Origin of the sequence: Bartonella sp. AP4SXKL (assembly GCF_042195845.1) — a bacterium.
GTDB lineage: Bacteria > Pseudomonadota > Alphaproteobacteria > Rhizobiales > Rhizobiaceae > Bartonella.
Map to the genome: position 1 here is coordinate 115,343 of NZ_JBHIPA010000003.1, position 57,671 is coordinate 173,013.

The window sequence follows — 57,671 nt, forward strand, 5'->3', positions numbered from 1 at the left end:
ATCTGAACAAGCAAACCATAAAATGATCATAATACTGCAATTTAAAGACTCTTAAAAAGGGACGTCATCATCTAATTTGTGTGAAAAACTTTCTCCCAATTGATTATTATTTTGACCAAAAGCATTTCTCTGATTTGAGTGACTATCGGCAAAGCCACCACTATAACTCCCCCCTTGACTTGCTCCTTGCTCCCCGCTCGCAGCTCCCCGCCCATCAAGCATTTGTAATTCGCCACGGTACTTTTGCAAAACAATCTCTGTTGTATAACGGTCATTTCCATTTTGATCTTGCCATTTTCGTGTCTGTAACTGCCCCTCAATATAAATTTTGCTGCCTTTTTTTAAATATTGCTCTGCAACTTTGACAAGGTTTTCATTAAAAATAACAATACTATGCCACTCAGTGCGTTCTTTTCGCTCATTTGTATTCCGATCGCGCCAACTTTCTGAAGTAGCAATACGCAGATTTGCCACTTGATCACCAGAATTCAAACGGCGGATTTCAGGATCCGCACCAAGATTACCAATCAAAATAACTTTATTAAGGCTACCAGCCATCGCATAAACTCCAAAATTTTAATTTGTAAAATACTCTGTTCTATAACAGTTATAACCCTCTTGACCTTCAATTTACATGTCGCAATTGACCATCAATATGGGTATTGCTATCCTTTACCAATATTGTATTCAGTGTAATTATAACAAAAGATGATAAAAACGCATAGTTTATTCCACCACGAGAGAATAAAAAGCTGCTCATTTGTATTTTTTTCACAAAACTTATACCTTCCTTTTGCATTAAAGCAGTTAAACACATTATAATTCTAAAAAAACAGTTTTATTCCATTTTAGGTGCTCAATTTTTGCCACATATGCCAAGGATAAAGTATGACTCATCAAAAATATATCTCCATTCGCGGTGCACGTGAGCATAATCTTAAAAATATTGATCTCGATCTGCCTCGTGATAAACTCATTGTTATAACAGGACTTTCTGGATCAGGGAAATCATCCTTAGCGTTTGATACAATTTACGCTGAAGGACAACGCCGCTATGTCGAAAGCCTTTCAGCCTATGCACGCCAATTTTTGGAAGTCATGCAAAAACCCGATGTCGACCGCATAGACGGTCTCTCTCCAGCTATCTCCATTGAACAAAAAACAACCAGTCGCAATCCTCGTTCAACAGTAGGTACCGTTACTGAAATCCACGATTACATGCGTCTTCTCTTTGCACGTATTGGTATTCCTCATTCTCCTGTGACAGGACTTCCTATTGAAAGCCAGACAGTAAGCCAAATGGTGGATCAAATTATGGCCTTACCAGAAGGAACGCGAATTTTTATTATGGCCCCTTTGGTGCGAGGACGAAAGGGAGAATATAAAAAAGAGCTAACAGAACTTTTAAAAAGAGGATTTCAACGCGCTAAAGTTGATGGCAAGTTTTATGAAATCCCTGATATTCCACCTCTGGATAAAAAATATAAACACGACATCGATGTCGTGGTAGACCGCATTGTTGTACAGAAGGATATCACCTCTCGCTTGGCTGATAGTATAGAAACCTGTTTACAGCTAGCAAATGGGCTTGCCATTGCTGAAATGGCAGACCACCCCTTAGCACAAAAAGAAACGACAAAGGAATCTGCTCATAAATCAAAAAATGATACACACAAACGGCTCATTTTTTCAGAAAAGTTTTCCTGCCCTGTATCGGGTTTTTCTATTCCTGAAATTGAACCACGCCTTTTTTCGTTCAATAATCCTTTTGGCGCCTGTCCTCTCTGCGATGGACTGGGCATAAAAAAAGCAATGGATCCACTGAAAATTGTGCCCAATAAAAATCTTACCCTCAAGAATGGCGCCATTGCCCCTTGGGCTAAGTCAGATTCACTTTACTATAAACAAACCTTAGAAGCATTAGGAAAAGCTTACGGTTTCAAACTCACAGATCAATGGTGTGAACTCTCTAATGAAGCACAACAGGCTATTCTCTACGGTACAAAAAGAGATGAAATTTCTTTTATCTATAAAAATAATTCTGGTTCGCATAAAACGACCCAACCCTTTGAAGGAATCATCCCTAATATGGAGAGACGCTGGAAAGAAACCGATTCTGCTTGGTCTCGAGAAGAAATCGAACGTTATATGTCTTCTTCGCCCTGCCCAGCTTGTCACGGTTATCGTTTAAAACCAGAGGCACTTGCTGTAAAAATAAACGGAATGCATATTGGGCAAATATCAGATCTTTCTATTCTAAAGGCAGATGATTGGTTTGCCAATGTTCATCAATATCTCACAAAAAAACAACGTAATATCGCCGTACGTATTTTAAAAGAAATTCGTGAACGCTTGGCTTTTTTAAATCATGTAGGATTGGAATATCTTACCTTGTCTCGAAATTCAGGAACGCTTTCAGGGGGAGAAAGCCAACGCATTCGGTTGGCATCCCAAATTGGTTCTGGTCTTACAGGCGTTCTTTATATTTTAGATGAACCATCTATCGGTTTACACCAACGCGATAATGAACGCCTGTTGGAAATGCTGCGCCATTTGCGTAATCTTGGCAATACAGTTATTGTTGTTGAACATGATGAAGATGCTATTCTCACAGCAGACTATGTTGTCGATATGGGGCCTGCCGCAGGCGTTCATGGTGGAGAAATCATAGCGCAAGGAACACCGCAGGAAATTATAGAAAATTCAGCCTCTCTCACAGGCCAATACCTTTCAGGAAAAATGGCTGTTAAAATGCCGACAGAGCGACGCAAAATATCAAAAACGAAAACACTTAAAATCATCGGCGCCAAAGGCAATAACCTCAAAAATATCAATGCGAATATTCCTCTTGGAACCTTCACATGCATAACTGGTGTTTCTGGAGGAGGAAAATCAACATTTCTTATTGAAACGCTTTTCAAAGCAGCATCACATCATATCATGGGCTCTCATCACAGCCCTGCCAGCTATGACAAAATTGAAGGATTAGAATTTCTTGATAAAGTCATCGATATCAACCAGTCTCCTATTGGACGCACCCCACGCTCTAATCCCGCAACCTATACAGGTGCTTTTACACCGATTCGTGAGTGGTTTGCCGATCTTCCAGAATCAAAAGCCCGCGGTTACAAAGCTGGGCGTTTTTCATTTAATGTTAAAGGAGGACGGTGCGAAGCATGTCAAGGTGATGGAGTCATCAAAATTGAAATGCACTTTTTACCTGATGTCTATGTTACTTGCGATGTCTGTAAAGGAAAACGCTATAACCGAGAAACACTAGAAATAAAATTCAAAGGACAGTCTATAGCCGATATTTTGGATATGACAATTGAAAAGGCAGAGGAATTTTTCCAAGCTATTCCCGCTATTCATAATAAAATGGAAACTCTCATTAAAGTAGGATTGGGTTACATAAAAGTAGGACAGCAAGCAACCACACTTTCTGGTGGGGAAGCACAACGTGTAAAACTTGCGAAAGAACTTTCTCGTAAAACAACGGGACGTACACTCTATATTTTGGATGAACCGACAACAGGTTTACATTTTCATGATATTTCCAAACTTCTTGAAGTGCTTCACGAACTAGTCGAGCAAGGCAACACAGTTATAGTCATTGAACATAACCTTGATGTTATAAAGACAGCCGACTGGATTATTGATTTAGGACCAGAAGGTGGAGATCGCGGTGGTGAAATTGTTGCAATTGGACGCCCTGAAGACATCATTAAGGTTCCCGCTTCCTATACGGGAAAATTTCTAAAACATGTTTTACTGCGCCCATCTCTCTATAATTCCAATTCTTAGAAACGCTTTCTATTGTAAAATACAGCATACTAACAAAGCCTGTACTTTTATTATTACCTGTAAACCAACACCTAATTCCAGTGGTGCAACACGTTTGAAGCAAAGACTAAAAACAATTTAGCGCTTTATAAGCTGTTTCAGTTGTCGTATTGCCAAATAGGAACGCGCACATAATTGCGTATTTATTCTCTGTTTTGTTTATACCTGAAACGACCAGACAACCTAAACTGGGAAGAATATGAAGTTTTAAGGGTATAAATAAATTTCTATATTTCCATTTCCTTTTAATTTATCTTTATGATTTTCCAAGGCATCCACAGCAATATCTTATAATGAAGATTGCCATTGCTTCACACTTTTATTTATCGCGTTCCTTAATGAAGATCACATTCCTCACGAAGGAACAAAACGCCCCAAACGGAATATATTTGCGTTGCCAATTCCCACATCTGTTTTAAAGAAACATTTCTCAATGCTCTCAAGCCCATTTCACAACGGCTCCTATGAATGCTATAATGATAAACTCATTATTATACACCACCATCTTTACATTTATGAATCGGCATCATCACACTCTTTTCCAATATTTGTCTTCCCTACTCCCTAATATTGTAAAGCCTTTAATTATCGAAAGCTTTCATAAAAAGCATTTTATTTCTTTTTTCAAATGTTGTTATCCACACACTCATAACTATTTATGATATATAAAAGTATCGTTTTGATTGATTGACGATAAAAAGATCTAAAATGAGAAAATCTTACGCTATTAGAGTTTCTCATTCAATGTGGAGAGCGTCTAATTATCCTTATAAGTCAAGATATTATCTAATAAAAAAGAAACAAAACTCTTTTATTATATTATTTGAATTCTGTATAAGAATTGTAAGTTTTTTTCCCAAAAAACAGTATTTGGCTGTATTCTACAAAAGAAACTCTCCTAACAGAGCATAGAGTGTCATTATTTTCGACTTTTTGTGCACAAAGTATCTGTTGGACATCTTACAGTTGTCAATATAATGTGATGCAGTCTAAAAAGACAAAATAACGTTGGAGATAATTTCAGCATGAAAAAAATTGAAGCCATTATAAAACCTTTCAAACTTGATGAAGTGAAAGAAGCGCTTCAAAAAATTGGGTTACATGGTATTACAGTAACAGAAGCGAAAGGTTTTGGTCGTCAAAGGGAACATACAGAACTTTATCGTGGTACGAAATATGTTGTTGACTTTCTACCTAAAGTAAAGATTGAAATTGTTGTGTCCGATGAAAAACTGGAACAAACTGTTGATGCAATACGTAAAGCAGCTCAAACCAAACATATAGGGGATGGAAAGATATTTGTCTTTTCCATTGATGATGCAATTCGTATAGGCACAGACGAAACCGGTATCGATGCCCTTTAATAAATAACAGGAAAATTCACTTTTTTATCCACCTCAACGCCATATTAAGGAAATTGAATATGACAACCGCATCAGATATTATCAAACAGATTACAGACAACGAAATCCGTTTTGTTGATTTACGTTTTACTGATCCACGAGGAAAATTGCATCACATTACAATGGATATCGCAGAGATCAGCGAGGATACTTTTAGTGATGGTGTCATGTTTGATGGTTCTTCAATTGCTGGTTGGAAAACAATTAATGAATCTGACATGGTTTTAATGCCAGATCCAGCAACAGCACATATTGATCCTTTTTTTGCTCAATCTACTTTGGTCATATTTTGTGATGTACTTGATCCTGTCTCTGGTGAGTTTTATCGTAGAGATCCTCGTTCTATCGCCAAAAGGGCTGAGGTGTATATGAAATCTTTAAACATTGGAGATACAATCAATGTGGGTCCAGAAGCAGAGTTTTTTATCTTTGATGATGTGCGCTATAAAACGGACCCTTACAACACAGGGTTTAAACTCGATTCAAGTGAACTTCCCTCTAATGATGATACGGAATATGAAACAGGAAATCTAGGGCATCGCCCACGAATAAAGGGAGGCTACCTTCCTGTTCCGCCGATTGATTCCTGCCAAGATATGCGTTCTGAAATGCTCACAGCACTCAAGGATATGGGCGTACAGGTCGAAAAACACCATCACGAAGTAGCAGCAGGCCAACATGAATTGGGTATTCGTTTTGATACACTTGTTCGCGAGGCTGACAAGATGCAAATTTTTAAATATGTTGTACATCAAATAGCAAACAGTTATGGGAAAACAGCAACCTTCATGCCAAAACCAGTTTTTGGTGATAACGGCTCTGGAATGCATGTCCACATTTCCATTTGGAAAGATGGCAAACCCATTTTTGCAGGAAATGAATATGCTGGACTATCAGAAACCTGTCTGTTTTTTATCGGTGGTGTTATTAAGCACGCAAAAGCAATAAATGCTTTTACCAACCCATCCACAAACTCCTATAAACGTTTGGTTCCTGGTTATGAAGCTCCTGTTCTTCTTGCCTATTCAGCACGTAATCGTTCTGCATCTTGCCGTATTCCTATGAGCTCCTCACCAAATTCAAAACGCGTAGAAGTTCGTTTTCCAGACCCAACAGCAAATCCCTATTTGGCATTTGCAGCCCTTTTAATGGCTGGTCTTGACGGTATCAAAAACAAAATTCATCCCGGACATGCTATGGATAAAGATCTTTATGATCTTCCCTTAAAGGAACTTAAAGAAATCCCTACTGTTTCAGGAAGCCTGCGTGAAGCGCTTGAAGCACTTGACAAAGATCGTGGATTTCTTAAAGCTGGCGACGTTTTTGATGATGATCAGATTAATTCCTTCATTCAAGTAAAGATGCAAGAAGTCTTGCGCTACGAAACAACACCTCATCCTGTTGAATTTGATATGTACTATTCTGTTTAAACAATCAATACGCATTCTTTTGATTTTGAAAATGGAGGCAAAAGCTTCCATTTTTGTGGATATTCTTCTCATGCAAAAGCGCAAGAGGCTTTTTGCTCATCCGCTTTTCCTTTATAATGTGTTGAATCTCTTCAAATGAATTAACAAAGGTTTCTAATGCCGCGAATTTGTTTTCTCGTTTCCGTTCTTTTATGCATTGTCTTTATCACATCAACAACTAAAGCACATACAATAACCAACCAAAAACTTACAACTCTTGAAAAAGCAACATCTGCTTATAGTAAAGCACTTAAAAATGCCGATGCAAATGCCATCTTAAATGCTATTCCTCCCCAAGTCATCAACCGCTTAACCGCCCAAAAAAATCTTAATCAATCACAATTTCTACAAATCATGAAAAGCCAAATAGAACGGTTGGCAGAAAGTTACAAGATTGAAACGATCAACATTGATCAAAAACAAAAACGTGAAGGTACCCTTGATAATGGTACCCCTTATTTTGTTATACCCGTGGAGCTTGTAACCACAACAAATGCTGGAAAAAAATGCTCTATTCAAACTGAAATTATTGCCCTACTTCACGATAACCAATGGTATTTTATCCGTGGTAATGACGAAGCGCTCTTAACCATAACCAATGAACTATTTCCTGGACTTGATAAAGTAAAAACCAATCCTCAAAAAGTCACAAAAATACTCTGAGCGAAAAGAATGCACGTAAATAAAAGATTTTCCCCTATAAACAAGTTGTAACAATTGTAGCAGCAGCCTTAAATTCAACTTTTTTATGAGAACGGCGTGCTATTGTTTCTTTATCCGTTCCCCATTGCTCCATCATCCAATCTTCATCTAAATAGGCAATAGACCAAGCATGATCAGCATCAATGTTTCCCGCTGCAACAGCAAGAGCAATGAGAGCAGATCCCGTTAATGTTGTCATCATATGAAGTGCAGCAAGCATATAAGCAGACTCAACTCTACGTAAATAATTACTGACTGCTTGAAGTGCTTCTGGTGATTGTTCCACATGCATCAGCCCTTCTGTCAAATAAAACCTTGCACCCAGTTTTTTTTCTGCCCAATCTAATAAAGGATCCCATTGCTCAGATTGTTTTTGCACCAACTCTTTAGGTGTTTGTGCACGATAAAAGATCATATCACATGCAACGAAACGCAATAAATCTTCGAAAACCGCCTGCATATCATCAGCGATACCATCAATAACAGTATTAACCAAACGCGTCATCGGCATTTTTGCAGGATCAACAACGTGCTTTTGGTTCTCAAATTCCTGAGCAACATATTCAGCAAACACTTCTGTTGGCACATGAAAATGACGCCTTGCGGGCGTTTTTACAGGACGTTCATCCAACAAAATCGTAAAGCCGCCCTCCTCACAAGCGATCTTCACTTGCTTATAAAACCGTTTTGGGTGTGATTGGAATGAAAGATTTTGAACCTTTTGAACAGAACTCTTCTTATTCAATGGCATATCAACATGATCCAAAATCTCACGCATATTTGTTTACCTCTGATCTTTTCAAAAAAAACGACTGTTTCTTTAGGTTCTGTAGCTTGAATAAGGTTTAATCTGACCTTCTTAACGATTCCAAAGAAGAAAAAAATCTTACCAATCTCAATCTGATTTAAGAGTTATATTTCATGTTTCTTTTACAAACAAGACAATGATGATTGCCTTTTATATATTTAATACAATCATAATAGTAAAACAATTTCTAAAAGTATTATCTTAATTAAGAAGTTAAACATATTGAGTTTTATGGCAAAGATGTTCATGCCTTACCAATTTGCTTATTATTCACCTACAATAGTATTATCAATATGAACAGATTCAAAAACGCTGCTCATCCAAAAAATGATAGAGCAGTACGGTTTACGTGTCATTCACCTTCGCTTAACCATTTCAATAATTCTCTAACATATCCAATAAATACCCTGCATAGAATTTTTCTGCTCAATTACTCCCCTAAAAGACGCTGTTTTACGGCATGATAGAATAATGAACAGACAAAATTATAATTGTAAATTTTCTTTCATATATACATTATTTTATAAAGCACTAAATTACTTAACGCATTGTTCTTGATATACTCTATCATATCACACTAATTTAAATTTAGTCGCATAATTAAAAGAATAGAGATTATGTAATCTGAAAATAATGCTTTTATCTATACACTTGGCCCTGCAGATACTAACTGTGCAGCAGCAACACAGTGGTGGCTTGACAATCACAATAAAAATATTTTGTCCACTGACTCGAGATCCCGTATTATATAATACGCAACTCTTGAAGAAGCATTTAATGAACTTGCTCAAAAAAAAGATGCTTATCTCTTAAGTTGTGCTGCTTACCCTGATTTGCATACACTCATATTTACCCGTTTAGGTGATATGCAATTATTTGACAGCTTTATCATGCCTACTCACTCTATGGTTTTAGCTAAACGCAATAACGCTGATGAAATTAAAACCATAGCGTCTCATCCTGCCCCGCAATCTCTGGTAGCTCATCAATATGACAAAGTATTTGCCAACAGCAATGCTGATGCAGCCGTTCTTTGTAAGGCTGAAAAAGCAGATGCTTGTATCACAACATCGGTTGCGGCAAATCGCTATAGGCTGAGTATTGTCGAAAATTTTGGACAAGTGCCAATGGCCTTTTTGCTCCACTCACTAAAGTCAACTCATCATGAAAAAATCTGAAGCGCTTCTTTCCATTGTTAACTTGGTTGACAAATTCCGTATGCGCCAAGAACGAGATGGGAGCATTAAAGAACCAACTTCAGCAGATAATAATATGATCAATGAATTGATCACTCTGCTGAACCACCATGCCAATATTCTTGACGGATTATCTCCAAAACTTTTAGCGACCACTTCTGATGATCTTCATCAGTGGATGATCAGCGGTTTAACGACCCCTCCTAAATTTGATAACACTTTGGCTGCTTTCAAAGCCCCATTACCAGATGCGCCCTTGTTTTTCTTGGCTCCAATGCGTGCAACAAATGGACCTGATCCAGAAGGATTCCGGCTGGAATTAGTTACAGGATATCGTCATGAAACGGCCTATCTTGCTGACGCCTCAAAATATACAAATAATTATGTATCACCATTTCAATGTATAAAAATGGGAATAGCATCAAGAGGTTTTTTAGAAGGCAATTGCATTGTTCTATTCCCAGAATCTGTAGCAGCTGCTCAAAAAATTGATAAGCAAGCATTTGCTTTGTTTTTTTTCAGTAAATTCTTTGATATTTACAACAAGCAAACAATTGTGGAAGCTGAACGTTTACTCGGTCGAGATAGTAAATTCCTGTTCGGTCAATTGCATAGTCGTAACTTATCTAAAGAAGACATTTACGATGCTCGCTGTTTGTGGGGCTATTATCATGACTATGCACATCATACCGGACCGCGGCCATTGGATAAAAATCTGTATATAAAATTAAATTGGTTTACAGGTCTTCTAGAAGAAACTAAAGTTGATTTAATTACAGTGCGTATTATGCTACAAAATCATCCAAAATTTTGGAAAGAAATAACTGAATTTATCCTATTAGAACGCATATTTCGTTATCCAAAAGATTCTGATCAGCATATGACATTCGATGCTGGTACAGGGATCTTGCTTTTTGAAATATTGATGCGGAACAAAGCATTGATTGAAACAAATCAAGGTTATCTTCAATTTGATTTGGAGCGTCTTGAAAAAGTAATAATATTGATGATAGCAGATATAGAAGCACTTGAAGCATTAGATGATGACGCTTATTTGGCAGGAGCTAAAGATTATATCCAAAATAATCTTGGTAAGCCGCAAACTTCACAGTCACGATTTAATTTTTCAACATCATCTTATGCACAGCGAGTGATTAGAGGATTAAATCATTGAGTTTTATAAAAGGACGATTATTATTATTTACTTTTGCCATTCTAGCATTGTTTTCCATAAGTTGGTTATTATCTAAGAATTTGGTTAGCAATATACCCGTCATGCATGCGGTTGGACTTAGGTTGTTTGCCACCGCTGCCACCTTATGGCTGATTGCAATATTTCGTGAGAAAGCTGTTTTCAGATCCCTACCATTGCTTTCCATGATACCTTCTTTTTTAATTCTCTCAGTGTTAGGATTTTCGCTGTATTTTGTATGCAGCTTTGGTGCATTAAAATCGCTCAAAGCCAGTGATTTAACCATGGTTCTCGCTACTATTCCAGGAATTACTTATATATTAGGTGCATTGACAAATGTCCTTAAATTCTCATGGCTGAAGCTTAGTGGAGTGATAATTGTCAGTGTAGCAGCTGTAGTATTCAATATAAATAGTGGAGAAGGTGGATATTATAACCTGATAGGAGTAGTGCTTGCCTTAACAGCAGCACTTTCTTATTCTGCTTATGGCTTATTGTCTAAACGTTATCTTAAAAATCTACCTTTGCTCACCTCACTGGCTTGGATCACGACAATTTCTGCAGCATCATTTATGCCATTATTTATTTTTGATCCTGCCCCACTCTTCTATCTTAAGTTAGAAGATATATTTAAAATATTGATTTTAGGAACTGTTTGCTCGGCACCAGTTTACGTATTATATCAAAAAGTTTTAGCCGAAGGAGGCGTATTATACGCCAACACTATCGGCGTATTATCCCCTTTTGCAGTGATTGCATGTGAATGGATAATCGGCTCGAGCCCTTCTCTCAATATGATCAAAATAATTGCTATGATTGTAGTTGTTATAGGGATGACACTCTTATTTATAGATGCATAAAAGGTATCTACATGGCAACATAAACGCCATTCTCAAAACTCCAAATTTAATGAGGAAACAAAATGAAAAAACTCGCGTTAGTTTGCCAGCGCAATGCAAAATTACCATTTATATTTGAAGCAGCACAAGCAGCTAATATCGAATTAGTAATGATCTATGATACCGCTGAAAGCGTTCCCTCTCAACACCCCGCAGCAGTAACTTCAACTTGGCAACTTCCTGTTTTTGATAACCCAGAGGCAGCTCTAGACACTTTTGCAACGGAAGCAAAAGAACGCAATATTTCTGGGGTTATGACCCTTCGCGAAGAAGCCATCCTATGGACAGCTTTGGCTGCAAAAAAAATCAATACTCCAAGTATTGAACCAGAAGTAGCAGCATTAACCAGAAATAAATATCTCATGCGTCAAGCTTTCGCTAAAGCAGGCTTAAGAACACCAGGATTCTTTTATATAGATCATCCAGAAGACCTATCACAAACACAAGCCTTGGATTATCCACTCGTTATTAAACCCGTCTCTGGATGGGCAAGTACAGGCGTAATGTTAGCTAAAAATTCCGCCGAACTTCCTGATCTCATTAAAGCCGTATGGAATGTTCAGCATAAAGACATGGCACGTTTTAATGATAAAAATAAACCTGTAGGTTTAGTAGTAGAACAGTATTTGCCAGGAAAAGAGTTTGTCGTAGAATGCTTTGTTGATACAGCAGGTGTACACGTTCTGGCCATTGGAGACAAGGGACAGCCTGAGGGACCATGGTTTGAAGAAACAATTTATCGTCAACGCTGTGATATAGATGATCCTTTAATTATTGCTTTATGTGAGGCTGCATGCTCTGGAGTTAAAGCTCTTGGTATAAATATAGGTGCTGCCCATGTAGAGCTACGCCTAGATGCTCATAATTTACCTTATATCATTGAGATTGGCGCTCGTATAGGTGGATCGGGTGTCTCCCATTTTATTGTTGAGCAAGGTACAGGGATTTCATTTGCAAAACTATGTATGAATGCCGCTTTAGCTGAAAAAAACTTAGACCTTCCCGATATACTCCCAGCTGAAAAAGTGGCGGCAAATTATATTATTCCTCTTCGTGGTCATGGACGGTTTTCTGGATTTTTAGGTCTCGATAAGGTTGCACAGCATCCTCAAACCGCCAGAACTATCATTTTCTTTGAAACCAATCATCTTTCACCACCTCCACCAGCATTTGGTGGATATCCTGGTTTTATTTTCTCTGTTCATAACTCAAACGAAGAAGCACGCAATTACCACAAATGGCTCGATGATACCTTAAGCATCATATGGCAAAACATTGATTTATAATGATAATTTATCTTTATTCATATTGAATAAAAACCCCGATATTGTAGGATTTTCTCATTTTAATCTGTTTATCAGATGGACAAATTTTTTAAAACATTTGAGAAATGCTATAGTAGATAAAAATAAATCAACATGATATTTTCATATTTATTAAAGCACATGGTACCATTATTAAAAAATTCTGCACAAACAATGGTTTTAATTCCGATAGTAGAACAAGACTTCGAAAATCACATTTATTATTTTTAAAAAGATTGCTTAAAAATGATAGCGCAATCCACCAGAAAAACGAACTCCAGAAAAACCAGCCTTGGTTAACCTATGCTGATAGCTAAGATCACTGTGAAGTGTAACTTTAGAAGAAAACTGTGAATTGACACCCAAGCCAACTTCTAAGGAAGAACCAAAAGAACTCAACTGAAAAACATCTTTAAAATGAACAAATTGTTCTTTACCAAAACAATGAGCAAGATGAATATTTCCATAAAAAGAAATGATACGATCCTTTTCAGAGGCTGTAAATGTTTTACTTAAACGCCCACCAACACGCATAAACCATTGATCTATTTTTTTCATCTCAACATCAAATCCATCAATATCACGAAACTTATCAAATTGAAGATGTTGATAAATAAGCTGAAGTTGCGGATCAAAAATAAGATCTTTATATCCTGTCATAGACACTTTACCAGCAGAAAACGACACGTTCAAAGGATTTGCTTTTAATGTCGCCGTCTTACCCCAAACACGGCTACGCACATCCCCTTTAAACAAACCATAAGATAAAAGACCGTCTACGTAAAAATCAGTGTAATGTTTCACACTAGCATATGCCGTAAATGACCATTTATTAAATGTACTCTTTTGACTTTGTTCCACGTTATGAGGTTGTAAGGAAAGCTTTCCATAGGTTCCCATAATCCCAAAAGATGTCGTACTATATGCACGCTCTATTGTTTTGAGCAAAATATCTGTTTTTATAGCGTTATAATCAACATGACCATCGTACCCATATTTAAGTGTAGAAAGATCTGAGACATAACGATAACTCCCACCATAACCGTGGACAGATAAAGCAAAGTTCCCTTCAACTTTTAATAATTTACGAGGAATAGACCGCCTAACTTGCAACTGCTTTTGTTGATGACTCATATCCATGAGCCCAACATGAAACAAAGCATTTGGTAACAAAAGATAGGTCGGAACTTGTGGAACAACCTCTCTGACCTTTAACTCAGAAGGGGGAATAGCAGACACCTCTAAAACAGGCTGAATATATTTACTTTCAAGGCGAAAATCCCAAAAATCTCCATCTCCTTCAACCAATCTTTGAGAAGTTTGTGCATTTCCAAGAGCAGAAGCTGGACCATAAGCATGAAGATAATATTGGTAAGGCAAACCCTCTAATGCGATATAAGCACGATTTAACTGAAAAGAATCCTCTGCCGCTTTTCCAGAAACCTGAATAAGTGAAATACTATGAGCATTTTCACCGGTTGCTATCTCACCCTGATTTCCTGCAACAAATTGCACATAAACTGTTGTTTTTCCAGAAACATCACCATGTATTAAAAGCCGATCAGTTTTTGTATTATCGAGCAAACCATCACTACTGAGATGCGTATTGAGATAAATATCTGCCCTATCTTGCGCACTATAAACTTCTTTTTCTCCCTTCCCAATATGAAGTGTCTGATACTCCTGAAACATTGGAGTCTCAAAAGCAATAAAACTATCAGAAACTTTCACAAATGAAATAGACGAACTTGTACGGTTTGCAACTTGCAAATCGATCTCTCTTCTTTTTGTCAAAAACCATTTTGATCCCCCTGTTAAATAAAGCTCAGCAATAGAATCATCGGCAACACGAGTCCCTCCTATCAATGAAGAAGAATTAGCCAAAATCGCTACACTTCCCCCTTTTTCAGCTGTTAATAATAAGTCACCAAAAATTTTTGTACCTTCTGTTACTCCAATATAAATACGACTGTTATGACTATGAACAGCTGTCCCATCTGGAACCTCAAAAATCGTCCTTTTCAAAAAGACAAGCCCCTGTTCATACGCATCATTTTCCTCATCCCTCTCAAAATACATACCATGTTTGTTACCTATTGCTTTAATTGTTGAATCTTCAATATTAACCCGCGAAATTAAAATATTTCCTTCCCTGCCGTTATTGGATGGCGTGTTAGAATCTTGTCCAACTGTTAAAACATGAACATCCGTAGAAATAATATTCGTATTTTTTACATAAACAGAACCCTGATGTTTTACATTGAAAACTGTATGTGTAATTTTTTCATTTGTATTTTCTTTGTCTTCTGTTTTTTGATATTTTGAAGCAATGGTAACACCATCTAAAGTCGCACTCCCCCCTCTCCCCACATAAAGCGCAGCAGCATCATTCACATCAATAAATCCACTTTTCATCTGAATACCCGCATCAGCACTAACGAAAAGAGCACTCTCTTGACCGATACCCAAACCTTCCACTTTAATTTTTGTATTCGTTAACGTAACAGATGCTCCTCGCTTCTCTGCATAAGCAGCAATCTGAAAAGCCTCAATTGTTCCACGATCAACCTCAATCATTCCATTATCAGCTTTAAGACCTATTGATACATTTTTAAAAGCTGAATCGCTCAAAACAATTTTTCCCCCTCGTGATACAAAAACACCATAAATATCTTCTATACCCGCAGTCCCTTCAACCTCTACACGCGTTGCCTGAATAACTGTATTTGGCTCCTGCACTACTATAGCAGCAGGTAACATGAGAGAACGACCCTCCCCATTCGTTTCTTTAACAGGCGCCGTGAATTTATATACTTTATCACTAATTGTATGCTTTGAACCATCACTGCATTCATAAGGTAATTTGTTTTTGTCACATGACAGTGATGTATATGAATGAGAATGTGCCTCAATATTTATATTTAACAAAAAAGAAAAAATAGCTGCTGTAAAAACGCACGAATACAAGTGATTGTTAGATACCTTGATTATCATTGTTTTTCAAAACTTTCTTTTTTCAACAAAAACAAAAAATGCTGGCAAAAAAATAAACCACAAATTAAACACAACAAGAATAAAACAAACAAAATTATTTTATTTTTTATGATAAAATCATAGTATTCAAATAATATGTTTTGTGTTTTATGTAAAGAAAGAACAAAAAGTTTAAAAATACCATTCAGGATGAAAATCCCTTTAAAGAATGCATCTCAAAAACCGCTGGAAACTGTAATTACAAAAGGCCAAAAAACCAATCTTAAAAAAACGTAAAAAAATGCGAATTTTGAAGAGATATAATATTCAATTTATCTCACCACCAAAAAATAAAAATACAACAAAATGAGAATAACTTTTAAGATTAAACGATTAAAACGTTTTAATAAAACACAGAACAAAAAGATACAGTATACGAAATCTATAACCGCATCATCTCTTCAACTACAACAAAAAAACAAGAAATTGCACACTAATGTATAAGCTAATGTACACAATTTCTATATTAAAAATGCTAGATATCTAACAAAGAAATTTGAATAAATAAAAAACTTCTCCTAATACCCTATCATCAATGATTTGAATTAATAAATGTAATATTTTAGATCTTTTGATAAAATCTAAAATACAGTAAAACACTCACCATTCTGAACTTAAAAAACACCAAAATAAAATTTCATCAAAATTAGCTCTATGAAAGCTATCTGTTTATTATCGTTAAAGAAGATATTTTAGCAAAGCTATTATTTGCCATTCTTTATATTGAATAAATTTCTCTAAACAACAACTCACTATCCTCCGCTAGCATCATCTGACAACAACACTATTGCCAATCTCGTAGCTGATGAATATAACTACATTAGAGACAAAAGAGCTATATTTCTCTCTTCTCCCGTTTAATATTTTTATTTAATTATTGCTTTAAAAATTAACGTTCTACTGTTGATGATCACTTGTGCAAAGCTTTTTTTATTTTCTGGCGCTTTTTATCATTTTCAAAACGTAACATCAAATTTCGCTCTTGTTGTGTCGAATTGGTTACACCAAAAGTATCATTGTCCATAACCTGCTGATACCCTGCTACCATTAAATTGACTAAAAATGAATCACTTCGCGGCGTTGATGAAAAATAGATTCCCTTTGAATCTTGTAATTTGTACCGATAACCTGCTTTAGTCATGCACTCATAAACTGCTGCAAAATCACTTGCACGAGAATCCATATTTTCAGAAGAAGCGTAGATTGGTTTCCAACCACATTTTGACAGTGCTTGTTGGACCATAGACTTACTGACACCAAACTTTTCCCATAATTCTAACGTCGATGGGGGAGGTTTGCTAATACACCCAGCAGAGCTTAATAAAATTATAGCACTCAATAATTTCAATGTTTTTTTCATTTCCCCCTCCGTCAATATTTACGATAGAAAGACTGATAAGTCTTCTAATATTTACTCACACGCAAGATGACTTTTGTTAGCATATAGATATTGAAGAAACAATCCCACCCCCCATGCAAAAACAAGAATGGAAGGATTTTTGATTACAGCAGCCTCAATACTTAAGGTTGACATTCAGGTTGTTCTTTATGCTCTTCACAATGAGGACTATTCAAACGCCTCTCGACACTTCGCTGAGGAATAACTGCATCAGGCTGACAAATTGGAAGATTTTTATATTTCTCACACCACTTCATTCTTCCCAATTTATCTTGGAAACCTGCTTGGATCATACATGCATTCACAGACTCCTCAGCATTGAATTTCTCATCAGTACTTGTTTCTGTATCAAGACGACCATCAAGATGCTGTATTCCACATTCTAACAGAGCTTTTTTGATCTCAAGCTGATCAGCACCTGATTTTTCCCATGCATCTACAGCTGTTCGAGAAGGCTGCTCAGGGTAGCATCCAGCCATAACAAATAAGGTTATCCCGCTTAATAATTTTAAAATCTGCTTCATTTTCCTATCCTTGAGTAATTTTGAGATTACGAAACAATCTATAAATTATTTTACATGCTGTTTTTTATTTCCAAAACAATGATGAACATTATCAACCTATATTATTTTTATCTTTCCGAAGATTATGCCATAATTATTATATCAAAAATACGGTAAAATTATTACTAAAATCATCTATCTATCAACGATATGCTTATAATTATTATCAATATTTTGATTATAACCAAAATAGATATTTCATATTATTGCGCCAACAGTTGTGGTACCCATAAATAAATAGCATTGACATGCTGAATTAAGCCCCCCGCGTACGGGTATGAGAAACATGAAGGTAGGGATTGTGATCGTCACAAACAGCAAGACTTAAGGTTTGCATTCAGGTGCATTTTTATATTTTTTACAAAAAGGGCTGTTCAAGCGCTTCTTGACACTGCGCCTCGGGATGACAGCGCCTGAACGACAAATCGGCAAGTTTTCGGCTCTAAAAGTATAACATGGTCCACCCGCTCTTGCTACCTCTTCATCTTTATAGCGGAAACCTGATTGAAGCATGCAAGCATAAGTTGTTGCTTTTGCATTGATGCTCTGCTTTCTGTTTTCTGGATCGACATCATAAGGAGTTGGCATACCACATTCTAACAAGCCTTTTCCTATCTCTGTAAAATCTGCTCCTGGTTTTTCCCAAGCAGTCAAATATCCTGAAGGAGGCTTATTAAACTGACATCCAGCTATACTTAACAAAGTTACAGCACTTAATAATTTTACGATGTGTTTCATTTTTTACTCCATGATCTAATTCAAGGCTTTTGTTCTAAATGAGATGTGCCATAAAATTTTTGGCATTTTGGACCCGCATCTCCAAGACAGGTATGGGGATTTATGGGATTTGTAGCCACTCTCTACCATTCTATCCAAACGTTACTGCCAGCAGGTATCGTTTCGTAGGTATAGCCATTACCGCCAATAATTCTGCTTACAAAGTCAAATTTATTCCCATCAAAACCTGTTTCATGCGTCTGTGAATGGCTGCTATGATGGTCTGTCATGCCAACAATCGTCATACTTTCCCCCATTACATTGATATCTTGACCAGAAATCAGATGAGAAGCAATAATCGTAGCATCTCATTGTACATCCATATCAACATTGCCTGTTGCCTCAAGGATAGAGAGAATTGTTGTTGTGTGTGTTCAGAGCTATTGGAAGATTTCTCGTGTAAAAAGCCACTTTCCGATGATTTTTTTGCTGGTTGTAGTGTTCTTGAGCGCCTTTTATGGTAATACCGAATAATTTTGCACCGAAATACAGTTGCGGAGTGCATTTTGTCCGCCTCCACTTGTGATAAAAATTACTCTTGTATCAATATTAAAAAAATAAGTTTGATCCTTCCTCTTGTGAGAGCAATAAGAATCGTAAAACTGTCACACGTTCATTGTTCTCTTTAATTTACTCTTCTATGAGATTTTATTGTAATACCTTGCTGCTGTTTATTAAAGTTTTTGTAAAAACAATGATACAATGCCTCATGTAACTTTGTTATCCACTATTTTCTACCAACGCCAATCCTCTTTGAGAAAAAATACATAAAGAACTTTATCTTCGCTTCTAAAAGCAATAGTAATTTTCTAAACAACAAAATTTAAACAACCAATTTTTTAAAGAGCTAAAAAACAATTCTTACAATAACTTCTTTCGTGAAACAGAACTTCATTAATACGTTTAGAAAAAGATATCTGCCTATAATCATGTATCTGGTAAAATCTATTTGCACTGTTAGGCATTTTAACCTGAAAGACTTATATTGATGGCACAGCTCACCATCAAAAAAACGCCTAATATTTATATGATTTTGTCGTTACCGTAAACAATGGTTCACAAAAACTTCCAAAGCAAAATAATAACGAGCAGATTTTTTCAATCTAGATTGTTCTAACCTTTAGAGAAAACAATCAAACACCTGTTCTCCTGATGACATCAGCTATTTGTTTTGAGTTTTTTCTCTATTCACATTTTATTCAGCTTCTTTTGCTTAAAATTATAAAGTTTAAGTGCATAGAAACAAATAACAAGCCAAGCAATCCAAATAACACCTATAATTAAAACTGGTCGTGTCTCATCAAAATACCATAGGAGAATAAAAATAAAAACCATAAATAAAATAGAAAAAATCGATCCTATTGGCCAAAATGGAATGGGAAATTTTAAACCATTCTGAGCTTCTTTAGGCATCTTAATTCGCATAAAAAATTGTGAAAGTAGAATCATCATCCAAACAAAAACTGTCGCAAATGTTGCCATTACAGCAATAAGAAAAAAAAGCTTTTCATGATAAAAATAATTAAGGACAGCACCAAGAAGAAAAATACCGAAGATCATCAAAATAACAAAAACTGGTATACCGTTTTTTGATAAATATTGAAACTTTTTTAAAGCATAACCTTCCTGCGATAAACCATGGATCATACGACAAGCACCATACATTCCACTATTCATTGCTGAAATAGCCGCTGTAACAACAACAATATTTAAAATATTTGCTGCATATGAAATCCCAAGATTTTCAAAAATGGATACAAAAGGGCTATCCATGAGACCAATCTCATTCCAAGGATAAAGAGACATTAAAATAGCTAACGTCATGACGTAAAAAAGCAAAATACGAACTGGAGTAGAATTAATTGCCTTTGAAATCGTTTGATGAGGGTTTTGAACTTCCATAACTGCCATGCCAATGATTTCTATGCCACCAAAAGCAAAAACAACAACACTAAAGCAAGCTAAAAAACCAAACCAACCATTGGGAAAAAGTCCACCATTTTTCCATAAATTATGAACAGTAACGGTAGAAAAATCTGCACCTTCACCCCACCCCCAAAAAATAATTGCTATTCCTAAAATAATCATCGCAATGATAGCGATAACTTTAATAGAAGATAGCCAAAACTCTAGTTCACCATAGACTTCTACAGCCGCTAAATTAATACCTGTGATGATTAATGTAATACTCAGTGCCCATACCCAAGGAGCAACATCAGGATACCAAAACCCCATATAAGTCGCAAAAGCTGTAATATCAGCCAAACCAACAAGAATCATCTCAAATACATATGTCCATCCCGTTAAAAAACCTGCTAATGGTGATATATAATTTGCCGCATAACGAGCAAAAGAACCAGGCAATGGATTATGAAGTATCATCTCTCCTAGAGCCCGCATAACCATAAAAATAGCTAAACCAGCAATACAATAGGCAATCAAAACACTGGGACCCGCAAGCTTAATTGCCTGTGCAGACCCATAAAAAAGACCTGTTCCAATAGCAGAACCAAGAGCTAAAAAAATAACTTGGCGCTTACTCATCCCTCTTTTCAGTTCATTTATTGCCATTTCTTTCCTTACTTTTTGAAATGCTGACAATCCACACCACGATAACAGCTCTATGAGAAATAAAGCCTCATGTTTCTTTCACAAATATATTTCAAAAAACATCGAAGACCAGCCAGTCCAACACTTTGCTCTAAACAATGAAAAAATACTTTTATTGCGAATTATTCAGCTTTTATAGCCTACAATTTCGTATTATTTTATTCAAATAAAGTGATAATGAATTTTTTCATAATTGTCATTTAATTCATTTCGTATTCTCTAGTTTTTTACAGAGAAAATTAACCTTAATGTAATCTAAACTTTTAGGCTTCTATTTCAGTGCACTGAAATAGAAGCCTAAAAATTCATAACAAACACATTAACTATGCATACAATTAATTTTTTGTTACTTTAAGCCAACTCTCTTTGAGCTTATAAAAAAACTTTTTACGCCAATTGAATAGCTCAATTAATGATAATACGAATCTCGCAAGTTTTCAAAAGTATGAGAAAGTGTATCTACAACCCATCTTTTAAGGACTCCAGCTGCCTTAACGACAAGCTTTCCAATGAAAAAAAAATATACGGTAAAAAGAGCATCTTTGATTGTTGGTCCGATGATAGCGTTCTCCTTACCTCTGGGAATTTGCCCTGATATAGCAATAAAATCTTTGTTTTTCGCTGAAATAAGAGGCTCTTTCTCTTGGGCCACTATCATAATGAAAACTTCCTCTGGAAAGCTACCTCTCCTAAAATTTGCATGAATCTCAAGAATTTGAGAGAAAAAAAGAACTGTTATTGAAACACATAATTTAGCACTTTTAAACATTCCTTTCTCCTTTTTTATTTTAAATATCAAAAATAAACTATAAAATTCATAAAGTATTAACAAATAAGAATAATATAAAATAAAACTTTTATTTTTACTCGATACAATACATATATTATAATTTATATTTATAGAAATATAATATCACGAATATATAATTCGTGGATATTATTTAACTTATATTAAAATTTCTGATATAAATCAGAAAATATAGGTGCTTTAAGTTTATAGTTTCTATAAAATAACATAATATCTAGTTAACTACAAAAATCAGATATATACAGTAATAAATATATGATTTATTAAATAATTCAAATATTGTATCGCTCCTCTATATTTTCATATGAGAAAGTTTTAAAATTCAATATCCGCCCTTCAGCATTGACCTTCAAACAAATACTATTGAAAACTTAATGAAGGAAAAATTGTTTCTGGTAAAACAGATAATAAGTGCCCTTCACGCACAAGTATATGTGCTTGATGAAGATCTGGAGCCAGATAGCGATCTTCCTTAAGAGAAGCAACATTTTTTCGTAGACATTCCATAACGGATTGCAAAAAAGTACTTGTTTTTAAAGGTGCACGATATTCAATTCCTTGTGCTGCAACAAGCGTTTCAATGCCAATAAGTGTAAAAAGATTTTCGCTCATTACCAATAACCGACGCGCTCCATGGCAAGCCATTGAAACATGATCTTCTTGATTGGCAGAAGTTGGGGTTGAATCAACGGAAGCAGGATGGGCCATTTGCTTATTTTCAGACATTAAAGCTGCCGCTGTTACTTCAGCAATCATAAAACCTGAATTAAGACCCGCATTATGCGCTAAAAAAGCTGGAAGTCCATAAGAAACTGCTGGATCAACCATAAGAGCAATACGCCGTTGAGAAATAGATCCTATTTCACATAAAGCAAGAGCAATCTGATCAGCAGCAAACGCTACAGGTTCAGCATGAAAATTCCCACCTGATACAACTTCACCATTCCTTAAAATCAATGGATTATCTGTAACAGCATTTGCTTCAATAATCAGTGTTTTTGCTGCTGCCAGCAAAATATCAAAACATGCCCCCATGACCTGTGGCTGGCAACGTATACAATAAGGATCTTGTACACGCTCATCCCCCCGTAAATGTGCTGCACGAATTTCTGAATCCTCTACAAGCTTTTCTAATGTTTTCGATACAGCAATCTGCCCATAATGTCCTCGTAAAATATGGATATCAGGATGAAATGGCGCCGTTGATCCCATGATAGCATCTGTCGTCAAAGCCCCTGCCAACAATCCACCACACAATGCCCGATAACCTCGAAAAAGACCAGCAAGTGCAAGGGCTGTTGATGTTTGAGTTCCATTAATAAGAGCTAGACCTTCCTTTGCCTCTAAAATAATAGGGGACAATCCCGCTTTCTCTAATGCAACCGCCCCACTCATACGAATATTTTGAAAAAATGCTTCTCCTTCTCCCATCATAACAGCCGCCATGTGAGCAAGTGGAGCTAGATCACCTGAAGCACCAACAGACCCTTTTTCAGGGATGACAGGAATGACGCCCTTTGCAAGCATATTTTCCAGCAAATTTACCAATTCTAGACGAACTCCTGAAGCCCCTCTTCCTAAAGAGATAAGCTTTAAGCTCATTATCAAACGCACAATATTTTCAGCTAAAGGCTCTCCTACCCCACAACAATGGGACAAAATAAGGTTTCTCTGTAAAACAGCGACATCGTCCGCATCAATTTTAATGGAAGCCAACTTCCCAAAACCAGTATTAATACCGTACACAGGCTCACTTCCAGCAGCAATTTCAGCAATGCGCTGAGCCCCTTTCTCGATAGCTAAATGCGTGTCATTATGAAGTTTACTCACTTCACCATTAAAATAAATAGCTGCAAGCTCACTAAGCGTCACCTCGCTCGGTTTCAGTATAATAGTCATAATCTACTTTCTTTTTTTTATCAAAGTATAACGTTTAGCATTATTGATCCTTCTATAAAACAAAAAAAACTATAACGACTCTTTAAAGCGAGAATGCTTTCTTAAAGGTATTCCTTACAATGGAGTTATTATCCAAAAGTAGAATAGTTTACGATAAATGAAAATGAAATATTGACAAACACAACCAAGTCATGGATTTCAAAAATAGATAAAGCTTTAATTTATAATCATAATCTAGCATGCTTCATATTAAATGAGAGAGCTGAATATCTTAAAACTCTCTCATTCCAAATCTGTGTATGTTGAATAAATCAAAACCATTCGCTTGCACGTAATAAGCGAGATTGGCGTATGGATAAAACTGTAAAAAAGGACTAAAAACTCCTCTTATGAACCGTGTCAAGGGCTGTCGCAACATTGGGAGATGAAAGTGTGGATGGTGCAGGCTTATTCTTTTATGAAGCGTAAAGATGAAAAAATCAATGGATTTATTATCAAGCTATTCTTACTAAACTTATAAAAACCTTAAATAGATAGCTGTCACAATCTATCATGATTGCAAAAATCAAACTCTATAGAAAATTAAAAAACTTATTCAACACATCACAACAGAGAAGAAATTGAGCTTATTTGCGACTTCTAAAATTGTATTTAAAGCGCCAGATTAAACCTTGAAAAACACATCTTCAATAAAACCACATAAGAATCGGCCTAACCCGTTATTTAAAATAGAAAATAAAAGAAGTTTTCTTATATCAAAAAAAATAATTAATATATTGTTTTATATTATATCTTTTAAACAGAGAAATGCTTCATATAGCATATTTATATTTTACTTTTTTGTTATATTGAATCTGAATTTAGAGATAATTTCAAAATGAGTTGTTTTTTAAAGGTGCTTCCAAGCCATTACCTTTTTTACTACAAATTTCTGATTATGATAATTTTTTGTACTTTTTCAGTTGTTTTTGTCAAAATTTATTAAAAACACTCTCATTTAATAACAAAAAACAATCATAAAAACAAAGAATTATCAAATATTTCTATTCAATCTACCTCTTCTTATTTTATAAAATAATCTGTTGTTAAACTGCAGTAAAAAAAGCGCTTCGATACTATAATGCACTACATAAATTTTCTATTTAAACTCTCTCATATCAAGTGAACAATGAAAATCAGCGGTAATAAGATGTCAATGTGAATGCTGAAGAAAAAAACTTTCGCCCTCAAAGTCTGCCTTAATAAGGCGTTAATTTCCTGAATACCGCCCACTCTGATGTGCTAAAAGAGCAAAAGCAATCATCGATATCGGATTATCCTGCATACATATAGAGCTCACTTCGATACAAAAGCTCCAAATTGCCTTGCACTTCATATTTCTTTATCAATGCGACCAATTGCCGCAAATATTCTTCCCCATAGCAAGCAATAGCGCGTTGCGCTTGCGTTGAAGAGCGGCTCATTCCAATAAAAGCTTCAGATGGGATCATCATCGTCCAATTGTGCGTATGAAAAAAAATCTTTTCTGGATCTACCCCAAAGCCATCAGTCATTTCCTGTAAAAAATCAAAATTACGATAATAACGGGAATAATTCGGACTCATTTTCTCTAACAATGTCTCATAAGCCTCTAGAAATTCGCTATGCTTGAAATCACGATTATTTTGAATAACCGCCATGACACCATTGACTCGAAGTTGATCTGAAACAGAACAAAGCAACTTGGGACGATCCATCCACTGAAACGCTTGCGCTGCAATGACAAGATCAACCTCGCCAATTTGAGGCAATAGGTCTTCGGCACGGCCCTGATACCACTGCACCGTAGGAAATTTTTTTCGCCCCGGCTTAATCATATCTGCCGATACATCGATAGCATGATATTGGTGCTCATTTCCTAAAAATTTAACAATTCCCTCTAATGCGATGCCTGTCCCAGCACCCACATCCACAATGGACAAATGCTTTTTGTTCTTAAAAGGATGGAGCATGGTTTTAAATAAAGTAAGGGGATAGCGAGGACGATAACGATCATAATCATTAGCCAATCCATCAAACTTTTCACTTTGCCGCTGAACACTTTCTATCATAGGACTTTCACCCTCCTTCTCAATTACTACCATACATAATAAAAAAGCCTTTTTATCCAATGTATTAAACATAACTTCTAAAGGAGGAAAATAAGAACTGCCCTGACCTTCTATCTTTCCATAAGATTGATACTTACATTTTTCTCTTTTCCAATTGTTATCTGCACGTTGCGAAACCCAAAACTCCTACGAAAATAATATATTTTTCTGTAATAATAATTGATATAAATATTATTGATCTTTTATAAGATGACATCTATATTACTATTATTATTTTAACATCAACAAGTCACTTAAGCGTACCTAAAACGCAGAGAGATATCAATTTATTGATAAATACGCCTGTTTATAAAGTTCAAAATACTTTCCACCAAGAAAATAAACCCTATATAATACATAAAATATCTGTGGAGACATCTTTATGTTAAATGTACAAACTTCTTCAATGTTTAAAATATTAAAAAAATTTCCAATCGTGATTCTTTTGGCATGGTTAGTGCCATTTTTAAGTGGGTGCGGATTTAATACGATACCAACAAATGAAGAAAAAGCACATGCAGCATGGAGTGAAGTGCTCAATCAATATCAACGTCGTATAGATCTCATCCCCAATCTTGTAGAAACAGTTAAAGCTTACGCAGCTCATGAACAAAGTGTTTTCACAAATGTAATTGAAGCACGTGCTAAAGCAACACAAGTCAACATTAATGCAGATATGTTGAATAATCCAGAAGTTATGCAGCAATATCTCAAAAATCAAGCAAATTTATCAAGTGCACTTTCGCGACTTATGGCTGTTGTTGAAAACTATCCGGATCTTAAAGCAAACCAAAACTTTCTTGCTCTTCAATCACAATTAGAAGGAACAGAAAACCGTATTTCCGTTGCGCGCCGCGATTATATTGAAACAGTACGTGCCTACAATACTGCACTCAAAACAATGCCGACGATGATTTGGGCAAAATTATGGTTTCGTGATGCTAAACCTATGCCAACTTTTACCATCGATACTGATAGCCAACAAACACCAAAGGTTAATTTTAATTAATGAAATCATTTCGATACTCTTTGCAACGTATTGTATTTCCAAAATTATGGGCTTTTATCTGCTCTCTGTATTTAGTTGCTGCATTGGGAAGTATCGCTTGTTCGCAAATAAAATTTCCTCATTTAACAGGTTATGTTAATGATGTGGCTCATTTGCTCGATAATGCAACCAAGGAAGACTTGACAAAAAAACTGGCAGCACTCGAAGAGAAAACGGGAGATCAAATTGTTCTTGTAACACTCCCTACTCTTTCGGGCAACGATATAGAAACGTACAGCAATTCTCTTTTTCGTACATGGGGATTAGGCCAAAAGAAGATCAATAATGGTGTATTACTGGTCATTGCACCGAATGAACGCACAGCACGTATCGAAGTTGGATATGGTTTGGAAGGAGAGCTAACAGATGCTCTTTCCTCCGTCATTATTAATAGCTTCATGATTCCTAATTTTCGCGAAGGAAATTATCAAAAAGGAATTGCTGAAGCAGTTGATACAATTATCAAAGTTATTACAGAAAGTGATTCTGATTTTACTTTTCGCATCAAAGAAAAAGCTAAAATCGTTGAAGAACAACGTAAACAAGCTGAAAAAGAAGAAATGGTAATCAATGCAATTATGTTTCTCATTCTCTTTATAGTCGTTGGTTTGCCCATTCTTGCAATGATTTTTGGTAAAAAAGTGGGTCCACAAAAGTATCTCTGGCTGGGGATCATCTTCACACCTTGGTTTCTTAACTTAAGTGCCGGTGGCAGATATCCTGGTGGAAGGTTCGGTGGTCCTCGAGGTGGAGGGGGATTTAGGGGTGGTGGTGGATCATCAGGTGGTGGTGGTGCAACAGGAAGATGGTAAAAGGAACGTGGATTTTTAAGCGTAGCAAATCTTCTTAAGATAAAATTTTATGAACGTATTCTCTTTTATTCAACAATTCTATACCTTACTCTGTAATCACTTTTATTGATTACAATACAAACTCAAACATCAAGATAAATATTACCCATGACATGTGAATTGAAACATACAGATCGTAATCACTTATCACATCATTTTAATGCAATTCTAGAAAATCCACCCGTCGAATGGAAAATAAGCGATCATCTGATTGAGTATCCTGAAGCTCTGCGTTATATGCAAGAACGTGTAGAAAAAATTCTTGCAAAAACTGCGCATGAACAAGTTTGGCTTCTCGAACACCCTTCCCTTTATACAGCGGGAACGAGTGCAAATAAAAAAGATCTTTTGGCGCCTAATTTATTCCCTGTTTATGAAGCAGGACGTGGAGGTGAATTTACATATCACGGTCCAGGACAGCGTATTGCTTATATTATGCTTGATCTTAAACGCCGGAAACAAGACATTCGTGCTTTCATTAGTGCATTAGAAGAATGGATCATACAGATGCTTGCCAACTTTAATATTAAAGGCGAACGCAGAGAAGATCGCGTTGGTGTCTGGGTTAAACAGTCTCATTGCCCATCAAAACAAAATGATCTTTCTTCCGAAGATAAAATTGCAGCTATTGGCATTCGAGTGCGCAAATGGATAAGTTTTCATGGAGTTTCTATCAATGTTAATCCTAATTTAGCCCATTATTCAGGAATTGTTCCTTGTGGAATTACAAACCACGGTGTAACAAGCTTTCTTGATCTAGGTTGCCCTGTAGCAATGCATGATATTGATATTGCTCTCAAACACGCTTTTGAAAAAATTTTTGGTCCAACAATCGATGTTTCCTAAGTGCATTGATTTTTAAATAAAAAACAGGCATAAAATTATTTTAATAAATATTTGATTTTATGAGGTGGATAGTTAAACGCTATGAGCGATAACAAAAAGGATCTTTTTAGTGTTTTAAATAAAGCCCAATCTCGGGTAAATACAAAAGAAAACACTCTGCAGTCTCCAATGAAATCAAACGCGATGATTTCAAGAAAAAGTGCAAAAGATACGCAAGAAGATGACTATAATGCCCTCTCTATTCGAGTTCTTGAGGGTTTAGAGCCGGTACGTTTACGCCCTGGAATGTATATTGGTGGAACAGACAGTAAAGCGCTTCATCATTTATTTGCCGAAATTATTGATAACGCGATGGATGAAGCTGTTGCGGGTTATGCAGATTCTATTGAGGTCTCATTAGATAGGAACGGTTATATAACCGTTACAGATAATGGACGCGGTATTCCTGTTGAAAATCATCCTCAAATGCCTGAGAAATCGACTCTTGAAGTTATTATGACACAACTCCACTCAGGGGGAAAATTTGATGGAAAGGCTTATCAAACTGCAGGTGGACTTCATGGAGTAGGAATTTCTGTCGTCAATGCTCTTTCTGATGATATGGAAGTTGAAGTTGCACGAGAACGAAAACTTTACCGCCAACGTTTCTCACGCGGTATTCCTCAATCTGGATTGGAAGATCTGGGAGATGTTTATAATCGTCGTGGTACGCGCGTTCGTTTTCATCCTGATCATGAAATTTTTGGTGAAAAAGCAGCTTTTGATCCAGAAAAAATCTATAAGATGACATGCTCCAAAGCCTATCTTTTTGGTGGCGTAAAAATTCGCTGGTCTTGTGATCCCGTCATACTTGAAGGCGCAAAAAATATTCCTGAAAAAGCTGTTTTTCATTTTCCCGATGGGCTTAAAGACTATTTACTTTCGTCACTAAAAGATGAATATCGAGTAACGTCAGAAATTTTTTCTGGCAAAACACAACACAATAATGGCCATGGCTCCGTTGAGTGGGCTATCGCTTGGCATGGTGGTGATTCTTGTGTGCAATCTTACTGCAATACGATTCCTACAGGAGAAGGCGGAACACATGAAATAGGATTACGTCAAGCTCTTTTGCGTGGATTGAAATCCTACGCTGAGTTAATAGGAAACAAGCGCGCAACGATTATTACGTCTGACGATATTATGATTTCAACAGCCGCAATACTTTCAGTCTTTATCAGTAACCCTGAATTTGTTGGACAAACAAAAGATCGATTAGCAACCATTGAAGCACAGCGTATCGTTGAGAATGCAATCCGCGATCCTTTTGATCATTGGTTAGCAAATTCCCCACAAGAAGCAACAAAACTTCTCGATTGGGTTATCGAACGTGCTGAAGAACGTGTTAGACGACGCCAAGATAGAGAAATAAGTCGAAAAACTGCTGTCCGTAAATTACGTCTGCCCGGTAAACTTGCAGATTGTAGCCAGAACCATGCTTTGGGTGCTGAACTATTCATTGTTGAAGGGGATTCTGCAGGAGGATCTGCTAAACAAGCAAGAAATAGAGCAAACCAAGCAATTTTACCTCTTCGTGGTAAAATCTTAAATGTCGCCAGTGCTGCACATGAAAAAATGAACTCAAGCCAAACAATTAGCGATCTGATCCTTGCTCTTGGATGTGGAACACGCTCCAAGTATCGTGAAAAAGATCTCAGATATGAACGTATTATCATCATGACAGATGCTGATGTTGATGGTGCTCATATTGCGTCACTGCTCATTACCTTCTTCTTTCAAGAAATGCCTGACCTTATTCATCAGGGACATTTATATCTTGCCGTCCCTCCCCTTTATAGAATATCGCAAGGAGGAAAAGTTGCTTATGCTCGTGACGATATTCATAAGGATGAATTGCTCAAAACTGAATTTACTGGAAAAGCTAAAATCGAAATCGGGCGTTTTAAAGGGCTGGGTGAAATGCGCGCAGAACAACTTAAAGAAACGACTATGCATCCTCAAAAACGTACATTGCTTCGTGTTTCTATTGATGCCGTGGAAATGCAAGAAACGAAAAAGACTGTAGAAAGTCTCATGGGAACAAAACCAGAAGCACGATTTCGTTTCATACAAGAAAACTCTACTTTTGCTTCTAATCTAGACATCTAATGTAAAAAATATCCCTTTCAAACCACTGCAGCTGCGTCAATCACGCGCAGTTGCGGATTGATCGTTCCATTCCAATAATTCAAACTAAGATGACCAGCTAAATGAATCATTTCACCAATATTTTCAAAAAGAAAATCACCTAGCGATGTCCCTACAGCACGAAAAGCTATTCCTTGTAGTTTTTTTCCTTCAACATTAGATACAATGAGGCGAAGATGTCCTTTACCAACTTCAGATAGATTCACCAGTCGATGAGAGGGAAGAACAAAAACAGGTGTTGCATTCCCTGCCCCAAATGGCCCTGCTTTTTCAAGCAATTCAAACAGCGCTTCATTAACACCAGAAGCAGAAAGAGAACCATCTATACTAAGAGATTTTTTTGCACGCAACTGTGAAACCATTAAAGAAACTTTTTCTTCTAGCCATTTTCGAAAAATTTCAATTTTTGTTGATTGAATTGTAATTCCTGCTGCCATACTATGCCCCCCTCCTTTTTCTAATAAATTGAGTGTAACAGCTTCACGAACGATTGCTCCTAAATCTATACCATTAATTGAGCGTCCCGACCCTACGCCATTTCCATCTTCTTTCAAAGCAATAGCAAAAACAGGACAAAAAAAACGCTCTTTGAGACGGGAAGCAAGAATACCAATAATTCCCGGATGCCATTCTTTATGAGAAATTACAAGCGACAATGGTATTTCTTGATCTTGATAAAGAGAAGTAATATAAGATTCCGCTTGTGCTAATTGAATGTTCTCCATTTCTTGGCGTTCTTGATTAAGCCGATCTAATTGTTCTGCTATTCTGTCCGCTTCATCTTTATTCTCACAACTAAGCAAACGTGCTCCCAAAGCTTGATCACCAATGCGCCCTCCTGCATTAATTCTAGGACCTAATAAAAAACCTAAATGAAAACTATTAAGCGGCTCCCCTATTCGTGCAACCTTTGTTAAAGCTGTTATTCCTAGATTATGCATAGAACGAGCAACTTGCAGCCCTTTTATCACAAAAGCACGGTTAACCCCCTGTAATGGAACAACATCACATATGGTTGCCAATGCAACAAGATCAAGCATACTTAAAAGATCAGGCAGCGGTCCTTGGAATTGTTTTTTCCGCAGCAAATGCTGAACCCAAGCTAACGTAACAAAAACAACGCCAGCTGCACATAAATGCCCCTGTTTAGAAAGATCATCAGGACGATTAGGATTGACAAGAGCAACAGCTTCTTGATGAATCTCTGACATTTGATGATGATCTAAAATCACAACATCAGCTCCAGCAAGCCTAGCTGCTTTTACGGCATCTGGACTGTTTGCGCCACAATCAACAGTGATAATTAACCGAGCGCCTTCTTGCACAAGCATCCTCATTGCTTGTTCATTCGGACCATAGCCTTCAACAATACGATCAGGAATATAAATTTTGACTTCAATACCAAAATAACGAAAAAAACGTGCTATGAGTGCCGATGAACAAGCACCATCAACATCATAATCACCAAACACAGCAACCTGTTCTTGATTGAGAAGAGCCTTAACAATGCGCTCTGCAGCGCATTGCATATCCCTAAAACTTTCTGGATCAGGCATAAGCGTACGCAATGTTGGATTAATAAAAGCAACAGCCTCAGCTTCATCCACATCTCTTGCTGAAAGTACTCGAGCTAACTGATCTGGAAAGCCAAATTTTTGAGAAATAGCGCGCGCGTTATTTATCCCTTGAACATCAAGGGCATCTAACCAAGCTTGACCACAAGCAGAAGATTCAACATTGAGAAAATAACGAGACCACTGCATTATTTCTTATTTTATAATGAAGAACGATAAAATACAATCATGCGTTAAAGATAAAATAGTCTTTTGCAACATTCATTTTAAGTTTAAATGGTCTACAAACTTCTTTTAATGGGGTATTATAATACCTTTCTTGTAACATGTTGTTTTATAAAGTTTTTATTTTCTCTTGACGTCAATCAAAAGACATTATATCAGAGCAAGTAGTATGCGTTAAATATTTCGCTATGGTAACAATTTTCAACGCAAAACAGTAAAAATTCCCTTATATTAAAAGGGTTCTAATAAAGGATACTTCTATGGCAACTTTTTCACAAAAGCCAACTGAAGTGGTGAAAAAATGGGTTATTATTGACGCAGAAAACCTTGTTTTGGGTCGTCTTGCCACATTTGTTGCTAACCGCTTACGTGGCAAACATAAAGCTACATTTACTCCACATGTTGATGATGGTGACAACGTTATTGTCATTAATGCAGATAAAATAGCTCTCACTGGCAAAAAATATACGGATAAAAAATATTATTGGCATACCGGCTATATTGGTGGAATCAAACAACGTACAGCACGTCAACTTCTTGAGGGGCGTTTTCCCGAACGCGTTATTGAAAAAGCAGTAGAGCGCATGATTCCTCGAGGGCCTCTTGGTCGCCGTCAATTGAAGAATCTACGTGTTTACGCTGGAAGCCAACATCCACATGAAGCACAACAGCCTGAATCTCTTGACGTTGGTGCTTTAAACCGCAAAAACAAAAGGATTGCTTGATTATGGCTGAAATTAATTCTCTTTCTGAGCTTAGCATAGTAACAAGTATTACAGAAACACATGAAAATGTTGTTCCTGTTCACGTGCAGAAGCTTGATTCACAAGGACGTGCTTACGCAACAGGAAAGCGTAAAGACGCTGTTGCGCGTGTATGGATTAAACCAGGTTCTGGAAAAATCACGATCAACAATAAGGAATTTGACAAATATTTTGCTCGTCCTGTTCTTAGAATGATTCTTCGTCAACCAATTGTTGCAACAAATAGGGATACCCAGTTTGATATTATTGCAACCGTTGCAGGCGGTGGTCTTTCTGGACAAGCCGGTGCAGTGCGCCATGGCATTTCCAAAGCTTTAACCTATTACGAACCAGAACTTCGCTCAATCTTGAAAAAAGGTGGGTTTCTTACCCGTGATAGTCGTGTTGTTGAACGTAAAAAATACGGTAAAGCAAAAGCACGTCGTTCTTTCCAATTCTCAAAGCGTTAATTTCAATTTTTGCAATGCATAAAGCCTCGGACAAAAACGGGGCTTTTTAAAACTGCTAAAACAGACTTTTAGATGAATGTAGGAACAAATCTATACCGATTAGAAAAAACAAGAATGCAAAACAACCTCTTCTCTTAAGATAAAAGGCAAGAAAAATAGACCGAAAAAATTCAAAACTTCAGTTTCAATTTTTTAAATCTGTTTTACTAACTTGTAATATATCGACGTGCTAAAGCACAAAAATATTTACGCGACAACTTTAGCAATCTTATAAGCTTTTCAATATTTTTTCTATCATCACTTAACAAGCTTTAGTCCAAGAAATGCTTTACCATTGTAATAAAATGAGGGACAGAAATAGGCTTTGACATATATTCTTCACATCCACTGGCACGAATTCGCTCCTCATCGCCTTTCATAGCAAAAGCTGTTACAGCAACAACGGGGATTGATCGAAGTTCTTCATCTTCTTTTAATTGTTTAATAACATCTATTCCAGAGACCTCTGGCAACTGGATATCCACAAGGATAAGAGATGGCATTGATGAACGCGCCAAATCTAATGCCATAAGACCATTACGTGTTTCAACGGTTTCATAACCACTCGCTTCTACAAGATCGCGAAATAACTTCATATTAAGCTCATTATCTTCCACGATCATGACTTTTTTTGACATTCGTATAACTCCACCCTTCTCAGATAAAATAGAGAAATAGAAATGAATCCACATTCTCTTTGCTTAAGATAAAATGATAAAATGAATTGTAAACCACAAAGAGATTAAAAGATTCCAATAAAAGCATTTTTGCAAATATTTGTAAGACGCATCGCTATACTTATTCAGTTCATCAACATAAAACCCACAAATAGTCGTAAGATTGTGTGACCTTGTATTTTTTGAGTTGATATACAAAGTTTATGGATATCTCAATTAATGCATTCGCGTTTTCATCATAAAAAAATATCAACCACAAACTTAGCTCAAATGCGCATTTTGAAGAGAAAAAAATTTAAGTAAATTTAAAAAGCAACTGATTAGCTGAATTTAATGCACCATATACTGGCATCCACAAAACAATATCTTAATGATATAAAAGGATAAACTTATCAAGGTCATTAAGATTAAAAAAAATAAATAAACCGTGATTAAATATCACGGTTTATTTAATATAAAACATTCAATAACAGCATAATTCAAAGTTTATCAAGGATAATATCTTTTAATTCAAAGCCCATGAACTATGAGAAAAAGCATCGAATGTTCTTCCACCTGTCTTTCTGTTAGGACTCGGCGGCTTTCTAGTAAAGAAATATACAAGATATGCGATGAGACCAAAAATCGCTGTCTCCACCCCCATTAAACCCGCAACTTTTTGGACATTTTTCTCAGCCCCTTGTCCTCCAAACTGGCTAATAATCATATCCACAGCTTTAATAACTCTATTTTCCTGTGTCATTACAGAAATAAAACCAGCATTTTGAAATCTGCCATTTAAAGAATCAGCATTGGCTCTTAAAATCTGTGAAAAGAAAATCGCTACTGCAACAAAACATACTATACAATGCTTGAATATTTTCATCATAACCACCTAATTACAATATTTAGTAAAATAAATTTTCTTTACCGCCCCCTCTAAATAGAAAACATTCCGTTATCTATCGATAAAGTATATTTATCTTCTGATAATAAAAATATAATACAAAATTTAATTAATAATTTTATTTTAATTGTTATTTTTATATTATATTACACTTACAATATATCCGTTACATGTTTATTTAATAATTGTCAATTATTTTATTTGTACTTTACATTATGTAGTTTAATGATAAAAATATATTAAAATAAAATTATTTTATTGTTTTTATTATGAATTTAGCTTTATTATCATAAATATTATTATGATTTTATAATATATAAAAATATCAATATGTTGTTTTTTAGTTACACATAATATTTTTATTTTTTTGTATAATATAGTAAAATAAATATTTTTATAAAATAATTTTTCCTTAGGATAGATTGAGAAAAAATATTTGCCCCAGCTACAATTAGCGTAAGCACCAGCTTAACTCTTTGATTGAAAAAGCTAAATTAGGTAAGATAAGGGATAACTTTGGTGAATGCGCCAAATCTAATGCCATAAGCTATTACACATTTCAACGATTTCACAGCCATGCGTTTCTACAAGAACGTGGAATAATTTTAATAAAGTTCATTGTCTTCCACAATTATAACTTTCTAACATTAATATAATTCCACGACTCTAAGATAAAATAGAGAAATAAAAATGAATACACCTTCTTTCTAACCAAGATAAAATGATTAAAAATATGAATCATAAAAATTTAATAATGTCCAATAAAAGCATTTTAGCAAATATTTGTAAGACGCATCGCTATACTTATTCAGTTTATCAAAATGATAATCTAGAATAGCCGTAAAATGATGTGATCGTATATTTTTTGAGTTAATACGAAAAATTTATGGATATTCAAATCAGCTCATGCCCCTTTTCATCTTAGAAAAGATATCAATCACGAAAATTAACATAGATATATATTTTGGAAAAAAATTTAAATAACGTTGATATGGATAGATTATTTGCTAGCAAACAATCTTCTCTATTAAATCAGAGTGTTCACTACTGTGATATTGTAATCTCAATCACGACAACACTTCAATAACAGACTAAAATATAGATTCACTATAAGCTTAAAATAAAAATTTTGGAATTGATCATACATACAATGAATGAACCGTAAAATACAAAAGTAATCATAACACTAGAAAATGAAAAAGCTTATCACTCTTGTTCACTATTCCTTCCTCTCTCATTTTTTCTGTGTTATTTTTAAAGTCTTGTAAAAGATATGAATTACATGCAAAAAAAATTAGCCCTTTGTAATCTCTACGCCATCAATCACATTAGTTTTATTAATGATAAGCAATAACATTTGTATAGCTCTAAGCTTAGAGAGCAAAACCAGATTAAAGTATCATTTTTATTTATTGTAAAGAGGATGTAAAACTCCATTTTTCTCTTATCATTGTTAAGAAAAATTGAAAAATGAGCTTATTAATATTAAAAAAATAGAAAATAATTTTTTAAAAAATAATATCTTATTTAATTACTTTTTAAAATAATATAAATATATTATGTTTATATTGTATATATTTAATTAAATAATAATATTTATAATAACACTAAAATAGTACATAATAATTATCTTTATATCAAATAAAATCATAACATAAAATAAGAAATTCACAATAAAATTAGGTATAATTCCATTAGTTAACAAGTAAAACAAAGAAATATATTTAATTATGTTATTGAACTCAGTTGCGTTGCCATCGTTTTTGCCTGCTTGGATTGGTGAATCCTTTTATTTCCAAGCAATTATTAACTGAATTTTGACTGCTCAGCATGCTGAAAAATCTCTATGTGATTGTTGTCTTGATAATTGCTATCATGTTGTTTGGCGAAGCTCTTAGCTTTCTATCGGGCAACTTAAAAGCTTTATTCTGTCAATTTTCTTATTGTTTAAGCAAAAACTCATCCACGTAATAATATATTGAATGCACCAACAAAATCCGCACGAATAACCACATTCTGCACATATAAAAATTACCCATCTTTGACAATTTTTTAGCACTATAAACGCAACAAAAATAAATTTTGCTCGGAGAAGAAAGCACTACTAATATTGTACACCATCTTACCATTGGCTTGTGTCATCAAGCAGCCATCTAAACTCAAACTAATCTAAAACCAAGAAATTTAACTCTCTGATTTTTATTGTAAATTCTTTGCTCATAGCTATAGAAATACAACCGATTTTATGCATGAATATGTCTAATAAAAAATCCTCATGTGTAAATTTTACATGACTTATACCGCCAGCATAAATAACGATATTTTACAGTACGATAGAATTTTTACTCAATTTTTTATTTTTATAATCATGATGACTTTTATATTATCCCCCTAATCCATTAAATTTACGCATTGTTTTCTTATAACTTATGAAAGTCATGACCATGGAAAGAAAAGCGCTCAACAGAAGATATCCAATATTCCATTCGCCTTTACCAAGCAACAATGACACAGGCAAGGAAGCAGAAAAAGCCATGGGAAGCATAAACAAAAGCCATTTTACGATGCTTAAAGGATAAATTCCTATTGGCACAAATGAAAGCTCATAAATCATTTCATGAAAATATTCGACAGGCATCTTACGGCTAATAATAAATGTTATAAAATTGAACATCAGAAAAAAACAAATATTGACAATAAAAACACAAAATATTGCAACAACAAAAGAGATCCATCTTAGCTTAAGATCAGAAATATTCGGTAATGATACAAATAAATAGGCACTAACATAAAGGACAAAGAGCTTGATCAAATTAAGAGGTTTACACCAACCAAACAACATCAACAACCAAATTGAAACGGGCTTTATCAAGTATGGTTCAATTTTACCATCCGCTACTTTTTCAAAAAACGTTTCAATAGAATTAATAAAAATATTCAAAAATATTCCAAGTAAAACAAAGACAACAAAGATAAAATGGATTTCATCTCTGCTATAGTTACCGATCTTTCCTGAAAAAGAAGATACTCTATCAATAAATATGAATTGAATAAAATAATAGCATAGAGAAAGAATAAACTCCCCAGCCAAATTCTTACCATAAACAATCTGTCGGCGGATATTCAGACTGATAAAATGAAGGATGATTTTCATCTCAACCACCTGCTCCATTATATGCTTTCATCCCTTTATTCCAAGCGATATAAATTAAGAATAAAAAACACAAAATATAAGTAAAACTTCCGAAAATAAACTGCTGAAACAACGCTAAATTTTGCGTCGCGAAAAACTCGGCAGGAGCGGATATCATGAAACGATAAGGATTAAATTGCATAAGCGGAATAAGCCACACCGGCCAAAAAGATGGTGGTAAAAGAACACCCCCAAGAAGCGCTGAACTAAGAATACTAAAAGAGAGTAATATATTGTACTCAATCACCCAAAAGCTTAATAAAGCAATTCCAAAAGAGATTAAAAAACAAAGCAATTGTGATAGAATAACAACCAGAAAAAAGAACAGAAAAGCGATGACCAATCCCAGAATATTTTCATAGAATAAAACAAGCTTAACAATAAAAAGAGCCAATAATGGGATGCTATATAATACACTCTCCCCTAAAAAAGTAAAAAGCATTTGTGTCATATAACTAAAGGGCTTTGTAAGATATACTTCTAATTGGCCTTCTTTAACATGATGAGAGAAAAACTTAATCACATTATAACCATTATTTAAGCGACCTAGGACTAAAGCAAAAGCATAATAATACATCATATCATAAAAGCTAAAGCCATTTATGGTGTTGCCCGTATCAGAGAAAAGTGCATTCCATAATAGAAGTTGAATAACAAATGGCGAAAGTGTCCCAATGATAATATCGGTAAAAAACATTGCTCTATCACTTAGAACAGTGAGTAATCCATTCTTGGCAAAAAGAAACATACCAAAGCAGTGGTTAGATAAATTCTTTAAATTTAACACGGAGCATCTCTTCAAGCGAGGGAGTGGATACAGAGAACGTACAGTTCAATTTGGTTGTAATTTCGCGTACAAAACGCGCAAAATCCTCACGGGGCAGCGAAACCTCCAGCGAGCATTCTTCAGCGTTAAAGTGCTTATCTTTTAAAGAAGTAGATAATTTCAACGCAATCTCATCAATTTTTTCTACAACAGCTGAAGGTACAGCCATGTGTTCACAAAAAAACGTTATTCTCACCAAAGAAGGAATGACATTTTTAAGCGCGTGAAGATTACCATGAAACTGTTTCTTTCCTTTATGCAAGAGAATAATATCATCAACGTATCCATCAATATCTCCCATATCATGACTTGTGATGATATACCCAGTGCCACGCTCCCTTTTCAGTTTTTTAAGAAGCTCCCTGATTTCATGCTTAGATGTAAGATCAAGACCAATACTTGGCTCATCGAGAAACAACAGTTTAGGTCTAAAGGAGAGATTAAATGCCAATTCACTTTTCACTCTCTCACCCAGACTAAGCATCCGCACTGGCTTATCCATAATATGCTCAAGACCCAGTAACTCAGCGATCTCTTTAAGATCACGGGTAAAAGAGGCGCGTTCAAGACCATATAATGGTTGAACCATATCCAGACTGTAGCGTAAGGGCAAATCCCACCATAAACAATTCTTATGACCAAAGACCACACCCAAAGACTTGAACAGATTTTTCTTCGCTTTATAAGGATCAACACCAAGGACTTTAACACATCCCTCATCAGCGTATTGTATACCAGAAAGTATTTTAATCAGTGTCGATTTACCCGCTCCGTTAGGGCCAAGAATTGCTAACGATTGCCCTGAAAAGAGGGTGAAACTCATATCTTTTAACACATGATGATTTGTATAAACCGGCTTGAAGAGAGAAAAGACCTTGTTTTTAAAACCAATTCCTCTGTCAATGTTGCGATATATTTTTGAGACGTTATTAACGTCAATCAATAATGATCCCATCAGTCACTCCTCATTTCAACTTATCCCCCCTTTGAATGTTTCCATAATAAATATCTGTTTTTGTTCACTAGAAAAAACAAAAGTGTTCAAGCCCTCCTTAGAGCAATAAAACGCGCCTGACGTTTTATCTCCAATTTTTTGTCTAGATATTTTTTCAATGTGATGAGTTCACTTCAATGAAGCATTAAGATACTAAAAACTTATTTCTTCTTTTATGAAAGATAATCTTTTGGATAAACTAAGTAAGTAGAAAAATAATTGGTCATTGAAAGGAGAGCTTTGGTAAGAAGGCTTCATTGTGTAAGCAAAGATACAAAGCATAAATCTATACTATAAGCATATCAAACCACATTGATAACAAAACAAAAATCCTTGACAACAGGAATTTTTTGAGAGGCTACTTTCCCTCAGCATTACTATAAAATGCCTCCATTATTCCCCATGAAAAAACTAAAATTGCTTTCACTATTTTAGTAAATATCTTTCAGATTTTATCTAACTCATCTCCCTCAACAGACACGCCTCCCCAATATATGACCTCTGTAGATAATTCAAAGGAGCAGCTTCATAAACTCAGATTATTAAACGATACATCATATCCCAAATAACAATACAATCAATATGGATAAAGAGCTGTAGAAAGAAAGCCATGATATTCGAAAATTTCATCACTCAAAAACACAATTTTCTCATAGCTATTGACTTATCAAAAACTTTCTTCAAATGATGCCCTATTCATCTTATCAAATTTATAGATAAAATTTGTATCAATCAAAAAGAACAAATGAAGTTTGTTTAGTCGGTTTCAGCATCACTCTCATTAAAAGATAAAAGATTAAAACTTTGGACCATATGAGGTGGTAAAGGTGCAACAATGTCCAATATTCCTCCTGAAGGATGCGGAATACGAATACGACGTGCATGAAGATGAAGACGATTTTGAATTCCTCCTGGTAATGTCCAATTACTATCAGAAAAAAAATACTTTGTATCGCCAATGATAGGATGATCCATATGGGCTGCATGCACACGAAGCTGATGTGTTCTCCCTGTATAGGGTTCCATTTCAAGCCACGAAAGAGCCCGCCCTCGCGTATCTAAAACGCGATAGTAAGAAACCGCATGATGTGAATCTGGCTCCCCATGTTCACAAACACGCATTTTGTCACCTTGTGCAGTCATTTCCTTAACCATCCACGTTGAAATTTTGTCCTGCTTTTTTTTAGGCACGCCCCGAACCAACGCCCAATAAGTCTTTTTTGTTTCTCGCGCTCTAAAAGCAGCAGTTAAGGACTGAGCAGCTCCCCTTGATCGCGCAACAATAAGCACACCCGACGTCTCACGATCAAGACGATGAACCAAACGCGGCTTTTCACCTTTTTTATTGCGCCATACCTCAAGCATACTATCCATATGACGTGTTAAACCAGAGCCTCCTTGTACAGCCAACCCAGCTGGTTTATTAAAAACAAATACCTTTGGATCTTCATAAAGCAGCATTTTTTTCAAAACGGTCCCATCATCCTGCCCACGAAGTGTTTTATCCGTTATTGAAAGACTCTCCTTGTCATTAATAGGGAGAGGTGGAATACGAACAGCTTGCCCTATACAAAGACGCGTATCGGCTTTAACACGTCCACTATCAACCCGTATCTGACCAGAACGCAACAATTTTTGCAAAGCTCCAAAACCAAGTCCTGGATAATGCACTTTAAACCAGCGATCTAAGCGCATTCCATTTTCATCTGCCTCAACTTTTTTTATTTCTATGCCTGCCATGAAAATTCCCTTACCTGATAATTTTATTGATCTATTTTTGCGCCTTTATAAACACAAAAATTCATATTTTAGTTGGTTTTATCACACCATATTACAGTTAGTATCCAAAATTTCCTTTTCTTAACGTCCAAATTTTATTAGCTAAAAACTAAGCGTTGTAAAAATCAACAGCCTTTACGCTTAATAGCGAATGGAGATAATTAACCGTGTCCTTATTCAAAACCTATGCACGTGTTCTCACTTACCTAAATAGAGAAAAAAATGCATCCCTTTTAATCTGTACCGCTAATGTTATATTAGCTATTATCGCTATTGCAGAACCTATTTTATTTGGACAAGTTATTGATTCTATTACAGACAAAACAGCTATCATCCCTACTCTTGCCATTTGGGTTTGTTTTGGACTTTCACATATTATTGCTTATGTCCTTGTTGCTCGCGGTGCTGACCGCTTAGCCCATAGACGCCGCTTAACGGTTTTAACGGAATCTTTCGAACGTATCATTGCCATGCCTTTAATTTGGCATCAACAACGTGGAACTTCCAACGCACTCCATACACTTTTGCGCGCAATAGATTCCATGTCAACCATATGGCTTGATTTTATGCGCCAACATCTCTCAACGCTTGTCGCCTTATTGGTTCTCATCCCCATAGCGTTTAATATGAATTGGCGTCTTTCAATAGTCTTGGTTGTGCTTGCCATCATTTATGTATTAATTGCACGTTTAGTGATGCGAAAAACAAAAGACGGACAAGCCGCTGTAGAATGCTATCATCATAACCTTTTTAAACATGTCAGTGACTCAATCTCTAATGTTTCCATTGTACAAAGTTATAACCGAATAAAAGAAGAAACTTCCATACTGCATCAACATACAAATGCTCTTCTTAAAGCACAAAATCCTGTTCTCAATTGGTGGGCGCTCGCCAGTGGCTTAAATCGAATGGCTTCAACAATTTCAATCGTTTGTGTTCTTCTCCTTGGAGCTTTTTTTGTTGCAAAAGATCAATTACGAGTAGGTGAAGTCGTTGCTTTTGTTGGATTTGCACAACTCATGATTAGCCGCCTAGACCAAATGAGCAATTTTATTAATTGTGCAATATCCTCACAAGCAAAACTGCAAGAATTTTTTGAAATGGAAGACTCAACCTTTCATATCAACGAACCACAAAATCTTCCTTCCCTCCAAAATGTTAAAGGCGCCATACAATTTCATCACGTGACCTATCAATTCCCAAATTCTTCTCAAGGTGTTTTTGATATTTCCTTTGAGGTTAAAGCAGGACAAACTGTTGCGATTGTAGGACCAACAGGGGCTGGAAAAACAACATTGATCAATCTGTTGCAGCGCGTATACGACCCTACCCTTGGGCATATCTCCATTGATGGAATAAATATATGCTCAATCAATCGCGAATCTTTACGCAAATCTCTAGCAACAGTATTTCAAGACTCGGGTCTTTTCAACCGTACTATTCATGACAATATTTCAATAGGAAAAGCGAGCGCAACGAATGAAGAACTTTATGAAGCAGCAAAAATAGCAGAAGCTCACGATTTTATTCTAAAAAAAGCTGATTGTTATAACACAATGGTGGGCGAACGAGGATCTCAATTATCAGGTGGAGAAAAACAGCGACTAGCAATTGCACGCGCTGTTTTAAAAAATGCCCCTATTCTCATTCTAGATGAAGCAACAAGCGCTCTTGATGTTGAAACAGAGGCACGTGTCAAAGATGCTCTCGATTGCATAAGCCATAACCGCACTACTTTTATTATAGCACATCGCCTCTCAACAGTACGCAATGCTGATGTGATACTCTTTCTGGATCATGGTCACTTAATGGAAAAAGGAAACTTTCAAGAATTGATCGATAAAGGGGGACGTTTCTCTAATTTTTTAAAGGCAAGTGGTTTAACAATCAAACCACCAGAAAGAGAAGGAGAAAATGTTATCCCCTTACATGAAGCCATAGCATCATAAAATTAATACTCTTTTTCAAGCCAAAAAATCCTCCTCAAGATAACAAGAGTGCTTATATGATACAAGTAAAAAGATTTCTAAAAATGCCACAATCCATTTTAGGTATTTAAGAAAAATATTAAAACAGTTTAGTATTTTCTCTGCTATTGCAATTTTACTAGATTAAAACAAAAATATTTTCCTATATCTGTGCATATTGACGAGTATACATTCTCATTTAGGGAAAATGTAAAGGTAAAAACAATTTCCAGTTTTACCGTCTTCTTTTTACTCAGCTTTACGAATTTCAAAACGAACTAAAGAAATATCTTTTAAATAATGAATATTATGTATTGCTTTGCACTTTTGTTTATCACGTTCTTTATAGTCCTCTCATAAAGAACAGAACATCATTGTTTTGCACATTCATATGACTTTTTTAAGAAACATTTTTCAATGCTCTTAAGCCCATTTCACAACGACATTCGTGAGTGGTTTTGATTAATTTAACATACACAGAATTTGAAATAATAAAACCCTACGAATATTCGTAGCTCTTGTTCAAAAGATAAAACGATAAATTATCATTATAATTCAATATATTAAAGCAATTTCATCATAAATAAATTAGATGTTAATCTAAATATTTAGATTTATGTTATATTCCTTTGATTTATATTGATAATTCATTACCTTATAACTTAAAATAAAGATTTATAAAGATAGGAGAATATTCCTTTCAAGACCTTTTAATAATAAACCAAAAAACTGTTTTCTTGTACATAACAAGCAAAATGAAAATAATAGCTCTAAGATACAACAACTCTTTTATAAGCCTTTTCAAGGAAAGAAATTTTATTCATTTGAATAACTAATCGAATAATGATAGCTTATAACTTTATAAGGATAATCGTATGCAATAAATCTTGTATTTTTCCTTTCATAAAAAGAGATGTTTCTTCAAAAAATCTATAAGAGCAACACAATAACTAGTCTTCCTAGTAAAAGAATACACAGTAAAGCATGAAGTGCTGCATAATCTATCTTATCTTAAAAAGGTGACTCCTGAAACGCTTGGAAGCTATAAAGCCAAATGATAAAGTGGTGATAAAGACAAACACTGTCTTTATCTTTACAATTGTATTTTCCCCAATTACGCTGTATCTGCATTTCAGAAATACACCAGACAGATATTCATGATACATAGATGCCAACCAAATATAACAATGTGAAAAATACCTATGCAGAATGATTTCATTCTTTAATTTTTTTCAAGAAAATCTTTTAGTGCCGCAAATGCCTCATCAGCTTTGTTCCCCTCAGGACCACCAGCCTGCGCCATATCAGGACGGCCACCTCCACCTTTACCACCAAGCATCGCTGAAAGAATACGAACGAGATCTACAGCATTTAATTTATCCGTTAAATCATCCGTAACACCGACAACAGCACTCCCTTTTCCATCCTCCGAGACACTAATAAAAGCAACCACTCCAGATCCAATTTGTTTTTTCTCAGAATCGACGAGCGCCTTAAGATCCCGTGGTAAAATATTTTTAACAACGCGTCCGGTAAAAGAAAGCCCATTGATGATGGTAATATCACCTTGGCTCCTTTCTGTTACTCCACCACTCAACATCATTTTCTTGCGTACATCATTCAATTCTTTTTCAAGTTTACGACGATCATCAAGCAAAATTCGCACCCGTTCTTCCACACCAGCAGAAGAAGTTTTTAAAAGATCAGCGATTTCATGAATACGTTCATCTTGGCGGCTAAGATAAAGACGTGCTTCTTTGCCTGTTAAAGCTTCAATACGCCGCACTCCAGCTGAAACAGAACTTTCAGAAACAATATGAATTAAACCAATATCACCTGTTCGCTCCACATGTGTCCCTCCACAAAGCTCAATTGACCAACGCTTTTTTAATCTTTCCTGTTCAAGTGGCTCCCCCATAGAAACAACGCGAACTTCATCACCATATTTTTCACCAAACAATGCCATGGCTCCTTCAGAAATGGCCTCATCTACAGCCATGAGGCGCGTTATTACTTTACTATTTTGCAAAATAATCTCATTGGCTAAATCTTCTATTTTTTTCAACTCTTTTGGTGAAACGGATTTTGGATGGGAAAAATCAAAACGCAACCGATCTGGCGATACAAGAGAACCCTTTTGTGTAACATGGTCCCCCAATGTTTGGCGTAAAGCTTCGTGTAACAAATGAGTAGCAGAGTGATTCGCACGAATTTTCTTACGACGAACAATATCAACCGTTAATTCTACACAATCAGACCTCGATGCCTGACCAGATTTCACCTCCCCAATATGGATAAAAACACCATCACCCTTTCTTTGGGTATCATGCACCTTAAAAATAAAATTTTCACCAGAAATGATACCGCTATCACCAATTTGCCCACCAGATTCACCATAAAAAGGTGTCTGATTAACAACAAGCATAGCTTTCTGATCTGAAGAAATATGATCAACAATTTTACCATCACATACAAGAGCTGTAAGAATACCTTTCGCTGTCTCAGTTTCATAACCTAAAAACTCTGTGTCCCCCACTTGATCACGAACAGAAAACCAGATTTTCTCTGTTCCAGCTTCTCCAGAACCAGACCAATTGGCACGTGCCTCCTCTTTTTGGCGTTCCATCGCTTTATCAAAAGCACCAACGTCAACAGATATTCCGCGACGACGAAGAACATCTTGCGTCAAATCAAGCGGAAAACCATAGGTATCATAGAGCTTGAAAGCAACTTCACCATTCAAATAGTCCCCTTCTTTAAGATCGGTACTTGCTTCGTTCAACAAACCAAGTCCTCGTTCAAGCGTTTTACGAAAACGTATTTCTTCTAACCTTAAAGTTTCTGAAATCAAAGATTCAGCACGTGTCAACTCAGGATAAGCTTGTCCCATTTCGCGAATTAAAGCAGGTAAAAGTCGCCACATTAAGGGCTCTTTAGCACCAAGAAGATGCGCATGACGCATAGCACGACGCATAATACGACGTAAAACATATCCTCTTCCTTCATTAGAAGGAAGCACACCATCAGCAATCAAAAATGCAGATGAGCGAAGATGATCAGCAATGACACGATGGCTGGCAATAAAATCACCCTTTGCCTCAATCCCTGTAATTTCTTCTGATGCAGCAATTAATGCACGAAAAAGATCAATATCATAATTATCATGAACGCCCTGTAAAACAGCAGCAATACGCTCTAATCCCATACCGGTATCAATAGAAGGGTGAGGTAAGTTAACACGTTCTTCCTTGGAAACTTGCTCATACTGCATAAAAACAAGATTCCAAATCTCAATAAAGCGATCCCCATCTTCATTAGCACTTCCAGGAGGACCGCCCCATATTTCATCACCATGATCATAAAAAATCTCCGAACAAGGACCACAAGGGCCTGTTTCTCCCATCGACCAAAAATTATCAGCCGTCGCAATACGAACAATTTTTTCATCTGGAAGACCTGAAATTTTACGCCACAGTTCAGCAGCAACATCATCACTCTGATAAACTGTCACCAACAATTTATCTTTTGGCAGGCAAAATTCCTTTGTTAAAAGATTCCATGATAAAAAAATAGCTTCTTCTTTGAAATAATCACCGAAAGAAAAATTACCCAGCATTTCAAAAAATGTATGATGGCGCGCCGTATAACCAACATTATCAAGATCATTATGCTTTCCACCTGCACGAACACATTTTTGTGCCGTTGTTGCCTGCGTATAAGAAGGTTGTTCAAGTCCAGTAAAAACATTTTTAAACTGCACCATCCCTGCATTTGTAAACATAAGTGTAGGATCATTCCGCGGAACAAGCGGACTAGAAGAAAGAACTTTATGCCCATTACGATGAAAATAATCCAAAAATGTTGACCGAATATTATTAACACTATTCATGTTGACACCTGCTCAATACAGCACAAAACCATAAAAGAAAAATCCCCCCTCATTAAATCCTCTTCGCCACGCATGGAGTCAATTTAATCAAAAATGGAATATTTGTTTTAAAAAATTGAGAAAAAAATGACTGCGTATTTAAAAACTCAAACAAAAAAACAGAAAAATCTTAAAGAAAAAAAATTATAGACGACCCCCCCATCAAATGGCTTCATCACTTTCTATATTTTCTGACCCTGCATTTTCTAACAATTCAATCGCAATCAAACCAGCATTTTGGCGCAAAGCTGCTTCAATCTCTGTAGCTATTTCCACATGTTCACGTAAAAACTGCTTTGCATTCTCACGCCCCTGCCCTAAACGCTGAGAATTATAAGAAAACCATGCACCAGATTTTTCAACAACACCAACCTTGACACCCAAATCAATCAATTCACCTACTTTGGAAATACCTTCACCATAAATAATATCAAACTCAACCTGTTTGAATGGAGGTGCCAATTTATTTTTCACCACTTTAACGCGCGTCTGATTACCAACGATTGAATCCCTATCTTTAATGGATCCAATGCGACGAATATCTAAACGAACAGAAGCATAAAACTTTAAAGCGTTTCCACCCGTTGTCGTTTCAGGAGAACCAAACATCACACCAATTTTCATGCGAATTTGATTAATAAAAACAACCATACAGTTAGAGCGAAAAATTGCTGCGGTTAATTTTCGTAACGCTTTACTCATTAACCGAGCTTGCAATCCGGGCAAAGCATCACCCATTTCACCGTCAATTTCTGCTCGCGGTGTTAAAGCTGCGACAGAATCCACAACAAGCACATCAACGGCACCAGAACGAACCAACGTTTCTGTAATTTCCAATGCCTGTTCACCGGTATCTGGCTGAGAAATGAACAAGTTTTCTAAATCAACACCAAGCTTACGCGCATAAATAGGATCAAGCGCATGCTCTGCATCAATAAAAGCACAAATCCCACCACCTTTCTGTGCCTCAGCAATAGCATGGAGAGCCAATGTTGTTTTCCCAGAACTTTCTGGTCCATAAATCTCAACAATACGCCCCTTCGGTAATCCACCAATCCCTAAAGCAATATCCAAGGATAACGACCCTGTTGGAATTGTTTCAATTTCAACAACCTGCTCTTTTTGCCCAAGACGCATAATCGAGCCTTTACCAAAAGAACGTTCAATTTGTGAGAGAGCAGCATCGAGAGCTTTTGTTTTATCCACGATTATATCCTTGACCGAATTCATAATAACCTAAAACTTTAGTGTATACTGTACTTTTAATTTAACTAAAGGCTTGAGTTTAGAGTTTCACAGACTATTTCCATTCCTATCTCCACATTATGTCCATAAACATTCATGACTATCACAATAAAGAATTGGCATTGCTTATCTTATGACACATAATAAACTCCAATAAAGTAATATCTCTATGGGAGCATAGTTAACATATTTATATCTCTCTAGAAAAGGAACAATTTAATTTTAAACACAATGTTCTACAACCCTTCTGCTTATCCCTTTGATTAAATACTTGAGAGACTAAGAATTCTCCCGCTATTGATCACACAAAAAACGCATCATCAATCAACCTCATACCCTATTGCATCGAAGAACAAAACGCTATTGTGTTGCATATTCATGCACTTGATTTAAGAAACATCTCTCAAAACTTCCAAGCTCATTTTGTGACAACACCTATGAATGTGGTATACTGCAAAACCCTTTAGGCACCACCATCTTTACTCTATAGAAGGAGCAAGCCGGCACCATCACACTATTTATCATCCTCCAATATTGCAACAGCTCTCGGCACTTGAGACAATTCATAGGAGGGATTTTTAGTCCTTTCTTGTACAGTTTTTATCACACGCTAATCCTGCTTGTAACATGCAAGCGAATAACTTGATTGCTTCAACAAATAACAGACTTGGGATGAGAGAAATTTACGGTATTTGAAACTTTCATTCAACTTACGAAACAGTTAATTATCATTATAAGTCAATATATTATTTAATAAAACCAAAAAAAATAAAGCAGCTTAAAAGTTGAATGATATATTTAAATTTGAAAAAATATGCACTTTTGAAGATATCAAAAAAATCTCTACAAGCAATGCAATAAATTGTTTAAAATATAAGCTAAATTTCTCATACAATAACATAAGAGATCAATAAAAAACGTATTTCAACTCAAATTTTATTTTGATCTTTACGTTTTTTGCGCAACTGTTGCCACCACTCAAGACGTTTCACAATTTCACGCTCAAAACCACGCTCAACTGGTTTATAATAACTCTGACGTCCAAGTTTTTCGGGAAAATATTCTTGTCCTGAAAAAGCATCTGGTTCATCATGGTCATAACAATAACCACTTCCATACCCTTCTTCCTTCATAAATTTCGTAGGAGCATTAAGAATATGCTTAGGAGGTGGTAAAGAGCCATTTTTGCGTGCACAACGCAGTGCTGCTTTATACGCAAGATATGCTGCATTTGACTTTGGCGCAGTTGCAACATAAAGACATGCTTGCGCCAAGGCCAACTCTCCTTCTGGTGATCCTAAATAATCATAGGCATCTTTTGCTGCATTACAAATGACAAGAGCTTGAGGATCCGCCAAACCAATATCTTCAACGGCCATACGAACCAATCTTCGCCCAATATAGAGAGGATCTTCACCAGCATCCAACATACGTGCCAAATAATAAAGCGCAGCATCAGGATCAGATCCACGAACGGATTTATGCAACGCTGAAATGAGATTATAATGCCCATCTCGTCCTTTATCATAAATAGGCGCACGACGCTGAATAACTTTTTGCAAAGCAACAACATCAAGAATCTCTCCCAATGGCGCAATAGACCAAACTTCCTCTGCCAATGTTAACGCAACCCGCGCATCACCATCAGACATCTCTATCAAAACGTCTCTGGCATCATTATCCAAGGGAAGAGTTTTTCCCTCCACTTCTTCAGCACGCCTCAAAAGCATGTCCAAACTTTCATGATCATGAGAAAGAAATGTTAAAACACGTGCACGCGAAAGAAGGGCAGCATTCAGTTCAAAAGAAGGATTTTCGGTTGTTGCACCTATAAGTACCACAGTACCCTCTTCCATCACAGAAAGAAAACTATCCTGCTGTGCACGATTAAACCGATGAATTTCATCAACAAAGAGAAGTGTTTTATCCCCAGATATAAAACGCCTCTGCGCAACTTCAAAAATCTTTTTAAGTTCAGAAACTCCTGTAAAAATAGCAGAAACCTGTTCAAACGCGAAATTTGTTTCAAGGGCTAACAAACGTGCAACGGTCGTTTTTCCCGTCCCTGGAGGTCCCCAAAAAATCATCGATCCAATTGAGCCTGTTGCCGCCATACGTGAAAGCAAACCATCCTCTCCAATCAAATGCTTTTGTCCCACAACATCATTGAGAGAACAAGGGCGCATTCTTTCTGCAAGTGGCTGATTTTTATTAACTTGAAAATCAAACGACGAAGTAAAAAAATCTTTCTTCAAAAAAAAACCTCAACGAATAAATTGGCGAATATACATACCATCACGTTCATATTCCAATTGCCACATATTTGAGCGACCTTGCATAAGAACCTTTTTCAACTGATGAACTGTTTGAATTTTATGGCCATTTACAACACGTAGAATATCTCCTGACTGAAAAATTCCAGCTGCATTGCTCATTTCCTCAAGATTGGTAATCACAACCCCTTTTGCAGATATAGGAAGATGAAAACGTCGACTATTTTGCGGTGTTAAATCTAACACCTCAGCACCAGCAAGAGGACTGTCACCCGTAATTTTTTCAGATTTTAAAAATGCAGTTTCTGATATTGATGAAACTGTTATTTGTGTTTTTAAAGTTTTTCCACTTCGTAAATATTCCAAGGCAAGACTATGCTCAACGTCAGCTGTCATCAAACGATAACCAAGACTATCTGGACTGTCAACGCGTACCCCCTGCACACTCAAAATAACATCACCTACTTTCAATCCAGCTTTTTCAGCAGGACTATCTTTGATAACTTCAATAATCAGAGCACCATAGGGACGTTCTAAACCTAAACCACCAGCAATATCAGCTGTAACATTTTGAAAAGAAGCCCCAATATAAGGCGGCACAAAATATTTTCCACCGCGTTTAACAGTATCAAGCATCACTTTTACAAGATTAACTGGAATAGCAAAACCAATCCCTACAGAACCACCGGAACGCGAATAGATAGCCGTATTAATTCCGATTAACTGACCTTTCATATCAATTAAAGCGCCACCAGAATTCCCTGGATTAATGGCTGCGTCTGTTTGAATAAAAAAGTCAAAATCAGAAATCCCAACACGTGTACGCGCTTGCGCTGAAACAATACCACTTGTAACTGTTTGACCAACACCAAAGGGATTACCAATAGCAAGAACAAGATCACCAACTTCAACAGTATCAGAATTTCCCAAAGAAAGAGCCGGAAATTGAGCATCTTTTTCCTTAACTTCAAGAATTGCAATATCAGTTGCTTCATCTTTGAGCACGACCTTACTCTCAAACTCCCGTCCATCAGAAAAAGCCACTTTAATTTCGCTTGCATCTTTAATGACGTGGTAATTTGTAACGATCAAACCACGTGCATCAACAATCACCCCTGATCCTAATGACGATTGCTTACGAACAGGAAATTTATTTTGAAAACGACCAAAAAATTGCTCAAAAAATGGATCGCCTTCAAAAGGTGATCGAGCTCTAATTTGTCGAGCTGCATAAATATTTACAACAGATGGAACTGTCTTTTTAACTAAAGGAGCAAATGAAAGGGTGATTTCTGTTTGTGTTTGAGGAACATGAGCATATACATGATCAAATGATATCTGCATCATAATTGCAAAAAAAATCCGCACCCAAAAAGAATACCTCATAATCCACTCCTTATAAAATCAGCACATTCTGTTGAAGATTAATAGAATAAAAAAACGTATCCCCGCAAATTAAGGACCTCTATTAATATTTCATAATAGAGAATAAAAACAACCTATTTGAACAATAAATATTATAAAAATAAGATAATTCAATATTCTATAATTTTCTCTCTGCACCTATTTCTCAACTAAAACAAACTTAAAAATGCTCACAAAAAAACCGCCCAAGACAAGGCGGCCTTTAAAAATCCAACAGAATAAAAAACTCTACGAAGATGTTCCCTTTTCATTCTCAGAAGCTTCCATGCGAGCACGATCCCCAGCACCCTTCGCTTCAACATCACGATCAACAAATTCTATAACAGCCATGGGCGCATTATCACCGGTACGAAACCCCGCTTTCATAATACGCAAATACCCACCGTTGCGTGATGCATAACGTGGCGCAAGCGTATCAAATAATTTTGCAACCTTTCCTGCATCACGAAGTGCTGCAATAGCTTGCCGACGCGCATGCAAACCACCACGCTTACCAAGAGTAACGAGTTTTTCAACAATAGGACGAATTTCTTTAGCCTTTGGAAGCGTTGTCACAATCTGCTCATGCTCGATCAACGAAGTTGCCATATTTGCAAACATCGCTTTACGGTGACTGGCAGTACGGTTCAACTTGCGTCCTGACTTACTATGGCGCATAAGCCCTCTCCTTAAATTCTAATTTTAATATTGATCTTCATAACGTTTTGCAAGATCATCAATGTTTTCAGGCGGCCACGCAGGAATCTCCATCCCAAGATGTAAACCCATACACGCCAAAACTTCTTTAATCTCATTCAACGATTTGCGACCAAAATTCGGTGTCCGAAGCATTTCAGATTCTGTTTTTTGAATCAGATCACCAATATAAACAATATTATCATTCTTAAGACAGTTTGCCGAACGAACTGAAAGTTCTAATTCATCCACTTTTTTGAGAAGTGCAGGATTAAAAGAAAGCTCAGAATCAGCCTCTTCAACAGGCTCCTTCTGTGGCTCTTCAAAGTTAATAAATAACGATAATTGATCCTGAAGAATGCGTGCTGCAAAAGCAACAGCATCCTCACCATTAACAGCACCGTTTGTTTCAATCGTGAGCGTTAATTTATCATAATCGAGAACTTGACCTTCGCGTGTATTTTCTACTTTATAAGATACCTTACGGATAGGTGAATAAAGACTATCAATTGGAATAAGCCCTATACGTGCATCATCAACACAATTACGATCAGATGGCACATACCCCTTTCCTGTGTTGACAATAAATTCCATACGAATTTCAGCTTCTTCATCAAGAGTACAAATAACATGATCTGGATTTAGAATTTCCATATCCCCAACTGTACTGATATCTCCCGCTTTCACGACACCAGGCCCCTCTTTATAAACGACGACACGTTTAGGCCCTTCTTCTTCCATACGAAGCGCAATTTCTTTTATATTCAGAATAATATCCGTAACATCCTCACGCACACCTGGAATCGATGAAAATTCGTGCAAAACACCGTCAATCTGCACAGCAGTAATAGCAGCACCACGAAGCGAAGATAACAAAACGCGACGAAGCGCATTTCCTAACGTTAAACCAAAACCACGCTCAAGAGGTTCAGCAATCACACTTATAATATTTGGATTATCATGTGCACATGATTCAACCTTATTGGGTTTAATAAGTTCCTGCCAGTTTTTCTGGATCATATTTTTATTCCCGTTCTTTAGTTCCGTTACCATTCAATCGTAACGACCAATGTGAACATCAGAGAAATCTCCGACAACAAAAAACAACACCCAATTAAACACGCCGCCTTTTCCGCGGACGACATCCATTATGAGGAATTGGTGTTACATCGCGAATAGAAGTAATGACAAAACCAACAGATTGCAATGCACGTAAAGCAGATTCACGCCCTGATCCAGGTCCACAAACTTCAACTTCCAAAGAACGCATACCATGCTCTTGCGCTTTTCTTGCACAATCCTCCGCAGCAACTTGAGCAGCAAAAGGTGTCGATTTACGCGCACCTTTAAACCCCTGAGCTCCCGCAGATGACCAAGCAATTGCATTACCCTGAGCATCAGTAATAGTAATCATTGTGTTATTAAATGTTGAATTAATATGCACAACACCCGATGAAATATTTTTACGTTCGCGACGACGAACACGTGTGGCTTCCTTGGCCATAATTTCCCTTTCAACGATCTCATCACTGCCGTAACATCAGCAGCTCCACCTTTTTTCCTTGTCAAAAAAAATCAAACAAGAAAAAGAATATATAAAAAACCTCCCACAAAGGCCCTTATTTCTTCTTACCGGCGATTGCCTTAGCCGGACCTTTACGTGTACGGGCATTCGTATGTGTACGCTGTCCTCGGACAGGCAAAGACCGGCGATGACGCAATCCTCGATAACAACCAAGATCCATCAAACGCTTAACATTCATAGCAACCTCACGACGAAGATCACCTTCAACTTGATACCCCTGATCTATTGCCTCACGAATCTGCAGCACCTCAGCATCTGAAAGCTCATGCACACGACGCCCCAAAGGAATGCCAACTCTTTCAATAATTTCTTGAGCAAATTTTGGTCCAATCCCGTGGATATATTGAAGCGCAATAATTACACGCTTATTTGTCGGGATATTGACGCCAGCAATACGAGCCACGCCTACTCTCCTTAGTTATTTTGACAAATTGTTATAAAATACCTGATATACTTTACAGAAAAAAATAGACTCAGAAAAAAAATTCTTCCGAATCCTATTATTTCACTAAAATAAATTAAATTCACTTTTGATAGATTTCATCTCAAAAGTCAACTCTTTTCATTTATTTCTAAAAAAAAATCTCATGAAAGAAACCCTCTAATCATACGTGTCACTTCAGCAACACCAATCATTCCATCAATAACCTTCAACATTCCCCTCTCTGAATAAAATTTTGATAAGGGAGCTGTTTTTTCACGATATTCTACTAATCTTTTTGCAAAAGCAACAGGATTGTCATCTAAACGAACCTGTCCACCAGTCGCTATTGTTTCCTCAACACGCTTCTTCATACGTTCAATCAACACGTCTTCATCAACACACAATTCAATAACAGCATTAAGCCACATATTTTTTGAATCCAGTATCTGTTGCAACGCTTCTGCTTGCCCCACAGTTCGCGGATATCCATCCAAAACAAAACCGTTTACACAATCAGCTTCATCAATCCGATCTGATACGATTTGATTAACAATACTATCAGGTACCAAAGCACCAGAACTTATAATAGCTTTAGCTTTTTTACCAATCTCCGTTTCTTTGGCAATCACCTCACGCAACATATCCCCTGTTGATAAATGAGGAATGTTATATTCCTCAGTCAACATTTTTGCTTGCGTACCTTTTCCCGCTCCAGGAGGACCTAAAAGAATAACTCTCATCGATTCCTTCTACCTCCACGAAGTTTTGATTTTTTTATCAACCCTTCATATTGGTGGGCAACAAGATGCCCCTGAATTTGAGCAACCGTATCAAGTGTAACAGTAACAACAATCAACAAGGATGTTCCCCCAAGATAAAAAGGAACCTGTAATGCAGATATCATAAATTCAGGTAACAAACAAACCAAGATAATATAAATAGCGCCCACAACAGTAATACGCGTCAAAACGTAATCAATATATTCGGCTGTACGCTCACCTGGACGAATCCCTGGAATAAAACCAGAATGTTTTTTCAACTGATCTGCAGTATCACTTGGATTAAACACAATAGCTGTATAAAAAAAGCAAAAAAACGCCATTAAAAATGCATAAACAATCATATAAAGTGGCTGTCCATGACCAAGAGCATAAGAAATCTCCTGAACCCATTGTGGCATTTTATCAGAAAAATTATTAATAGTGGCAGGTAATAATAATAAAGATGAAGCAAAAATAGGTGGAATAACACCAGCAGTATTCAACTTTAAAGGAAGATGCGACATATCTCCTTGAAACATTTGATTACCGACCTGACGTTTCGGGTATTGGATAAGAATTCGCCGTTGCGCACGCTCTATAAAAACAATAAGCCCAATAACCAAAACAGCAATAAGAACGATTCCTATTAAAAGAAAAGTTGATAAATCAGCCTGACTATGAGCTGTCAAAAGCTGAGCAAAAGTAGAAGGAAAGTTGGCTACAATCCCTGTAAAAATGATAAGAGAAACCCCATTACCAATACCACGTGACGTAATTTGCTCGCCAAGCCACATAAGAAACATCGTTCCGCCAACAAGCGTAATAACAGAAGAAATACGAAACATAAGACCTGGTTCTAAAACAATTTGAAGCCCCGACCCTATACCGCTTTCAAGCGCAACCGCAATACCAAAAGCTTGTAGAATTGCCAATACGACTGTTACATAACGCGTATATTGATTGATAATCTTACGACCTAAATCCCCTTCTTTTTTAAGAGTTTCCAAAGAAGGAAT

General features: G+C 36.2%; 43 protein-coding genes (1 of these 43 cut by a window edge). 15 read left to right on the forward strand and 28 right to left on the reverse strand.

Annotated elements, in window-relative coordinates:
* Positions 1-51: 51 nt before the first annotated feature.
* Positions 52-558, reverse strand: a complete 507-nt coding sequence (gene ssb / locus ACFIMI_RS02845) for a single-stranded DNA-binding protein (protein WP_375611516.1) — start codon at positions 556-558, stop codon at positions 52-54.
* Positions 559-888: 330 nt separating this feature from the next.
* Between ssb and uvrA the strand changes: the two genes are divergently transcribed.
* The 4 genes from uvrA (at position 889) to ACFIMI_RS02865 (ending at position 7,378) form a co-directional block, all read left to right on the forward strand.
* Positions 889-3,804: an excinuclease ABC subunit UvrA gene (gene uvrA, locus ACFIMI_RS02850; RefSeq protein ID WP_375692222.1), complete on the forward strand. Its 2,916-nt coding sequence runs from the start codon at positions 889-891 to the stop codon at positions 3,802-3,804.
* Between the two features lie 1,064 nt (positions 3,805-4,868).
* Entirely contained in the window at positions 4,869-5,207 is a 339-nt protein-coding gene (locus tag ACFIMI_RS02855; protein ID WP_015856528.1) for a P-II family nitrogen regulator, read from the forward strand.
* Positions 5,208-5,266: 59 nt separating this feature from the next.
* Positions 5,267-6,676, forward strand: a complete 1,410-nt coding sequence (gene glnA / locus ACFIMI_RS02860; RefSeq protein ID WP_375611514.1) for a type I glutamate--ammonia ligase — start codon at positions 5,267-5,269, stop codon at positions 6,674-6,676.
* A gap of 156 nt (positions 6,677-6,832) precedes the next feature.
* Positions 6,833-7,378, forward strand: coding sequence for a hypothetical protein (locus ACFIMI_RS02865; protein WP_375692223.1), 546 nt, complete (start codon positions 6,833-6,835; stop codon positions 7,376-7,378).
* Between the two features lie 34 nt (positions 7,379-7,412).
* Here the strand turns inward: ACFIMI_RS02865 and ACFIMI_RS02870 are convergent, their stop codons facing one another.
* Positions 7,413-8,195 carry an ATP12 family chaperone protein gene (locus ACFIMI_RS02870; RefSeq protein WP_375629042.1) on the reverse strand — a complete coding sequence of 261 codons (783 nt, stop codon included), beginning with the start codon at positions 8,193-8,195 and terminating at the stop codon, positions 7,413-7,415.
* Between the two features lie 896 nt (positions 8,196-9,091).
* Here ACFIMI_RS02870 and ACFIMI_RS02875 point away from each other — a divergent pair.
* The 4 genes from ACFIMI_RS02875 to ACFIMI_RS02890 all read left to right on the forward strand — a co-directional run bounded on the left by ACFIMI_RS02875 (position 9,092) and on the right by ACFIMI_RS02890 (position 12,798).
* Entirely contained in the window at positions 9,092-9,403 is a 312-nt protein-coding gene (locus tag ACFIMI_RS02875; RefSeq protein ID WP_375611511.1) for a prephenate dehydratase domain-containing protein, read from the forward strand.
* Positions 9,390-10,595 carry a DUF6421 family protein gene (locus ACFIMI_RS02880; RefSeq protein ID WP_375629039.1) on the forward strand — a complete coding sequence of 402 codons (1,206 nt, stop codon included), beginning with the start codon at positions 9,390-9,392 and terminating at the stop codon, positions 10,593-10,595. Before ACFIMI_RS02875 ends, ACFIMI_RS02880 begins: the two co-directional genes overlap by 14 nt.
* Positions 10,596-10,675: 80 nt before the next feature.
* Entirely contained in the window at positions 10,676-11,473 is a 798-nt protein-coding gene (locus tag ACFIMI_RS02885) for a DMT family transporter (protein ID WP_375692234.1), read from the forward strand.
* Positions 11,474-11,535: 62 nt separating this feature from the next.
* The gene (locus ACFIMI_RS02890) at positions 11,536-12,798 is read left to right on the forward strand and encodes an acetyl-CoA carboxylase biotin carboxylase subunit family protein (RefSeq protein ID WP_375613118.1); all 1,263 of its coding nucleotides are present in this window, start codon (positions 11,536-11,538) and stop codon (positions 12,796-12,798) included.
* A gap of 258 nt (positions 12,799-13,056) precedes the next feature.
* Here the strand turns inward: ACFIMI_RS02890 and ACFIMI_RS02895 are convergent, their stop codons facing one another.
* The 9 genes from ACFIMI_RS02895 to ACFIMI_RS02935 form a co-directional block, all read right to left on the reverse strand.
* A complete protein-coding gene (locus ACFIMI_RS02895) occupies positions 13,057-15,810 on the reverse strand; it encodes an autotransporter outer membrane beta-barrel domain-containing protein (protein WP_375692224.1) in 2,754 nt (917 codons plus the stop codon).
* Positions 15,811-16,759: 949 nt separating this feature from the next.
* Entirely contained in the window at positions 16,760-17,209 is a 450-nt protein-coding gene (locus ACFIMI_RS02900) for a hypothetical protein (protein ID WP_375613120.1), read from the reverse strand.
* Between the two features lie 161 nt (positions 17,210-17,370).
* On the reverse strand, positions 17,371-17,772 hold the full coding sequence (locus tag ACFIMI_RS02905) for a hypothetical protein (RefSeq protein WP_375613121.1): 402 nt from the start codon (positions 17,770-17,772) through the stop codon (positions 17,371-17,373).
* 363 nt (positions 17,773-18,135) lie between these two features.
* Positions 18,136-18,549, reverse strand: coding sequence for a hypothetical protein (locus tag ACFIMI_RS02910; protein ID WP_375613122.1), 414 nt, complete (start codon positions 18,547-18,549; stop codon positions 18,136-18,138).
* Positions 18,550-18,671: 122 nt separating this feature from the next.
* A complete protein-coding gene (locus ACFIMI_RS02915) occupies positions 18,672-18,833 on the reverse strand; it encodes a hypothetical protein (RefSeq protein WP_375613123.1) in 162 nt (53 codons plus the stop codon).
* Between the two features lie 943 nt (positions 18,834-19,776).
* Positions 19,777-21,159: an amino acid permease gene (locus ACFIMI_RS02920; RefSeq protein WP_375688796.1), complete on the reverse strand. Its 1,383-nt coding sequence runs from the start codon at positions 21,157-21,159 to the stop codon at positions 19,777-19,779.
* Positions 21,160-21,607: 448 nt separating this feature from the next.
* Positions 21,608-21,997 (reverse strand): hypothetical protein, encoded by a 390-nt coding sequence (locus ACFIMI_RS02925; RefSeq protein ID WP_375632399.1) that lies wholly within the window; start codon positions 21,995-21,997, stop codon positions 21,608-21,610.
* Between the two features lie 369 nt (positions 21,998-22,366).
* A complete protein-coding gene (gene hutH / locus ACFIMI_RS02930) occupies positions 22,367-23,905 on the reverse strand; it encodes a histidine ammonia-lyase (RefSeq protein ID WP_375629031.1) in 1,539 nt (512 codons plus the stop codon).
* Positions 23,906-25,218: 1,313 nt separating this feature from the next.
* Entirely contained in the window at positions 25,219-25,995 is a 777-nt protein-coding gene (locus ACFIMI_RS02935) for a class I SAM-dependent methyltransferase (RefSeq protein WP_375692225.1), read from the reverse strand.
* A 421-nt stretch (positions 25,996-26,416) separates the two neighbouring features.
* Here ACFIMI_RS02935 and ACFIMI_RS02940 point away from each other — a divergent pair, with 421 nt between their 5' ends.
* From ACFIMI_RS02940 to parE, 4 genes are all read left to right on the forward strand, one after another.
* A complete protein-coding gene (locus ACFIMI_RS02940) occupies positions 26,417-27,043 on the forward strand; it encodes a LemA family protein (protein WP_375629028.1) in 627 nt (208 codons plus the stop codon).
* A complete protein-coding gene (locus tag ACFIMI_RS02945; RefSeq protein WP_375629027.1) occupies positions 27,043-27,894 on the forward strand; it encodes a TPM domain-containing protein in 852 nt (283 codons plus the stop codon). Before ACFIMI_RS02940 ends, ACFIMI_RS02945 begins: the two co-directional genes overlap by 1 nt.
* Positions 27,895-28,041: 147 nt before the next feature.
* Positions 28,042-28,779 (forward strand): lipoyl(octanoyl) transferase LipB, encoded by a 738-nt coding sequence (gene lipB, locus ACFIMI_RS02950; RefSeq protein ID WP_375629025.1) that lies wholly within the window; start codon positions 28,042-28,044, stop codon positions 28,777-28,779.
* A gap of 81 nt (positions 28,780-28,860) precedes the next feature.
* Positions 28,861-30,927, forward strand: a complete 2,067-nt coding sequence (parE, locus tag ACFIMI_RS02955; RefSeq protein ID WP_375632404.1) for a DNA topoisomerase IV subunit B — start codon at positions 28,861-28,863, stop codon at positions 30,925-30,927.
* Between the two features lie 17 nt (positions 30,928-30,944).
* Here the strand turns inward: parE and recJ are convergent, their stop codons facing one another.
* Complete coding sequence (gene recJ / locus ACFIMI_RS02960; RefSeq protein WP_375692226.1) at positions 30,945-32,729, reverse strand: single-stranded-DNA-specific exonuclease RecJ; 1,785 nt, start codon at positions 32,727-32,729, stop codon at positions 30,945-30,947.
* A gap of 296 nt (positions 32,730-33,025) precedes the next feature.
* On the opposite strand from recJ, the gene rplM reads away from it, so the two are divergent.
* The gene (gene rplM / locus ACFIMI_RS02965; protein ID WP_015856544.1) at positions 33,026-33,490 is read left to right on the forward strand and encodes a 50S ribosomal protein L13; all 465 of its coding nucleotides are present in this window, start codon (positions 33,026-33,028) and stop codon (positions 33,488-33,490) included.
* A gap of 2 nt (positions 33,491-33,492) precedes the next feature.
* On the forward strand, positions 33,493-33,978 hold the full coding sequence (gene rpsI / locus ACFIMI_RS02970) for a 30S ribosomal protein S9 (RefSeq protein ID WP_015856545.1): 486 nt from the start codon (positions 33,493-33,495) through the stop codon (positions 33,976-33,978).
* 311 nt (positions 33,979-34,289) lie between these two features.
* On the opposite strand, the gene ACFIMI_RS02975 is transcribed toward rpsI, so the two are convergent.
* The 6 genes from ACFIMI_RS02975 to ACFIMI_RS03000 all read right to left on the reverse strand — a co-directional run bounded on the left by ACFIMI_RS02975 (position 34,290) and on the right by ACFIMI_RS03000 (position 42,333).
* Positions 34,290-34,655 (reverse strand): response regulator, encoded by a 366-nt coding sequence (locus tag ACFIMI_RS02975; RefSeq protein WP_273724078.1) that lies wholly within the window; start codon positions 34,653-34,655, stop codon positions 34,290-34,292.
* A gap of 544 nt (positions 34,656-35,199) precedes the next feature.
* The gene (locus ACFIMI_RS02980) at positions 35,200-35,559 is read right to left on the reverse strand and encodes a hypothetical protein (protein ID WP_375668457.1); all 360 of its coding nucleotides are present in this window, start codon (positions 35,557-35,559) and stop codon (positions 35,200-35,202) included.
* Between the two features lie 2,404 nt (positions 35,560-37,963).
* The gene (locus tag ACFIMI_RS02985; protein WP_375613131.1) at positions 37,964-38,752 is read right to left on the reverse strand and encodes an ABC-2 family transporter protein; all 789 of its coding nucleotides are present in this window, start codon (positions 38,750-38,752) and stop codon (positions 37,964-37,966) included.
* Positions 38,736-39,560, reverse strand: coding sequence for an ABC-2 family transporter protein (locus ACFIMI_RS02990; RefSeq protein WP_375613132.1), 825 nt, complete (start codon positions 39,558-39,560; stop codon positions 38,736-38,738). Before ACFIMI_RS02990 ends, ACFIMI_RS02985 begins: the two co-directional genes overlap by 17 nt.
* Positions 39,535-40,554 carry an ATP-binding cassette domain-containing protein gene (locus ACFIMI_RS02995; RefSeq protein WP_375613133.1) on the reverse strand — a complete coding sequence of 340 codons (1,020 nt, stop codon included), beginning with the start codon at positions 40,552-40,554 and terminating at the stop codon, positions 39,535-39,537. The genes ACFIMI_RS02990 and ACFIMI_RS02995 overlap by 26 nt, the downstream gene beginning before the upstream one ends.
* 795 nt (positions 40,555-41,349) lie before the next feature.
* Positions 41,350-42,333, reverse strand: a complete 984-nt coding sequence (locus ACFIMI_RS03000) for an RluA family pseudouridine synthase (protein ID WP_375632409.1) — start codon at positions 42,331-42,333, stop codon at positions 41,350-41,352.
* A 206-nt stretch (positions 42,334-42,539) separates the two neighbouring features.
* On the opposite strand from ACFIMI_RS03000, the gene ACFIMI_RS03005 reads away from it, so the two are divergent.
* Entirely contained in the window at positions 42,540-44,321 is a 1,782-nt protein-coding gene (locus tag ACFIMI_RS03005) for a glucan ABC transporter ATP-binding protein/ permease (RefSeq protein ID WP_375692227.1), read from the forward strand.
* A 1,240-nt stretch (positions 44,322-45,561) separates the two neighbouring features.
* On the opposite strand, the gene alaS is transcribed toward ACFIMI_RS03005, so the two are convergent.
* The 10 genes from alaS to secY all read right to left on the reverse strand — a co-directional run.
* Positions 45,562-48,228: an alanine--tRNA ligase gene (alaS, locus tag ACFIMI_RS03010; RefSeq protein WP_375692228.1), complete on the reverse strand. Its 2,667-nt coding sequence runs from the start codon at positions 48,226-48,228 to the stop codon at positions 45,562-45,564.
* Between the two features lie 201 nt (positions 48,229-48,429).
* Positions 48,430-49,473, reverse strand: a complete 1,044-nt coding sequence (recA, locus tag ACFIMI_RS03015) for a recombinase RecA (RefSeq protein WP_273791424.1) — start codon at positions 49,471-49,473, stop codon at positions 48,430-48,432.
* Positions 49,474-50,441: 968 nt separating this feature from the next.
* Positions 50,442-51,767, reverse strand: a complete 1,326-nt coding sequence (locus ACFIMI_RS03020) for a replication-associated recombination protein A (RefSeq protein WP_375613137.1) — start codon at positions 51,765-51,767, stop codon at positions 50,442-50,444.
* Between the two features lie 9 nt (positions 51,768-51,776).
* Positions 51,777-53,171: a DegQ family serine endoprotease gene (locus tag ACFIMI_RS03025; protein ID WP_375613138.1), complete on the reverse strand. Its 1,395-nt coding sequence runs from the start codon at positions 53,169-53,171 to the stop codon at positions 51,777-51,779.
* A gap of 267 nt (positions 53,172-53,438) precedes the next feature.
* Complete coding sequence (gene rplQ / locus ACFIMI_RS03030) at positions 53,439-53,867, reverse strand: 50S ribosomal protein L17 (protein WP_273791421.1); 429 nt, start codon at positions 53,865-53,867, stop codon at positions 53,439-53,441.
* A 24-nt stretch (positions 53,868-53,891) separates the two neighbouring features.
* Positions 53,892-54,905, reverse strand: coding sequence for a DNA-directed RNA polymerase subunit alpha (locus ACFIMI_RS03035; protein WP_375611485.1), 1,014 nt, complete (start codon positions 54,903-54,905; stop codon positions 53,892-53,894).
* Positions 54,906-54,999: 94 nt separating this feature from the next.
* A complete protein-coding gene (rpsK, locus tag ACFIMI_RS03040) occupies positions 55,000-55,389 on the reverse strand; it encodes a 30S ribosomal protein S11 (RefSeq protein WP_007347762.1) in 390 nt (129 codons plus the stop codon).
* Between the two features lie 115 nt (positions 55,390-55,504).
* On the reverse strand, positions 55,505-55,873 hold the full coding sequence (rpsM, locus tag ACFIMI_RS03045; protein ID WP_026500557.1) for a 30S ribosomal protein S13: 369 nt from the start codon (positions 55,871-55,873) through the stop codon (positions 55,505-55,507).
* A gap of 182 nt (positions 55,874-56,055) precedes the next feature.
* On the reverse strand, positions 56,056-56,634 hold the full coding sequence (locus ACFIMI_RS03050) for an adenylate kinase (protein ID WP_375613140.1): 579 nt from the start codon (positions 56,632-56,634) through the stop codon (positions 56,056-56,058).
* Positions 56,631-57,671: the 3' portion of a preprotein translocase subunit SecY gene (gene secY, locus ACFIMI_RS03055; protein WP_375611483.1), read on the reverse strand. It continues 306 nt past the right edge of the window; only the last 1,041 of its 1,347 coding nucleotides appear in the window; its start codon lies off the right edge, out of view — the gene reads right to left on this strand; it ends in the stop codon at positions 56,631-56,633. Before secY ends, ACFIMI_RS03050 begins: the two co-directional genes overlap by 4 nt.

Bases quoted from the DNA above. Each gene is read 5' to 3' on its own strand.
- ssb (WP_375611516.1), bottom strand. From the start codon at position 558: ATGGCTGGTAGCCTTAATAAAGTTATTTTGATTGGTAATCTTGGTGCG.
- uvrA (WP_375692222.1), top strand. From the start codon at position 889: ATGACTCATCAAAAATATATCTCCATTCGCGGTGCACGTGAGCATAAT.
- ACFIMI_RS02855 (WP_015856528.1), top strand. From the start codon at position 4,869: ATGAAAAAAATTGAAGCCATTATAAAACCTTTCAAACTTGATGAAGTG.
- glnA (WP_375611514.1), top strand. From the start codon at position 5,267: ATGACAACCGCATCAGATATTATCAAACAGATTACAGACAACGAAATC.
- ACFIMI_RS02865 (WP_375692223.1), top strand. From the start codon at position 6,833: ATGCCGCGAATTTGTTTTCTCGTTTCCGTTCTTTTATGCATTGTCTTT.
- ACFIMI_RS02870 (WP_375629042.1), bottom strand. From the start codon at position 8,195: ATGCGTGAGATTTTGGATCATGTTGATATGCCATTGAATAAGAAGAGT.
- ACFIMI_RS02875 (WP_375611511.1), top strand. From the start codon at position 9,092: ATGCAATTATTTGACAGCTTTATCATGCCTACTCACTCTATGGTTTTA.
- ACFIMI_RS02880 (WP_375629039.1), top strand. From the start codon at position 9,390: ATGAAAAAATCTGAAGCGCTTCTTTCCATTGTTAACTTGGTTGACAAA.
- ACFIMI_RS02890 (WP_375613118.1), top strand. From the start codon at position 11,536: ATGAAAAAACTCGCGTTAGTTTGCCAGCGCAATGCAAAATTACCATTT.
- ACFIMI_RS02895 (WP_375692224.1), bottom strand. From the start codon at position 15,810: ATGATAATCAAGGTATCTAACAATCACTTGTATTCGTGCGTTTTTACA.
- ACFIMI_RS02900 (WP_375613120.1), bottom strand. From the start codon at position 17,209: ATGAAAAAAACATTGAAATTATTGAGTGCTATAATTTTATTAAGCTCT.
- ACFIMI_RS02905 (WP_375613121.1), bottom strand. From the start codon at position 17,772: ATGAAGCAGATTTTAAAATTATTAAGCGGGATAACCTTATTTGTTATG.
- ACFIMI_RS02910 (WP_375613122.1), bottom strand. From the start codon at position 18,549: ATGAAACACATCGTAAAATTATTAAGTGCTGTAACTTTGTTAAGTATA.
- ACFIMI_RS02915 (WP_375613123.1), bottom strand. From the start codon at position 18,833: ATGACGATTGTTGGCATGACAGACCATCATAGCAGCCATTCACAGACG.
- ACFIMI_RS02920 (WP_375688796.1), bottom strand. From the start codon at position 21,159: ATGGCAATAAATGAACTGAAAAGAGGGATGAGTAAGCGCCAAGTTATT.
- hutH (WP_375629031.1), bottom strand. From the start codon at position 23,905: ATGACTATTATACTGAAACCGAGCGAGGTGACGCTTAGTGAGCTTGCA.
- ACFIMI_RS02935 (WP_375692225.1), bottom strand. From the start codon at position 25,995: ATGATAGAAAGTGTTCAGCGGCAAAGTGAAAAGTTTGATGGATTGGCT.
- ACFIMI_RS02940 (WP_375629028.1), top strand. From the start codon at position 26,417: ATGTTAAATGTACAAACTTCTTCAATGTTTAAAATATTAAAAAAATTT.
- ACFIMI_RS02945 (WP_375629027.1), top strand. From the start codon at position 27,043: ATGAAATCATTTCGATACTCTTTGCAACGTATTGTATTTCCAAAATTA.
- lipB (WP_375629025.1), top strand. From the start codon at position 28,042: ATGACATGTGAATTGAAACATACAGATCGTAATCACTTATCACATCAT.
- parE (WP_375632404.1), top strand. From the start codon at position 28,861: ATGAGCGATAACAAAAAGGATCTTTTTAGTGTTTTAAATAAAGCCCAA.
- recJ (WP_375692226.1), bottom strand. From the start codon at position 32,729: ATGCAGTGGTCTCGTTATTTTCTCAATGTTGAATCTTCTGCTTGTGGT.
- rplM (WP_015856544.1), top strand. From the start codon at position 33,026: ATGGCAACTTTTTCACAAAAGCCAACTGAAGTGGTGAAAAAATGGGTT.
- rpsI (WP_015856545.1), top strand. From the start codon at position 33,493: ATGGCTGAAATTAATTCTCTTTCTGAGCTTAGCATAGTAACAAGTATT.
- ACFIMI_RS02975 (WP_273724078.1), bottom strand. From the start codon at position 34,655: ATGTCAAAAAAAGTCATGATCGTGGAAGATAATGAGCTTAATATGAAG.
- ACFIMI_RS02980 (WP_375668457.1), bottom strand. From the start codon at position 35,559: ATGAAAATATTCAAGCATTGTATAGTATGTTTTGTTGCAGTAGCGATT.
- ACFIMI_RS02985 (WP_375613131.1), bottom strand. From the start codon at position 38,752: ATGGAGCAGGTGGTTGAGATGAAAATCATCCTTCATTTTATCAGTCTG.
- ACFIMI_RS02995 (WP_375613133.1), bottom strand. From the start codon at position 40,554: ATGGGATCATTATTGATTGACGTTAATAACGTCTCAAAAATATATCGC.
- ACFIMI_RS03000 (WP_375632409.1), bottom strand. From the start codon at position 42,333: ATGGCAGGCATAGAAATAAAAAAAGTTGAGGCAGATGAAAATGGAATG.
- alaS (WP_375692228.1), bottom strand. From the start codon at position 48,228: ATGAATAGTGTTAATAATATTCGGTCAACATTTTTGGATTATTTTCAT.
- ACFIMI_RS03025 (WP_375613138.1), bottom strand. From the start codon at position 53,171: ATGAGGTATTCTTTTTGGGTGCGGATTTTTTTTGCAATTATGATGCAG.
- rplQ (WP_273791421.1), bottom strand. From the start codon at position 53,867: ATGCGCCATAGTAAGTCAGGACGCAAGTTGAACCGTACTGCCAGTCAC.
- ACFIMI_RS03035 (WP_375611485.1), bottom strand. From the start codon at position 54,905: ATGATCCAGAAAAACTGGCAGGAACTTATTAAACCCAATAAGGTTGAA.
- rpsK (WP_007347762.1), bottom strand. From the start codon at position 55,389: ATGGCCAAGGAAGCCACACGTGTTCGTCGTCGCGAACGTAAAAATATT.
- ACFIMI_RS03050 (WP_375613140.1), bottom strand. From the start codon at position 56,634: ATGAGAGTTATTCTTTTAGGTCCTCCTGGAGCGGGAAAAGGTACGCAA.